Source organism: Mycolicibacterium sp. CBM1 (assembly GCF_054073305.1).
In genome coordinates this window covers 115,343-170,742 of sequence record NZ_JBSXPP010000008.1, presented here as the reverse complement: position 1 = coordinate 170,742, position 55,400 = coordinate 115,343, and the positions used below count along the sequence as shown (strand labels likewise).

General features: G+C 67.4%; 57 protein-coding genes and 1 pseudogene (2 of these 58 running past the window's edge). 19 read left to right on the top strand and 39 right to left on the bottom strand.

The window, feature by feature from the left end:
* The 4 genes from ACXDF8_RS13445 to hrcA form a co-directional block, all read right to left on the bottom strand.
* Window positions 1-1,488, bottom strand: partial view of an aldehyde dehydrogenase family protein gene (locus tag ACXDF8_RS13445; RefSeq protein ID WP_457223755.1) — the 5' portion only. It extends 30 nt beyond the left edge of the window; 1,488 of the gene's 1,518 nt are visible here — the first part of the coding sequence; the start codon lies at window positions 1,486-1,488; the stop codon falls past the left edge of the window.
* Between the two features lie 97 nt (window positions 1,489-1,585).
* Entirely contained in the window at window positions 1,586-2,350 is a 765-nt protein-coding gene (locus tag ACXDF8_RS13440) for a 16S rRNA (uracil(1498)-N(3))-methyltransferase (protein ID WP_457223754.1), read from the bottom strand.
* Between the two features lie 4 nt (window positions 2,351-2,354).
* Entirely contained in the window at window positions 2,355-3,494 is a 1,140-nt protein-coding gene (dnaJ, locus tag ACXDF8_RS13435) for a molecular chaperone DnaJ (protein WP_457223753.1), read from the bottom strand.
* A gap of 124 nt (window positions 3,495-3,618) precedes the next feature.
* On the bottom strand, window positions 3,619-4,650 hold the full coding sequence (hrcA, locus tag ACXDF8_RS13430; protein ID WP_457223752.1) for a heat-inducible transcriptional repressor HrcA: 1,032 nt from the start codon (window positions 4,648-4,650) through the stop codon (window positions 3,619-3,621).
* Between the two features lie 222 nt (window positions 4,651-4,872).
* Here hrcA and ACXDF8_RS13425 point away from each other — a divergent pair, with 222 nt between their 5' ends.
* On the top strand, window positions 4,873-5,187 hold the full coding sequence (locus ACXDF8_RS13425) for a type II toxin-antitoxin system VapB family antitoxin (RefSeq protein WP_457223751.1): 315 nt from the start codon (window positions 4,873-4,875) through the stop codon (window positions 5,185-5,187).
* Window positions 5,188-5,263: 76 nt separating this feature from the next.
* Here ACXDF8_RS13425 and ACXDF8_RS13420 read toward each other — a convergent pair whose 3' ends face one another.
* The 3 genes from ACXDF8_RS13420 to ACXDF8_RS13410 form a co-directional block, all read right to left on the bottom strand.
* Window positions 5,264-5,503 (bottom strand): hypothetical protein, encoded by a 240-nt coding sequence (locus tag ACXDF8_RS13420; RefSeq protein ID WP_457223750.1) that lies wholly within the window; start codon window positions 5,501-5,503, stop codon window positions 5,264-5,266.
* Between the two features lie 275 nt (window positions 5,504-5,778).
* The gene (locus ACXDF8_RS13415; protein WP_457223749.1) at window positions 5,779-7,266 is read right to left on the bottom strand and encodes a sensor histidine kinase; all 1,488 of its coding nucleotides are present in this window, start codon (window positions 7,264-7,266) and stop codon (window positions 5,779-5,781) included.
* Window positions 7,263-8,036, bottom strand: coding sequence for a response regulator transcription factor (locus ACXDF8_RS13410; RefSeq protein WP_457223748.1), 774 nt, complete (start codon window positions 8,034-8,036; stop codon window positions 7,263-7,265). The genes ACXDF8_RS13415 and ACXDF8_RS13410 overlap by 4 nt, the downstream gene beginning before the upstream one ends.
* 360 nt (window positions 8,037-8,396) lie before the next feature.
* On the opposite strand from ACXDF8_RS13410, the gene ACXDF8_RS13405 reads away from it, so the two are divergent.
* Together ACXDF8_RS13405 and ACXDF8_RS13400 are read left to right on the top strand one after the other, a co-directional pair.
* Window positions 8,397-10,484 carry a SulP family inorganic anion transporter gene (locus tag ACXDF8_RS13405; RefSeq protein WP_457223747.1) on the top strand — a complete coding sequence of 696 codons (2,088 nt, stop codon included), beginning with the start codon at window positions 8,397-8,399 and terminating at the stop codon, window positions 10,482-10,484.
* Window positions 10,485-10,548: 64 nt separating this feature from the next.
* Window positions 10,549-10,872: a hypothetical protein gene (locus ACXDF8_RS13400; RefSeq protein ID WP_457223746.1), complete on the top strand. Its 324-nt coding sequence runs from the start codon at window positions 10,549-10,551 to the stop codon at window positions 10,870-10,872.
* An 81-nt stretch (window positions 10,873-10,953) separates the two neighbouring features.
* Here the strand turns inward: ACXDF8_RS13400 and hemW are convergent, their stop codons facing one another.
* Entirely contained in the window at window positions 10,954-12,129 is a 1,176-nt protein-coding gene (gene hemW / locus ACXDF8_RS13395; protein ID WP_457223745.1) for a radical SAM family heme chaperone HemW, read from the bottom strand.
* 95 nt (window positions 12,130-12,224) lie between these two features.
* Here hemW and ACXDF8_RS13390 point away from each other — a divergent pair, with 95 nt between their 5' ends.
* The 4 genes from ACXDF8_RS13390 (at window position 12,225) to ACXDF8_RS13375 (ending at window position 15,663) form a co-directional block, all read left to right on the top strand.
* Window positions 12,225-12,326, top strand: coding sequence for an Ms4527A family Cys-rich leader peptide (locus ACXDF8_RS13390; protein ID WP_457223744.1), 102 nt, complete (start codon window positions 12,225-12,227; stop codon window positions 12,324-12,326).
* 117 nt (window positions 12,327-12,443) lie between these two features.
* Window positions 12,444-14,120 carry a nitrite/sulfite reductase gene (locus ACXDF8_RS13385; protein ID WP_457223743.1) on the top strand — a complete coding sequence of 559 codons (1,677 nt, stop codon included), beginning with the start codon at window positions 12,444-12,446 and terminating at the stop codon, window positions 14,118-14,120.
* 92 nt (window positions 14,121-14,212) lie between these two features.
* Complete coding sequence (locus ACXDF8_RS13380) at window positions 14,213-14,926, top strand: phosphoadenylyl-sulfate reductase (protein WP_457223742.1); 714 nt, start codon at window positions 14,213-14,215, stop codon at window positions 14,924-14,926.
* Window positions 14,905-15,663, top strand: a complete 759-nt coding sequence (locus ACXDF8_RS13375) for a sirohydrochlorin chelatase (RefSeq protein ID WP_457223741.1) — start codon at window positions 14,905-14,907, stop codon at window positions 15,661-15,663. The genes ACXDF8_RS13380 and ACXDF8_RS13375 overlap by 22 nt, the downstream gene beginning before the upstream one ends.
* Here the strand turns inward: ACXDF8_RS13375 and ACXDF8_RS13370 are convergent.
* The 6 genes from ACXDF8_RS13370 to ACXDF8_RS13345 form a co-directional block, all read right to left on the bottom strand.
* Window positions 15,660-16,706, bottom strand: coding sequence for a sulfate/molybdate ABC transporter ATP-binding protein (locus ACXDF8_RS13370; RefSeq protein WP_457223740.1), 1,047 nt, complete (start codon window positions 16,704-16,706; stop codon window positions 15,660-15,662). The genes ACXDF8_RS13375 and ACXDF8_RS13370 overlap by 4 nt on opposite strands.
* Window positions 16,707-16,713: 7 nt before the next feature.
* Window positions 16,714-17,529, bottom strand: a complete 816-nt coding sequence (cysW, locus tag ACXDF8_RS13365) for a sulfate ABC transporter permease subunit CysW (protein ID WP_457223739.1) — start codon at window positions 17,527-17,529, stop codon at window positions 16,714-16,716.
* Window positions 17,526-18,407, bottom strand: coding sequence for a sulfate ABC transporter permease subunit CysT (gene cysT, locus ACXDF8_RS13360; protein WP_457223738.1), 882 nt, complete (start codon window positions 18,405-18,407; stop codon window positions 17,526-17,528). Before cysT ends, cysW begins: the two co-directional genes overlap by 4 nt.
* Complete coding sequence (locus tag ACXDF8_RS13355) at window positions 18,404-19,444, bottom strand: sulfate ABC transporter substrate-binding protein (protein WP_457223737.1); 1,041 nt, start codon at window positions 19,442-19,444, stop codon at window positions 18,404-18,406. The genes cysT and ACXDF8_RS13355 overlap by 4 nt, the downstream gene beginning before the upstream one ends.
* A 118-nt stretch (window positions 19,445-19,562) precedes the next feature.
* Window positions 19,563-19,655 (bottom strand): Ms4533A family Cys-rich leader peptide, encoded by a 93-nt coding sequence (locus tag ACXDF8_RS13350; RefSeq protein ID WP_457223736.1) that lies wholly within the window; start codon window positions 19,653-19,655, stop codon window positions 19,563-19,565.
* Window positions 19,656-19,782: 127 nt separating this feature from the next.
* A complete protein-coding gene (locus ACXDF8_RS13345; protein WP_457223735.1) occupies window positions 19,783-19,977 on the bottom strand; it encodes a hypothetical protein in 195 nt (64 codons plus the stop codon).
* 110 nt (window positions 19,978-20,087) lie between these two features.
* Here ACXDF8_RS13345 and ACXDF8_RS13340 point away from each other — a divergent pair, with 110 nt between their 5' ends.
* Window positions 20,088-22,100 carry a glycoside hydrolase family 15 protein gene (locus ACXDF8_RS13340; protein WP_457223734.1) on the top strand — a complete coding sequence of 671 codons (2,013 nt, stop codon included), beginning with the start codon at window positions 20,088-20,090 and terminating at the stop codon, window positions 22,098-22,100.
* Between the two features lie 58 nt (window positions 22,101-22,158).
* Here ACXDF8_RS13340 and ACXDF8_RS13335 read toward each other — a convergent pair whose 3' ends face one another.
* On the bottom strand, window positions 22,159-22,587 hold the full coding sequence (locus tag ACXDF8_RS13335) for a MarR family winged helix-turn-helix transcriptional regulator (protein WP_457223733.1): 429 nt from the start codon (window positions 22,585-22,587) through the stop codon (window positions 22,159-22,161).
* 69 nt (window positions 22,588-22,656) lie between these two features.
* On the opposite strand from ACXDF8_RS13335, the gene ACXDF8_RS13330 reads away from it, so the two are divergent.
* Window positions 22,657-23,877: a multidrug effflux MFS transporter gene (locus ACXDF8_RS13330; RefSeq protein ID WP_457223732.1), complete on the top strand. Its 1,221-nt coding sequence runs from the start codon at window positions 22,657-22,659 to the stop codon at window positions 23,875-23,877.
* A gap of 128 nt (window positions 23,878-24,005) precedes the next feature.
* Here ACXDF8_RS13330 and ACXDF8_RS13325 read toward each other — a convergent pair.
* From ACXDF8_RS13325 to lepA, 4 genes and pseudogenes are all read right to left on the bottom strand, one after another.
* Window positions 24,006-24,269 (bottom strand): annotated as a pseudogene (locus ACXDF8_RS13325) (isopenicillin N synthase family oxygenase); the annotation flags it as partial.
* Window positions 24,270-24,524: 255 nt separating this feature from the next.
* On the bottom strand, window positions 24,525-25,241 hold the full coding sequence (locus ACXDF8_RS13320; protein ID WP_457223731.1) for a sensor domain-containing protein: 717 nt from the start codon (window positions 25,239-25,241) through the stop codon (window positions 24,525-24,527).
* Between the two features lie 37 nt (window positions 25,242-25,278).
* Window positions 25,279-25,980 (bottom strand): sensor domain-containing protein, encoded by a 702-nt coding sequence (locus ACXDF8_RS13315; protein ID WP_457223730.1) that lies wholly within the window; start codon window positions 25,978-25,980, stop codon window positions 25,279-25,281.
* Window positions 25,981-26,045: 65 nt separating this feature from the next.
* Window positions 26,046-27,971, bottom strand: coding sequence for a translation elongation factor 4 (gene lepA, locus ACXDF8_RS13310; protein ID WP_457223821.1), 1,926 nt, complete (start codon window positions 27,969-27,971; stop codon window positions 26,046-26,048).
* A gap of 73 nt (window positions 27,972-28,044) precedes the next feature.
* Between lepA and ACXDF8_RS13305 the strand changes: the two genes are divergently transcribed.
* Entirely contained in the window at window positions 28,045-28,644 is a 600-nt protein-coding gene (locus ACXDF8_RS13305) for a type II toxin-antitoxin system PemK/MazF family toxin (protein WP_457223729.1), read from the top strand.
* A 9-nt stretch (window positions 28,645-28,653) separates the two neighbouring features.
* Here the strand turns inward: ACXDF8_RS13305 and ACXDF8_RS13300 are convergent, their stop codons facing one another.
* Window positions 28,654-29,085, bottom strand: a complete 432-nt coding sequence (locus ACXDF8_RS13300) for a CBS domain-containing protein (protein ID WP_457223728.1) — start codon at window positions 29,083-29,085, stop codon at window positions 28,654-28,656.
* Between the two features lie 106 nt (window positions 29,086-29,191).
* Here ACXDF8_RS13300 and ACXDF8_RS13295 point away from each other — a divergent pair, with 106 nt between their 5' ends.
* Window positions 29,192-30,196, top strand: a complete 1,005-nt coding sequence (locus tag ACXDF8_RS13295; RefSeq protein WP_457223727.1) for an aldo/keto reductase — start codon at window positions 29,192-29,194, stop codon at window positions 30,194-30,196.
* A gap of 7 nt (window positions 30,197-30,203) precedes the next feature.
* On the opposite strand, the gene ACXDF8_RS13290 is transcribed toward ACXDF8_RS13295, so the two are convergent.
* From ACXDF8_RS13290 to glnT, 3 genes are read right to left on the bottom strand one after another with little or no spacing between them, the layout of a single operon-like run.
* Window positions 30,204-30,941: a TetR/AcrR family transcriptional regulator gene (locus ACXDF8_RS13290; protein WP_457223726.1), complete on the bottom strand. Its 738-nt coding sequence runs from the start codon at window positions 30,939-30,941 to the stop codon at window positions 30,204-30,206.
* A gap of 53 nt (window positions 30,942-30,994) precedes the next feature.
* Entirely contained in the window at window positions 30,995-31,738 is a 744-nt protein-coding gene (locus tag ACXDF8_RS13285) for a creatininase family protein (RefSeq protein ID WP_457223725.1), read from the bottom strand.
* 19 nt (window positions 31,739-31,757) lie between these two features.
* The gene (gene glnT, locus ACXDF8_RS13280) at window positions 31,758-33,128 is read right to left on the bottom strand and encodes a type III glutamate--ammonia ligase (protein ID WP_457223724.1); all 1,371 of its coding nucleotides are present in this window, start codon (window positions 33,126-33,128) and stop codon (window positions 31,758-31,760) included.
* A 338-nt stretch (window positions 33,129-33,466) separates the two neighbouring features.
* Between glnT and ACXDF8_RS13275 the strand changes: the two genes are divergently transcribed.
* Window positions 33,467-34,294 (top strand): ribonuclease Z, encoded by an 828-nt coding sequence (locus tag ACXDF8_RS13275; protein ID WP_457223723.1) that lies wholly within the window; start codon window positions 33,467-33,469, stop codon window positions 34,292-34,294.
* On the opposite strand, the gene ACXDF8_RS13270 is transcribed toward ACXDF8_RS13275, so the two are convergent.
* Window positions 34,291-34,557, bottom strand: a complete 267-nt coding sequence (locus ACXDF8_RS13270) for a helix-turn-helix domain-containing protein (protein WP_457223722.1) — start codon at window positions 34,555-34,557, stop codon at window positions 34,291-34,293. The genes ACXDF8_RS13275 and ACXDF8_RS13270 overlap by 4 nt on opposite strands.
* 81 nt (window positions 34,558-34,638) lie before the next feature.
* Here ACXDF8_RS13270 and map point away from each other — a divergent pair, with 81 nt between their 5' ends.
* Both map and ACXDF8_RS13260 read left to right on the top strand, forming a co-directional pair.
* Window positions 34,639-35,412, top strand: coding sequence for a type I methionyl aminopeptidase (gene map, locus ACXDF8_RS13265; RefSeq protein ID WP_457223721.1), 774 nt, complete (start codon window positions 34,639-34,641; stop codon window positions 35,410-35,412).
* A gap of 73 nt (window positions 35,413-35,485) precedes the next feature.
* Window positions 35,486-37,015 (top strand): PepSY-associated TM helix domain-containing protein, encoded by a 1,530-nt coding sequence (locus tag ACXDF8_RS13260; protein ID WP_457223720.1) that lies wholly within the window; start codon window positions 35,486-35,488, stop codon window positions 37,013-37,015.
* Here the strand turns inward: ACXDF8_RS13260 and ACXDF8_RS13255 are convergent.
* Genes ACXDF8_RS13255 through ACXDF8_RS13245 form a run of 3 tightly spaced genes read right to left on the bottom strand, consistent with a single transcriptional unit; the run spans window position 36,955 to window position 40,451 of the window.
* Window positions 36,955-37,794, bottom strand: coding sequence for a transglutaminase family protein (locus tag ACXDF8_RS13255; protein WP_457223719.1), 840 nt, complete (start codon window positions 37,792-37,794; stop codon window positions 36,955-36,957). The two genes, ACXDF8_RS13260 and ACXDF8_RS13255, sit on opposite strands and share 61 nt — an antisense overlap.
* Window positions 37,795-38,772 carry an alpha-E domain-containing protein gene (locus ACXDF8_RS13250; protein WP_457223718.1) on the bottom strand — a complete coding sequence of 326 codons (978 nt, stop codon included), beginning with the start codon at window positions 38,770-38,772 and terminating at the stop codon, window positions 37,795-37,797. It abuts the gene before it with no gap.
* Complete coding sequence (locus ACXDF8_RS13245) at window positions 38,772-40,451, bottom strand: circularly permuted type 2 ATP-grasp protein (RefSeq protein ID WP_457223820.1); 1,680 nt, start codon at window positions 40,449-40,451, stop codon at window positions 38,772-38,774. The genes ACXDF8_RS13250 and ACXDF8_RS13245 overlap by 1 nt, the downstream gene beginning before the upstream one ends.
* A 148-nt stretch (window positions 40,452-40,599) precedes the next feature.
* Between ACXDF8_RS13245 and rpsT the strand changes: the two genes are divergently transcribed.
* Window positions 40,600-40,860, top strand: coding sequence for a 30S ribosomal protein S20 (gene rpsT, locus ACXDF8_RS13240; protein WP_457223717.1), 261 nt, complete (start codon window positions 40,600-40,602; stop codon window positions 40,858-40,860).
* A 24-nt stretch (window positions 40,861-40,884) separates the two neighbouring features.
* On the opposite strand, the gene holA is transcribed toward rpsT, so the two are convergent.
* Genes holA through ACXDF8_RS13225 form a run of 3 tightly spaced genes read right to left on the bottom strand, consistent with a single transcriptional unit; the run spans window position 40,885 to window position 44,223 of the window.
* A complete protein-coding gene (gene holA / locus ACXDF8_RS13235; protein WP_457223716.1) occupies window positions 40,885-41,859 on the bottom strand; it encodes a DNA polymerase III subunit delta in 975 nt (324 codons plus the stop codon).
* A gap of 38 nt (window positions 41,860-41,897) precedes the next feature.
* Window positions 41,898-43,364, bottom strand: coding sequence for a ComEC/Rec2 family competence protein (locus ACXDF8_RS13230; protein WP_457223819.1), 1,467 nt, complete (start codon window positions 43,362-43,364; stop codon window positions 41,898-41,900).
* A 34-nt stretch (window positions 43,365-43,398) separates the two neighbouring features.
* The gene (locus ACXDF8_RS13225) at window positions 43,399-44,223 is read right to left on the bottom strand and encodes a ComEA family DNA-binding protein (RefSeq protein WP_457223715.1); all 825 of its coding nucleotides are present in this window, start codon (window positions 44,221-44,223) and stop codon (window positions 43,399-43,401) included.
* A gap of 190 nt (window positions 44,224-44,413) precedes the next feature.
* Here ACXDF8_RS13225 and ACXDF8_RS13220 point away from each other — a divergent pair, with 190 nt between their 5' ends.
* Window positions 44,414-45,472 carry an NAD(P)H-dependent amine dehydrogenase family protein gene (locus tag ACXDF8_RS13220; protein ID WP_457223714.1) on the top strand — a complete coding sequence of 353 codons (1,059 nt, stop codon included), beginning with the start codon at window positions 44,414-44,416 and terminating at the stop codon, window positions 45,470-45,472.
* A gap of 113 nt (window positions 45,473-45,585) precedes the next feature.
* Window positions 45,586-46,134 (top strand): YceI family protein, encoded by a 549-nt coding sequence (locus tag ACXDF8_RS13215; RefSeq protein WP_457223713.1) that lies wholly within the window; start codon window positions 45,586-45,588, stop codon window positions 46,132-46,134.
* On the opposite strand, the gene ACXDF8_RS13210 is transcribed toward ACXDF8_RS13215, so the two are convergent.
* From ACXDF8_RS13210 to ACXDF8_RS13185, 6 genes are all read right to left on the bottom strand, one after another.
* Window positions 46,121-46,984 carry a DegV family protein gene (locus tag ACXDF8_RS13210; protein WP_457223712.1) on the bottom strand — a complete coding sequence of 288 codons (864 nt, stop codon included), beginning with the start codon at window positions 46,982-46,984 and terminating at the stop codon, window positions 46,121-46,123. The two genes, ACXDF8_RS13215 and ACXDF8_RS13210, sit on opposite strands and share 14 nt — an antisense overlap.
* Before the next feature lie 3 nt (window positions 46,985-46,987).
* Complete coding sequence (gene octT, locus ACXDF8_RS13205; RefSeq protein WP_457223711.1) at window positions 46,988-47,755, bottom strand: diglucosylglycerate octanoyltransferase; 768 nt, start codon at window positions 47,753-47,755, stop codon at window positions 46,988-46,990.
* Complete coding sequence (gene gpgP, locus ACXDF8_RS13200; protein ID WP_457223710.1) at window positions 47,745-48,413, bottom strand: glucosyl-3-phosphoglycerate phosphatase; 669 nt, start codon at window positions 48,411-48,413, stop codon at window positions 47,745-47,747. The genes octT and gpgP overlap by 11 nt, the downstream gene beginning before the upstream one ends.
* Window positions 48,410-48,826 carry a ribosome silencing factor gene (gene rsfS / locus ACXDF8_RS13195; RefSeq protein ID WP_457223709.1) on the bottom strand — a complete coding sequence of 139 codons (417 nt, stop codon included), beginning with the start codon at window positions 48,824-48,826 and terminating at the stop codon, window positions 48,410-48,412. The genes gpgP and rsfS overlap by 4 nt, the downstream gene beginning before the upstream one ends.
* Window positions 48,827-49,489: a nicotinate-nucleotide adenylyltransferase gene (gene nadD, locus ACXDF8_RS13190; protein ID WP_457223708.1), complete on the bottom strand. Its 663-nt coding sequence runs from the start codon at window positions 49,487-49,489 to the stop codon at window positions 48,827-48,829.
* 111 nt (window positions 49,490-49,600) lie between these two features.
* Entirely contained in the window at window positions 49,601-50,305 is a 705-nt protein-coding gene (locus tag ACXDF8_RS13185) for a TetR/AcrR family transcriptional regulator (RefSeq protein WP_457223707.1), read from the bottom strand.
* A 261-nt stretch (window positions 50,306-50,566) separates the two neighbouring features.
* Between ACXDF8_RS13185 and ACXDF8_RS13180 the strand changes: the two genes are divergently transcribed.
* Window positions 50,567-51,910 carry an FAD-binding oxidoreductase gene (locus ACXDF8_RS13180; RefSeq protein WP_457223706.1) on the top strand — a complete coding sequence of 448 codons (1,344 nt, stop codon included), beginning with the start codon at window positions 50,567-50,569 and terminating at the stop codon, window positions 51,908-51,910.
* 73 nt (window positions 51,911-51,983) lie between these two features.
* Window positions 51,984-52,697, top strand: a complete 714-nt coding sequence (locus tag ACXDF8_RS13175) for an EthD domain-containing protein (protein WP_457223705.1) — start codon at window positions 51,984-51,986, stop codon at window positions 52,695-52,697.
* 17 nt (window positions 52,698-52,714) lie between these two features.
* On the opposite strand, the gene ACXDF8_RS13170 is transcribed toward ACXDF8_RS13175, so the two are convergent.
* The 3 genes in view from ACXDF8_RS13170 to ACXDF8_RS13160 are tightly spaced (at most 18 nt apart) and all read right to left on the bottom strand, a layout consistent with a single transcriptional unit that may run on beyond the window.
* A complete protein-coding gene (locus tag ACXDF8_RS13170; protein WP_457223704.1) occupies window positions 52,715-54,160 on the bottom strand; it encodes a vWA domain-containing protein in 1,446 nt (481 codons plus the stop codon).
* A gap of 10 nt (window positions 54,161-54,170) precedes the next feature.
* Window positions 54,171-55,049, bottom strand: a complete 879-nt coding sequence (locus ACXDF8_RS13165) for an AAA family ATPase (protein ID WP_457223703.1) — start codon at window positions 55,047-55,049, stop codon at window positions 54,171-54,173.
* An 18-nt stretch (window positions 55,050-55,067) separates the two neighbouring features.
* Window positions 55,068-55,400 carry the 3' portion of a glutamate-5-semialdehyde dehydrogenase gene (locus ACXDF8_RS13160; protein WP_457223702.1) on the bottom strand. Its footprint extends 1,020 nt past the window's final position, so 333 of the gene's 1,353 nt are visible here — the last part of the coding sequence; its start codon lies off the right edge, out of view — the gene reads right to left on this strand; the stop codon is at window positions 55,068-55,070.

Below are 55,400 nucleotides of genomic sequence, written 5' to 3'. Positions count from 1 at the left end.
GAAGATGTGACGTTCGAGTTTCTGGGTGAGATCGATGTGCACGTGCTTGGTCTCGGTGTACGCGTCCAGCGCATGCTCACCCAACTCACGCCCCAGCCCACTTTGCTTGTATCCCCCGAATGGCAACGCGGGGTCGATCTGGTGCCAGTTGTTGATCCACACCGTGCCGGCCCGTAGCTGTGCGGCCAGATCGGCGGCACGCTCGTAGTCGGTGCTCCAGACCCCGGCACTCAGCCCGTACTGGGAGTCGTTGGCCTGACTGACGGCATCCGATTCGTCGGTATAGCGCAACACGCACAGCACCGGGCCGAAGATCTCCTCCCGGGCGATCTCCATGTCGTTGGTGACGTCGGTGACGATCGTCGGGGCGATCCAGTACCCCTTGCCGAACCGCTCACCCTCCGGGACGCCGCCGCCCAGAACGATTCTCGCGCCATCCAGCCTCGCGGAGTCCAGGAAGCCCAGTACCCGGTCACGCTGCCTGGCGGAGATCACCGGGCCGACATCGGTGTCGAAGTCGTCGGTATCCCCGATTTTGAGCGCGGAGGCACGGTCGACCAGTCGATCGACCACGAGGTGGTACATCTGGTCGGGCACCAGCAGCCGGGTGCCGGATTCGCAGATCTGGCCCGAGTAGAGCATGCAGCCGAACAGCGCACCGTCGATCGCGATGTCGAGATCGGCGTCGTCGAGCAGGATCTGCGCACCCTTGCCACCGAGCTCCAGCGACACGTTCTTCACCGTGGGTGCGGCCAGCCGCATGATCTCGCGACCGACGGCCGTCGAACCGGTGAAGGCCACCTTGTCGACGTCGGGATGCTCGGCCAGCCGGGCCCCGACGGTGGGCCCCGGGCCGGTGACAAGGTTGATGACCCCGTCGGGCACCCCGCACTCCTGGGCGATCTCGCACAACCGCAACAACGTCAGCGGCGTCTTCTCGTCCGGCTTGATCACCACCGAGTTCCCTGCCGCTAGGGCTGGGCCAATCTTCCAAATACCCAGTAGCAGCGGGAAATTCCAGGGCACGATCGCGGCGCACACCCCGAGCGGCTCGCGGCGGATCACATTGGTCGACATCGTGGGATACGCCGACGTGCTCACCTGCCGGCTCCATTGGTAGGTGCCGGCCAGCTCGGCGAAGTGCAGGAAGTGCGCGGGGGCGTAGCCGACATGGAAGCCGGTGGCCTGCCGCACGGTGGCGCCGTTGGCATGGATCTCGAGGTCGACGAGTTCGTCGAGTTCGCGCGCCAGCTGATCGGCGATGCTCGTCATCACTGCCGACCGGTCGGCCGGTGCCATCCGAGACCAGGCTCCCGATTCGAAGGCCGCCCGGGCGGCCGCGACGGCGGCATCCGCGTCGGCCACGGTCCCTCGGGCCACCGTGGCGACCAAGTCCTCGGTGGCCGGATCGCGGATCTCGTCGAACTCGGCGGCGCCGATGTGCCTTCCGTTGATGAACATCTCGTAGTGCGTGACGGCTGCAGTCATGACGACTCCCCTCGGATCGCTCGACTGGAAGTCAACGCGGCCCGGGCAGAGCGCACCATCACTCGATCGGCAGGTTCTCCTCACCCGGTCGGCGACGTCACTCCAGCGGCCGGTCGCCACCCCACCGCGGCGTCAACGCGCCCAGCGCGCCGAGCGCGACCGCCGCCGCGGTCGACGTGCGCAACACCGTCGGTCCCAGCCGGATCGCGGTGGCGCCCACGCTCACCAGCTCGGCGAGTTCACCGTCGCTGATCCCACCTTCCGGGCCGACGACCAGCATGATCGAATCTGCCTGCGCCACCGGCATATCGGCGAGCGGGCGGTCGGCGGATTCATGCAACGCCAGGACCAGCGCTCCGGCGGCGACGCGCTCGGCGATCACCGCCGACAGAGCACCGGTGCCCAGCGGGCCGCTGATCTCGGGGATGTAGGCACGCCGAGACTGCCGGGCCGCCGAACGGGCCACGGCACGCCAGCGACGCAATCCCTTGTCGGCGCGCTCGCCGTCCCAGCGCGCCACACAACGCGAGGCCTGCCAGGCCATGAAGTCATCGGCGCCGGCTTCAGTCGCCAGCTCGATCGCCAGCTCGGAACGCTCTGACTTGGGAATGGCCTGCACGACGGTCACCGACGGGACCGGGCGCGGCTCCTGCCAAGACTCCAGCACTCGGGCCGACAGACCGCGCTTGCCGGCCTCCTCGACCTCGCAGCGCGCCATCGCGCCGGCCCCGTCGGAAAGCACCAGCACTTCACCCGGCCGGATGCGCCGCACCGTGGCGGCATGGAAACCCTCGTCGCCCTCGACGGTCGCGCACTGGCCGACAGCCGGGACGGCCGCGGTGTAGAAGAGGGTGTCGGCCACCGGCTCAGCGGCCGGTGAACGTTTCGCGCAGCCGGCTGAACAGTCCGCCGCCCGCCGTTTCGCCGGCGTGCACCGACTTCACCTGTGCCTCTTCGTGGCTGCGACTCTTGAACTCGCCCAGTAGCTCCTTGGCCCGGGCATCGAGTTTGCCCGGCACGCTCACCTCGATGTGGGCGTGCAGATCACCGCGGGTTCCGGAGCGCAGATGCGGCATCCCGCGCCCACGCAGCGTGCTCACCGAACCGGGCTGCGTGCCGGGCGCGACGGCTATCTCGATCGAGCCCTCCAGGATGTCCTCCACACTGACTGTGGTGCCCAGTGCCGCGTCGACCATCGGCACCGAAACGGTGCAGTGCAGGTCGTCGCCGTCGCGCACGAAGATGTCGTGCTGCTGTTCGTGGACTTCGACGTAGAGGTCGCCCGCCGGCCCGCCACCGGGTCCGACCTCGCCCTGCGCGGCCAGGCGAACACGCATCCCGTCCCCGACCCCGGCCGGGATTTTGACGCTGATGTCGCGCCGGGCCCGTACCCGGCCGTCGCCGCCACAGCGGTGGCAAGGGTCGGGGATGACCTCACCGATCCCGCGGCACGTCGGGCAGGGCCGCGAAGTCATGACCTGGCCGAGCAGGGAGCGCTGAACGGTCTGCACCTCGCCGCGGCCCCCACAGGTGTCACAGGTGACCGGGGTGGAGTTGCCGTGGGTGCCCTTGCCCTGGCAGATGTCGCACAGGACCGCGGTGTCGACGGTGACCTGCTTGGTCACGCCGGTCGCGCATTCGCCGAGGTCCAGGCGCATCCGTAGCAACGAGTCCGAGCCGGGGCGCACCCGCCCGATCGGGCCGCGCGAGCCGGTGCCGCCGCCGAAGAAGGCCTCGAAGACATCGCCCAGACCACCGAAGCCACTGAATCCGTTTGCCGACGCGGCGCCCTCCAGCGGATCGCCGCCGAGGTCGACGATGCGGCGCTTCTCCGGATCGGACAACACCTCGTAGGCGGCGCTGATCTCCTTGAACCTGTGCTGCGCATCCTCGTCGGGGTTGACGTCCGGATGCAGCTCGCGGGCCAGCTTTCGATAGGCGCGCTTGAGCTCCTGATCGCTGGCGCCCTTGCTCACCCCGAGCAAGCCGTAGTAGTCGCGTGCCACGCTTGACCTTTCGATTCGCCGGCTTAGTCAGCCCGGCATCCGCCGTTGAGCCTCATCGGCCGTACCTGATTGGCCTCTTCGCTCGCGCTGTTGGCCTCTTCACTTCGTCGTTCATCGGCGGCGCTCATCGGCCGCCTAATACATCGCCGATGTACATCGCAACCGCCGCGACATTGGCGATAGTTCCCGGATAGTCCATCCGGGTCGGACCCAACACTCCCATGCCGCCGAAGACGGTGCCTGAGCTGCCGTAGGTCGTGGTCACCACCGATGTGCCGGCCATTTGCTCGGCCTCGGTTTCTTGGCCGATGCGCACCGTGACCTTACCGGTCTCCTCCTGGGCGGCCAGCAACCGAAGCACCACCACTTGTTCCTCGAGTGCCTCCAGAATCGAGCGCAGCGAGCCGCCGAAGTCGGCGGTGTTGCGGGTCAGGTTGGCGGTGCCACCCATCAGCAGCCGCTCCTCGTTGTGCTCGACGAGGGACTCCAGCAGCACCGTCGCCGATCGCCCGACGGCGTCGCCGAGTCCGCCCGAGCCGTCGAGCCGGGCAGCCAGGTCGGCGACGGCCACCGAGGCGGCCGCGAGCCGCTTACCCTCCAACGCCTGCCCGAGCAACTCGCGTAGCTGGGAGAGCTGATAGTCGTCGATGGTGTCGCCGAGTTCGACGATGCGCTGATCGACGCGGCCGGAGTCGGTGATGACGACCATCAGCAGCCGGGCCGGGGTCAGCGCGACGATCTCGAGGTGGCGCACGGTGGAGGTGGACAGCGTCGGGTACTGCACGATCGCCACCTGGCGGGTCAGCTGGGCCAGCAGTTTCACCGCGCGGCGCAGGACGTCGTCGAGGTCGACCCCGGACTCCAGGAACTGCAGGATCGCGCGGCGTTCCGAACTCGACAGCGGCTTGACCTCGTCGATCCGGTTGACGAACTCCCGGTAGCCCTTCTCGGTGGGCACTCGTCCCGAGCTGGTGTGCGGCTGCGCGATGTAGCCCTCGGCCTCCAGGACGGCCATGTCATTGCGCACGGTCGCGCTGGATACCCCGAGGTTGTGGCGTTCGACGAGAGCCTTGGAGCCGATCGGCTCTTTTGTCGCAACGAAGTCGGCGACGATGGCACGGAGCACCTCAAAGCGACGATCGTCGGCACTTCCCATCTGGTACACCTCCAAGTCGTCTCCATTTTACGGACATCATCAGCACATTTAGCACCCACGGCCGCCGAGTGCCACTTCCGGTGTCCGGGTCGGGCCGGTTGGGACCCACCGCACCGGAATTCGCCCAGCACTGGCATTCGGGCGCGCAACGACTAGCCTTGCTGAAATGGTCATGCGCACTCGGGCGGCTACGCCGACGGGGACGGTCGGGGCGACGCTGCCATGATCTTCAAGGGCGTTCGGGAGGGCAAACCCTATCCCGAGCACGGCCTCACCTACCGCGACTGGTCTCAGATCCCCCCGCGCCAGATCCGTCTTGACGAGTTGGTCACCACGACGACGGTGCTCGCGCTGGACCGTCTGCTCAGCGAGGACTCTACGTTCTACGGCGACCTGTTCCCGCACGCGGTCAAGTGGCACGGCGTGGTCTATCTGGAGGACGGCCTGCACCGCGCGGTGCGGGCCGCACTGCGCAACCGCACCGTCCTGCACGCCCGGGTCCACGACATGGACGGCAACCTCAACGGACAGTACTGACGCCCAACGCGACAAGGCCGCGAGGACGCCTCGTCGTCGAGGCGGCCGTCGCGGCCTTGCCGGCTGTGATCAGGTTCTAGCCGAGAGCCCACATCTGGGTCAGGCTCAGCCCCCCGGGTCCGCCCATCGTCTGACCGACGGTGTCCTGCGGGCTGGTGACGATCGACGCGTGGCCCGGCTTCTGGCAGACCGAGGTGCTCCCACTGTCACTGCAGGACTGCGAGCCGGTCGTCGCAGCCTGCGCAGCGGGCGCGACGGCGATCGCGGCTGCGGCGGCTCCGGCGATGAGGAACGGAGTGAGGTAGCGCATTGTCATGATGGTTCCTTTCTCTGGTTGTACCTGGGTGGATCTGGATGATGAGTTGTGATGAAAGAGGTCTCAGCCAGTCAGACTCACACGTCGACACCTCCATCGTCACCGGATATGGGCGAATACCTTTGGCGGATTTGCTGTTTCGCCCATCTCCATGTCATGCCTCCAATACTAGAAACCGCCAGCCGCGCCGTCATCACACTCATAGGGAACGCAAATGTCTTCCGGTCGCTACACGCACTGCAGTGCGTGACGCCCAGCGGTATAGGCCTTTTGAACTACTGAGATGCCGGCAGCGTCACCGTGAAGACCGTGTTGCCCGGCCGCGACTGCGCAGACACCGTCCCGCGGTGCGCCTCCACGATGGAGCGCACGATCGCCAGGCCCAGCCCGGTGGAACCGAGCTTGCGCGAACGCGACTTGTCCGCCCGCACGAAGCGGTCGAACAGGTTGGGCATCAAGGCTTCTGGAATGCCGGGCCCGTCATCGCTGACGGTCAGCTCGACCATGTTCTGGCCGTTCTCGGTGCGAGCAGCGAGCGCGGTGGCGACCGTGACGCCAGCAGGTGTGTGGACCCGGGCGTTGACCAGCAGGTTGGCCACCAGCTGATGAAGCCGCTCCCGGTCGCCGCGCACCCACACGGGTGTCTCCGGTAGGTCGATCACGAAGTGGTGCTCCGGTGATGTCACCGCAACGTCATTTACAACATCGGCCACGAGATCGCACAGCTCGACGTCCTCGATCTTCAGATCCTGTCGCTCGTCGAGGCGCGAGAGCAGCAGCAGATCGGCGACCAGCGACGCCATCCGGTGCGACTCCGCCTCGATGCGGGCCAGCGCGTATTCGGTCGTCTCCGGGAGTACATCACTGTCCTGGCGGGTCAGTTCGGCGTAGCCGACGATCGCCGCCAGCGGGGTGCGCAGTTCATGGCTGGCATCAGCGAGGAATTGGCGCATACGCCGGTCGGACTCGGCCAGATCTGCCAGCGCACCGTCGACGTTGTCCAGCAGCCGGTTGAGCGTGTTGCCGACGACGCCCACTTCGTTGTCCGGGTCGGTATCGGCCTCGTCGACCCGCACCGCGATCCGGTGGCCGGTGCTCGACAGCGGAAGTGCGGCAACCGCCCCGGCGACGGCGGCAACCCGTCGCAGCGGTTTTAGTGCATAGCTGACCATCCACACCGTGCCACCCGCGGTGGCCGCCAGCGCGAGCAGCACCAACGCGATGACGATGATGGTTTCCCGCGCCAAGGTCTTGTTCGCCTGGTCCAGCGACACCGCCGAGACCAGGCGCTCGCCGCTGGCAAGTTCGCGGCTGCCGACCCGGTAGGGTCCGAGGCTGCCGAGTTCGACGGTGCGGTCACCACCGTCGCGCCAGTCGATCGACTTCAGCGCCTCACGAACGTCGATCGGTGCGGACATGGGTTCACCATCACTGAAAATGGTTGCTTGCGGCACCTTTCCGTCGTGCAACACGGCGATGACAGTGCCCGGCGACTGCCCCTGGAACTCGGTCAGGGACTCCCACGGCGCCAGTGCCGACTCCACCGGTGGCGGATGGGCCCGTTCTTGCTTGGCATACGAATAGCTAAACGCCGCCAGCGAGTCGGAGACCTTGCTGTCGCTGAGCCGCATGGCTTCGTCCCGCAGGCTCACCACCGCGACAGCGCCGACCCCGACCAATGCCACGCTGACGATCGTGGAGACCCCGATCATCAGCTGACGGCGCATCGAGCGTGGCTTCCACCAGGCCGTCCGACGTGTCATGGCGTCGGTCGCAGCATGTAGCCGACTCCTCGTACGGTCTGGATCATCGGTTGCCGGCCGTCGTCGATCTTGCGACGAAGATACGAGATGTACAGGTCGACGATGCTCGATCGGCCGCCGAAGCTGTAGTTCCACACGCGGTCGAGGATCTCGGCCCGGGTGACGGCCCGCTTGGGGTTGCGCATGAGGTAGCGCAGTAACTCAAACTCGGTTGATGTCAGCGAGATCGGGTCGCCGGCGCGCGTCACTTCCCGGCTCGAGCCGTCGAGCACCAGGTCGCCCACCCTCAGTGTCTCGTCGTCGGGATCGGTCATGGCTTTGGCGCGGCGTAGCAGACCACGTAGCCGTGCCACCAACTCTTCCAGGCTGAACGGCTTGGTCAGGTAATCATCGGCGCCCGCGGTCAGGCCGGTCACCCGGTCCATCACCGAGTCGCGCGCGGTCAGGAACAGGGTCGGGGTGTACTGGTCGGATTCTCGGATCAGACGCAGCAACTCGAGCCCGTCGGTATCGGGCAACATGATGTCGAGGACCAGCAGGTCGGGGCCGAACTCGGTGAACTTCGCGACGGCCTCCTTGCCGTCGTGCGCCACCTCGATGGTCCAGCCTTCGTAGCGCAGGGCCATCTTGACGAGGTTGGTCAGTGCGGGCTCGTCGTCGACAAGCAGCACGCGGATCGCAGAACCGTCGGCCCGGGTGATGCGCGGCAGCTTGCCGAGGATGGCCTGGCGGGGATGCCGGGAACGTGGCGAACTGGGAGTGACGGACATAACCATGATGTTAATTGTCCTGAGCGCCTGATCGGCTGTCATTGAATCCATATCAGCCTCAAATGTTCGAGCGAGGAATCCCGTTGGGACGTTATCGAATTGTCACAGTTGCCCGGGAGCTCGGCTCAGATATGAGTCTTCTATGCGTCCGTTGAACGCCGCGGATGACGATACCTACTGTTGCGCTTGAGAAGTCGACCGATGCGGCCAAGGTTGTTCACGTAACTGCTTGCAAGCGAGCACTTCTCGATTCTTCACGCTGGGGCGGGAATGGTACTGCGCAGGACGGCACGGTACAGCCGGGGCGGCGGCCCGCCGACGAGACGACAGGAGGCACCTACCGTGCAACAGACCATAGACGTGACGAGCGACTCAACCGGCGCCCAGACGGAGACCGACACCGGCAGCCAGGGAGCGCTGGCGACAATCCTGCGCTATGACGTGCCGGCCTCCCTGGTGGTGTTCCTGGTGGCACTGCCGCTGTCGCTGGGCATCGCGATCGCCTCCAACGCCCCGGTGCTGGCCGGACTGATCGCCGCCATCGTCGGCGGGCTGGTCGCCGGCGCGCTAGGCGGCTCACCGTTGCAGGTCAGCGGGCCCGCCGCCGGGCTGACCGTGATCGTCGCCGGTTTGGTGGCCGAGTTCAGCTGGGCGGTGACCTGCGCCATCACGGTGTGCGCGGGCGCGCTGCAGATCGTCTTCGGTCTCAGCCGATGTGGCCGCGCCGCGTTGGCGATCTCACCGATGGTGGTGCACGCCATGCTCGCCGGCATCGGCATCACCATCGCGCTCCAGCAGGTTCACGTTCTGCTGGGTGGCAGTTCGGAGAGCTCGGCCTGGCGCAATATCACCGAACTGCCGATGCAGCTGTTCACAGCGGATCACACCGGGATGTTCATCGGGCTGCTCGTGATCGCCATCCTCGTCGCCTGGCGGTGGGTTCCGCTGCCCGTGCGGCGCGTGCCCGGTCCCCTGGTCGCCATCGTCGTCGCCAGCCTGGTCGCCTGGGTGGCGGCACCCGGCGTGCCGCGCATCGCGCTCGACGGGTCCCTGATCGACGCGCTGGCGCTGCCCGGCCTCCCGGACGGCAACTGGGGTGCCTTCGCCACCGGCGTCGTCACCGTTGCGCTGATCGCCAGCGTGGAGAGCCTGCTGACCGCTGTTGCGGTCGACCGGATGCACACCGGTTCTCGTTCGAACCTCGATCGGGAACTGGTGGGGCAGGGCGCGGCCAACATGGTCTCCGGTGTTGTCGGCGGCCTGCCGATCACCGGCGTGATCGTGCGCAGCACGGCCAACGTCGCAGCGGGCGCCAAGACCCGAGCGTCGACGATGTTGCATGCACTGTGGGTGTTGGTCTTCGCACTGCCGTTCGCCGGGTTGGCCACCCAGATTCCGACCGCCGCCCTGGCGGGGCTGCTCATCGTGGTCGGCATCCAGCTGGTGAAGATCACCCACATCGAAACAGCCAGACGCACTGGCGACATAGCAGTCTACCTGGTCACACTCGGCGGCGTCGTCTTCTTGAATCTGCTCGAGGGCGTGCTGCTGGGGCTTGCACTCGCGGTTGCGCTGACGGTGTGGCGGGTTGCCCGAGCACGCATTCATGCCGAACCCGTCGACAACGGCCAATGGCTTGTGACGGTGGAGGGTTCGTGCACCTTCCTGTCCCTGCCGCGGATGCATCGCGTCCTGGCCGCCGTTCCGCAAGGGGCGCGGGTGATCCTTGAGCTGTCGGTCGACTTCATCGACCATGCGGCGCAGCAGACGATCGAAGACTGGCGCCGCCAGCACGAAGCCGCCGGCGGAATCGTCCTGTTGCGCGAAGTCGGTGCGGTGGAGCTCGACAGTGCACTCACCGGCCCGCCCGCACGTGCTTTCAGCGCGGTGGATCCGACGCCCGAGAACGCGCGAACCCTGCTGATCACCTGCACTGACTGTGGAGTCGAGCCGACCGCGATCAGTACCGGTGAGCTGGTCACATTCGGCATCGGGGACAGCGACTCGTCATTGGATGCGGCGATCGCTTACGCCGTCGGACACCTCAATGTGACGATGATCGTGGTCTGCGGCCATTCCGGTTGCCCGACAATGGCACAGCTGCGCGACGATCGAGCCGAACCCAGTGCCACGCTGGCGGCCTTCGACGACGGCCGCCATCCGGTGGCACGCTCCGCGGCGGCCCAAGGCTTTGAGCCCACCGACCAACTGTGCATGGTCGACGTCGCGGTGAAGGCTCAAGCGGTTGCAGCTCATCCCCTGGTGCACGAGGGGATGAAGTCGGCGCAGATGAAGGTGGTCGGACTGTTTCACGACCGCGCGAGCGCATGCGTATTCCCGGTGGAATGCTCTGCCCTGGAACCGAATCCGACTGGACGAGAAGGTCAATATGGGTTCGGTATGAGTCGCGTGACCATGCAGCGCAACGGAATTAGCCTTGAGTTATAGGGCCGGTGGGAATGGATAGGTTTCAGAGAGAAGCCTTTCCCGCCCGAGCCACGATCCTACGGAGGTGAGTGACCTTGCAGGCGACGAGCTAGTGATCATGTCGAATCCACTGTTTGCCAACAAGATAGAGAAGGAATTCATGATGAAGATCAGGCTTCGCCACCTTGCCCCCTTGATCGCGGCAGGTGCGGCCGCCACCGCCATCGCCGTAGCGCCCCCCGCGGCTGCGATCTCCAACACAACGACATGCAACGAGAAGGGCGCCGCTTCGGTGTGCCAGCGGCAGGGCCACTCCTCGATTCACGTCAGTCCGCCGGTTCGGCCCAACCAGCCCTTCGGATTCGGGACGGGCTTCGGGCCGATCAACCCGCTGTGGCTTCTGGGCTAGCCGTCTAACCCGCCACCAACGCAGGGCCGCGAGGGAAAATCCCTCGCGGCCCTTGCCGTTGACAACGACGTTGGGCTGACGTCAGTCGTCGAGGACGTCACGCACCACGGCGTCGGCCAGCAGTCGGCCCCGGCCGGTGAGCACTAGCCGGTCGGCCGCGCGCGCCAGCAAGCCCTCCGTCACCGCACCTGCGGCACGCACTCGCTCGGAGTCAGTGAGCTCCGACAGTGGCAGACCGTCGCGTAACCGTATCTGCAACATCACGCTTTCGACGTGTCGGTCATGAGAGTCGAGACGCTCGAAGTCGGCGACCGGCAGCTGACCCTCGGCCAGCCGTTGCGCATAGGTATTGGGGTGCTTGATATTCCACCATCGGGTGTCGCCTACGAAGCCGTGGGCACCGGGTCCCGCACCCCACCACTGGCCACCGTTCCAGTAACCGACGTTGTGCCGGCACTGGGCGCCAGGACGGCTCCAGTTCGACACCTCGTACCAATCCAGCCCGGCGGCGGTGAGCCGCTCGTCGAGGAGTTCGTAGCGGTGGGCCAGCACGTCGTCGTCCGGCGCGGCGACCTCACCGCGCCTGACCCGGCGGGCGAGCGCGGTGCCGTCCTCGACGACCAGCGCATAGGCCGAAACGTGGTCGACACCGGCGGACAGCGCCGCCTCCACCGACCGCAGCAGATCGTCGTCGGACTCCCCCGGCGTGCCGTAGATGAGGTCGATGTTGAGGTGCTCGAAGCCGGCAGCGGTGGCCTCGGCAGCCGCCTGCAACGCCCGGCCCGGGGAATGGGTGCGATCCAGGATCGCCAGTACCCGGGGCGCAGTCGACTGCATGCCCAGCGACACCCGGGTGTAACCCGCCGCGCGGATCTCCCCGAAGAACGCGGCCGATGTCGACTCCGGGTTGGCCTCGGTTGTCACCTCCGCGCCGGCGGCCAGGACGAAGTTGTCCCGCACCGCGCCGAGCACGTCGACCAGCCCGGCCCCGCCCAACAGCGACGGGGTGCCGCCGCCGACGAACACCGTGTCCACCGCGACCGAGCCGACGCTGCTGGCCGCGAGGGCGAGCTCGTCGCGCAGCGCGGCCAGCCAGCCCTGTGGTGTCGCGCCGCCGAGCTCGCCGGCGGTATAGGTGTTGAAGTCGCAGTATCCGCAGCGGGCGGCGCAGAACGGCACGTGAATATAGATGCCGAACGCAGTGCCCCGGGTCAGGGCGAGGTGCGGCACCTGCGCCGGTGCAGGACGGATCGACATGCATTCAGTCTCCCAGAGCGGCGCACGAGCAGACTTTCGCTCATCGCGAGCCAAAATCTGGCCCGGTTAGAGCTATCGCCGGGGTCCGTGGCAGAATGGCCCGCATGACTGCCCCTCAGACCCTGCGCGGTATCGCGCTGGTGGCTCGGCGGCACGTCGATTTCAAGCGCGTTTGTACTTGTTGTTGTCTGGCTTGATGCCGTAGACCCGCCCACCTGAACTTCAGCTGGCCGCCGGATCTGCGCCGCCGGAACAGCTCACCGGTGGGTTTCGCGATTCGATACGCCAGCTCCTTGACATGAGGAGCATCTTTCATGAGTCAGCCAACAGACACCGCGCGCGCGCCCAAGGGGCGTAGCGAGGGCCAGTGGGCCCTGGGCGAACGCGAGCCGCTCAACGCCAACGAACAGTTCAAAAAGGACGACGACGCGCTCAACGTCCGCGCCCGCATCGAGAACGTCTACGCCAAGCAGGGCTTCGAGAGCATCGACAAGACCGACCTGCGCGGCCGGATGCGCTGGTGGGGTCTGTACACCCAGCGCAAGCCGGGCTATGACGGCACCTGGACCGGTGACGAGAACACCGACATGCTCGAAGACGAGTTCTTCATGCTGCGGGTGCGCAGCGACGGTGGCGCGCTGACCACCGCCGCGCTCCGCACCCTCGGCGGCATTTCGACCGAGTTCGCCCGCGATACCGCCGATATCAGCGACCGCGAGAACGTGCAGTACCACTGGATCCGGGTCGAGGACATGCCGGAGATCTGGCGCCGCCTCGATGAGGTGGGCCTGCAGACCACCGAGGCGTGCGGCGACTGCCCCCGCGTGGTGCTCGGGTCGCCGCTGGCAGGCGAATCCGTCGACGAGGTTCTCGACGGCACCCCCGCGATCGACGAGATCGTGCGCCGCTACATCGGCAAGCCGGAGTACTCGAACCTGCCGCGCAAGTTCAAGACCGCCATCAGCGGTCTGCAGGACGTGGTGCACGAGGTCAACGACGTCGCCTTCATCGGGGTCAACCACCCCGAGCACGGCCCCGGTTTCGACCTGTGGGTCGGCGGCGGCCTGTCGACTAACCCGATGCTGGGCCAGCGGGTCGGCGCCTGGGTGCCGCGCGACGAGGTGCCCGACGTCTGGGAGGCCGTGGTCAGCGTCTTCCGCGACTACGGCTACCGGCGGTTGCGCGCCAAAGCCCGGCTGAAGTTCCTGATCAAGGACTGGGGCGTTGATAAGTTCCGCGAAGTTCTCGAGACGGAGTACCTGAAGCGGCCCCTAATCGACGGGCCCGCACCCGAGCCGGTCGTCCGCCCGATCGACCACGTCGGTGTGCAACGACTCAAGAACGGGCTCAACGCCGTCGGGGTGGCACCGATCGCCGGACGCGTGTCGGGCACGATCCTCACGAAGGTCGCCGACCTCGCCGAGGCCGCAGGTTCCAATCGGGTTCGGTTCACGCCGTACCAGAAGCTGATCGTGCTCGACGTCCCGGATGACGAGGTGGCCAAACTCACGGCCGGGCTCGACGCGCTGGGCCTGCCGTCGACCCCCTCGCACTGGCGTCGAAACCTGATGGCCTGCACCGGGATCGAGTTCTGCAAGCTGAGCTTCGCCGAGACCCGGGTGCGTGCTCAGAGCCTGGTGCCCGATCTGGAGAAGCGGCTTCAGGACATCAACTCCGAGCTAGACGTACCGGTCACGGTCAACATCAACGGCTGCCCCAATTCGTGCGCGCGCATCCAGATCGCCGACATCGGCTTCAAGGGCCAGATGATCGACGACGGCAACGGCCCGGAAGAAGGGTTCCAGGTTCACCTGGGCGGCAGCCTCGGGCTGGACAGTGGTTTCGGCCGCAAACTGCGCCAGCACAAGGTGCTCTCCAGCGAGCTCGGCGACTACATCGAGCGGGTGGTGCGCAACTTCGTGAAACAAAGACAGGACGGCGAGCGTTTCGCCCAGTGGGCGGTCAGAGCCGAAGACGAGGATTTGCGATGAGCGCTTGCGCGAAGAGCGAGGTAGTGGCGTGAGCGCTTGCGCGAAGAGCGAGGTAGTGGCGTGAGCGCTTGCGCGAAGAGCGAGGGGCACCGATGAGTATTGGGGTGGACAGAGTGACCGAAGCCGAGTTACGGGCGTTGGCCGAACAGGGCGCGGCGGAACTGGACGGGGCCTCGGCCGGCGAGCTGCTGGCCTGGACGGACAAGCACTTCGGTGGCAACTACGTGGTGGCCTCCAACATGCAGGACGCCGTGCTGGTCGACTTGGCGGCCAAGGTGCGCCCGGGTGTGGACGTGCTGTTCCTGGACACGGGCTATCACTTTGCGGAGACGATCGGCACCCGCGACGCGGTCGAGGCCGTCTACGACGTCCACGTCGTCAACGTAGGCGCCGAGCAGAGTGTGACCGAGCAGGATCGGTTGCTGGGCAAGGACTTGTTCGCCCGCGACCCCAACGAGTGCTGCCGGCTGCGCAAGGTGACGCCGCTACGCAAGGCGCTGCAGGGGTATTCGGCGTGGGTCACCGGCATCCGCCGGGTCGAGGCGCCGACGCGCGCCAACGCTCCGCTGATCAGTTTCGACGAGGCGTTCAAGCTGGTGAAGATCAACCCGCTGGCGGCCTGGACCGACGAAGAGATGGACGCCTACATCCAGGCCAACGGTGTGCTGGTGAATCCGCTTGTGGACGAAGGCTATCCGTCCATCGGCTGCGCGCCCTGCACCGCGAAGCCGGTCGACGGCGCCGATCCGCGCAGCGGTCGGTGGCAGGGTCTGGCCAAGACCGAATGCGGGCTGCACGCGTCGTGAGATCTGCGACCATCGCTGGGTCGCAACACCGCTGCACGCTGATCCTCACCGCGCACGGTAGTGCCGATCCACGCTCCGCGGCAACCACGAACGCGGTAGCCGAGCAGATCCGGGCACAACGGCCACGCCTGGATGTGCGGGTGGCGTTCTGCGAGCAGAACTCGCCAAACCTTCGTGATGTGCTGGGATTGCTGGCGGGTCCTGCGGTCGTCGCACCGCTGCTGCTGGCCAGCGCCTACCATGCCCGCGTGGATATCCCCGCGATGATCGCCGAGGCGGGCGCCGAGGTGATCCAGGCCGAAACTCTGGGCGAGGATCCCCGTTTGCTCGACGTGATGAGGGAACGCCTCGTCGATGCCGAGGTTGACCCGCGCGATCCGACGGTGGGCGTGCTCGTGGTCGCAGTGGGTTCCTCACACAGCGCCGCCAACGCCCGCACCTCGACCCTTGCCGCCGCGTTGGGGCACGGAACACAGTGGGCCGCAACACAGGTCGCCTATGCGACCGGCCCGATACCGTCGGTCGCCGATGGGATCGAGACCCTCCGCAGCCGCGGAGCCCGCCGGATCGTCGTGGCGCCCTGGTTCATCGCCCCGGGCCGGATCACCGATCGGGTGTCCGCCATCCTCGACGCCGCAGGCATCCCGATGGCCGCACCGCTCGGCGCTCATCCCTTGGTAGCCCAGACGGTGCTCGACCGATTCGATCAGGCGGTGGCCGCCAGGCTGGCGGCCTAGCCGGCGGTGGCGGAGGCCTTGCTGGTGGTCGCCACCTGAACCTCGCCGGCGATCGGCGGAACCCGGGTGGCCCGCACATAGACGGTGTCACCCTCTTTGAGCCCCAATGCTTCTGCGTCGCCGCGGGTGATCTGCGCGGTGAACGGCGAGCCATTGGTCGCGCTGGTCAATTCGACACGCACCTCGAAGCCCAGGTACACCACCCGGTCTATGGTGGCGCGCACGACGCCGGTGGACTCTGCGGTGCCGTCGCCGGCCGCGATGGCCATCTCCGGACTGCGGCCCACCCGAATATCGTGCGGGCGCACCATGATTCCGTTCAGCGCCGACACCGTGCCGAGAAACGACATCACGAACGCGTTGGCCGGGCTGTCGTAGACCTCGGTCGGCGTGCCAATCTGCTCGATGCGCCCCTTGTTGAGCACAGCGATGCGGTCGGCCACATCCAGCGCCTCGGCCTGGTCGTGGGTGACCAGCACCGTGGTCACGTGTACCTCGTCGTGCAGCCTGCGTAGCCAGGCCCGGAGGTCTTCGCGCACCTTCGCGTCGAGCGCGCCGAACGGTTCGTCGAGCAGCAGCACCTGGGGGTCCACGGCCAGCGCGCGAGCCAGCGCCATGCGCTGACGCTGACCGCCGGAAAGCTGGTTGGGATAGCGGGTCTGGAAGCCGGCCAAGCCGACGACCTCGAGAAGATTGTCCACCTTCTCTTTGATCTCGGCCTTGGGCCTCTTGCGGATCTTGAGGCCGAACGCCACATTGTCGCGGACGGTCAGATGTTTGAAGGCCGCGTAATGCTGGAACACGAAGCCGATCCCGCGCCGCTGCGGAGGCACGGCCGTGACGTCACGTTCATTGATGGTGATCGTCCCGGAGTCGGGTTGGTCGAGGCCGGCGATGGCACGCAGCAGCGTCGACTTGCCCGATCCGCTGGGCCCCAGCAGGGCGGTCAACGACCCGGACGGGACGACGAAGTCGACATTGTCGAGGGCGACGAAGTCGCCGTAGCGCTTGTTGGCGCCGGTGACGGTGATGGCGTTGGTCATGTGTTCTTCACTCCTGAGTGGCCTTCGCACGCCGGGCGTCCAGAATCACCTGGACGACAAGGACTAACACCGCAACCGCCATCAGCAGGGTCGAGATGGCGTAGGTGCCGTACTCGTCGGCTCTGCTGTAACGGTCCGAGACAAGCAAGGTCAGCGTCTGGGATGTACCGGGCAGGTTCGACGAAACCATGATCACCGCGCCGTATTCGCCGAGGGTACGGGCAACTGTGAGCACGATGCCGTAGGTCAGACCCCACCGGATCGAGGGCAGGGTGATCCGCCAGAAGGTCTGCCACCAACTCGAACCGAGGGTGGCGGCCGCCTCCTCCTGGTCGGTGCCGAGTTCGTGCAGGACCGGCTCGACCTCACGGATAACGAACGGGACCGTGACGAAGATGCTGGCGAGCACGATGCCGGGGAAACCGAAGATGATCTTCAGACCGAGGCTGTTCTCGACGAAGCCGAACACTCCCGCGGTCCCCCACAGCAGGATCAGCGCGACGCCCACCACCACCGGCGAAACCGCGAACGGCAGGTCGATCACCGCCTGCAGCGCGGTCTTGCCGCGGAACTTGTTGCGGGCCAGCACCAGCGCGGTGGGAACGCCGAAGACGACGTTGAGCGGCACCACGATCGCCACGACCAGCAGGGAAAGTTGCAGCGCCGAGATCGCCGCCGGGGTGGTGATCGAGGCGAAGAACGCGCCGACGCCCGGAGCCAATGTCCGCCACAGGATGAGCCCGACGGGGACGAGCACCAGCACCGAGATGTAGGCCAGTGCGGCGTAGCGGGCGAGGTAGCGCACCACCGGGGACGGGGTCACGACGTCTGCTCCTCGCGCTTGGCCGCACGCGAACCGATGGTCCGCAGGATCAGCAGCACGATGAATGAGATAGCCAGTAGCACAATGGAGATGGCCGCAGCTCCCGTGCGGTCGTCGTTTTCGATCAGGGTCCGGATCCACTGCGAGGACACTTCGGTCTCCCCCGGCACCGCGCCGCCGATGAGCACCACCGAACCGAACTCGCCGATGGCTCGGGAGAATGCCAGCCCTGCGCCCGACAGCAACGACGGCAGCAGCGCCGGCAGGATCACCGAGAAGAAGATCACGGTGTTGTTGGCGCCGAGCGAGGCCGCCGCCTCCTCGACCTCGCGGTCGAGTTCGAGCAACACCGGCTGAACCGAGCGCACGACGAACGGCAACGTGACGAACAACAGCGCCACGCCCACACCCCATTTGGTGTGCTGCAGGTGGAGATCCACCGGGCTGTTGGGGCCGTAGAGCGCCAGCATGACGAGGCTGGCCACGATCGTGGGCAACGCAAAGGGTAGATCGATCACCGCGTCGACCAGTCGCTTACCCGGGAAGTCATCTCGGGTGAGCACCCACGCGACCAACAGACCGAACACGGCGTTGACCACAGTGACGCCGATCGAGATGGTCAACGTCACCCGCAACGACTCCAGTGCGGCGTTGGAGGTGACGGCGAGCCAGAAGGCGTGCCAACCGCCCTTGGCCGACTGCCAGACGATCGCGGCCAACGGCAGCAGGACAATGACGCTCAACCAGATCGAGGCCGCACCGACCCGCAGGGAGGTGGTGCCGTGGCGCCGCCCGACGAGGGCGGGCGGTCCGCCCGAGCCACCACCGGTGTGCTCGGGCCGGACCGCCTGCAGATTCGGTTCGATCGCTGCTGTCATCCAGTGGCCTGCTTGTAGATCTTGGTGATCGAGCCATTGTCCTTGTCGAACAGCGCCGGATCCACCGCACTCCAACCGCCGAGGTCGGCGATGGTCCACAGCTTCTGTGCCGGCGCGGGGAAATCGGCGGCGAACTCAGCGGCCACCGCGGGATCGACCGGGCGGAAACCGGCCTGCGCCCAGATCTTCTGGCCCTCCGGGGTGAACAGGAAGTTCTTCAGCGCGGTCGCCTTGTCCTGGTGTGCGCTCGTCGTCACCACCGCGACCGGGTTCTCGATCTTGAAAGTCTGCGGCGGGACGATGTGTTCGACCGGCTTGCCCTGCCGCTCGACGTTGATGGCTTCGTCCTCGTAGCTCAACAGCACGTCGCCGGTTCCCTGCAGGAAGACGTCGGTGGCCTCTCGGCCGGAGCCGGGGCGTGTCTTGACATGTTCGCTGACGAGCTTGCTCACGAAGTCCAGGCCGGCCTGCGGGTCCTGGCCGCCGTTGCTCTTGGCGGCATACGGCGCCAGCAGGTTCCACTTGGCCGAGCCCGAGCTCAGGGGGCTGGGGGTGACCACCTCGACGCCGGGCTGCAGCAGGTCGTCCCAGTCCTTGATGTTCTTGGGGTTGCCCTTGCGGACCACCAGGGTGACCACCGAGCCGAAGGGGACGCCCTTGGTGGCGTCCTTGTTCCAGTCCGCGGCAACCTTGTTGGCCTTCACCAGACGCGTGACGTCGGGCTCGACGGAGAAGTTGACGATGTCGGCGGGCTTGCCGTCCACCACGGCGCGCGACTGGTCACCGGAGGCGCCGTAGGACGTCGTGACCGCAACGCCCTTGCCTTCGGGAGTGGCCGCGAAAGCCGGGATGATCTTGCTCCAACCCGGTTCGGGCACCGCGTAGGCGACCAGCGTCAGGGTGGTGTCAGCCTTGGCGCCGCTGCCGCCGCCGACCACGTCACTCGACCCACCGCCACAGGCGGCGAGCATCGTGGCGGCCGTGGCAAGGGCTGCGGCGGCGCTCCACCGGCGAAGCGGCGAGTGCTTCCTGGACATTGATGGCCTTTCTCATTGCGCTATCGGGTGGACTGACCCCGTCACAACGGAATGGCGATGCTTCACAGGCGAATTGCCATGACCATCACCGACACCAAACCGCGGACGGGTAGGGGTGTCAGCGACAACATGCAACATCAGCAACGGCCAGCGCGCCGACGGCGATAAGGGCCAGAATGTGGCCCTCGCCGTAACCGCTCACCGAATGCATGGCGGGAAGCTTAACAGAGTTCCCGTTCCTGCCTAGAGCAGGTCTCAGCGATTGATCAACCAGACGACGACAACCAAGATCAGCAGCGCTACCAGCGCCAATGTGACACGCGAACGGGGCATCCCGGTCATCGGGACCGCCGCTGGTCGTGGCGCAGCCAGTGCAATGCCCGGATGCCGCTGCCCAGTGCGGCGTCGATCACGACGGCGATGCCGTAGGCCAGGGCGAGCACGACGGGCATCACGATGATGGTCTGCAGCACGAATCCGAGCCCGGACAGCCACAACTCGACGCCGTCCCACCAACTCAGGAAGCCACTCACCAGACCAGGGTATGCCGCGCCGGTAGACCGCTCGCCGCCGGTGGTAACAGCAAAGCGACGGATCACCCCATAAGTAGACGACGGGCGGCCCGTCGGTCGATGATGTCCCAATGGTTCTGCACGCCCAGCCAGCCGGCGAGGACACCGACGACGTGCCCCTGCAGTCACCGCCGCCCTTGGCCCAGACCGCTCCGGTGCCCTATGCGCCGAGCCCGGCGTTGCGCAATCCGTTCCCGCCGATCGCCGACTACGCATTCCTGTCCGACTGCGAGAACACCTGCCTGATCTCCTCGGCTGGCGCGGTCGAGTGGCTATGTGTCCCGCGACCAGACTCCCCCAGCGTCTTCGGGGCGATCTTGGACCGCGGGGCCGGCCATTTCCGACTCGGCCCCTACGGCGTCTCGGTGCCGGCGGCGCGACGGTATCTGCCCGGCAGCCTCATCCTGGAGACCACCTGGCAGACCCACACGGGCTGGGTGATCGTGCGCGACGCCCTGGTCATGGGCCCCTGGCATGACATCGACCGGCGGTCGCGGACGCACCGGCGCACCCCGATGGACTGGGATGCCGAGCACATCCTGCTGCGCACGGTGAAATGCGTCAGCGGAACGGTCGAGCTGGTGATGAACTGCGAGCCCTCCTTCGACTACGCCCGGGTCAACGCCGCCTGGGAGTACTCGGCCAATGCCTACGGTGAGGCGATCGCCCGAGCCAGGAAGGATCCAGACGCCCACCCCACGATGCGGCTGACCACCAACCTGCGGATCGGACTGGAGGGCCGCGAGGCCCGTGCCCGCACCCGGCTCAAGGAGGGTGACAACGTCTTCGTCGCGTTGTCCTGGTCCAAGCATCCGTCGCCACAGACCTACGAAGAGGCCGCTGACAAGATGTGGCAGACCAGCGAGGCCTGGCGGCAGTGGATCAACATCGGGGACTTCCCCGACCATCCGTGGCGCTCCTACCTGCAGCGCAGCGCGCTGACCCTCAAGGGGCTCACCTACTCCCCGACCGGCGCGCTGCTGGCCGCCAGCACCACGTCGCTACCCGAGACCCCGCAGGGCGAACGGAACTGGGATTACCGCTACGCCTGGGTTCGCGACTCGACCTTCGCGCTGTGGGGGCTCTACACACTGGGGCTGGACCGGGAGGCCGACGACTTCTTCTCCTTCATCGCCGACGTGTCGGGAGCCAACAACGGCGAGCGGCATCCCCTGCAGGTGATGTACGCCGTCGGTGGGGAACGCGAGCTCGTCGAAGAGGAACTCAATCATCTCTCCGGCTACGACAACGCCCGGCCGGTGCGCATCGGTAACGGCGCCTACAACCAGCGCCAGCACGACATCTGGGGCACCATGCTCGACTCGGTGTACCTGCACGCCAAATCGCGCGAGCAGATCTCCGACCAGCTGTGGCCGGTGCTCAAGGAACAGGTCGAAGAGGCCATCAAGCACTGGAAGGAACCCGACCGCGGCATCTGGGAGGTGCGCGGGGAAGCCCAGCACTTCACCTCCTCGAAGGTGATGTGCTGGGTGGCGCTGGATCGCGGGTCGAAGCTGGCCGAGCTGGTCGGCGAGAAGAGCTACGCCCAGCAATGGCGGGCGATCGCCGAGGAGATCAAGGCCGACATCCTGGCCCACGGAGTGGACAAGCGCGGGGTGTTGACCCAGCGGTACGGCGACGACGCGCTCGACGCGTCGCTGCTGTTGGTACCGCTCGTGCGGTTCCTGCCGTCCGACGACCCACGGGTGCGCGCCACCGTGCTGGCGATCGCCGACGAGCTGACCGAGGACGGGCTGGTGCTGCGCTACCGCGTGGAGGAGACCGACGACGGCCTGTCCGGCGAAGAGGGCACGTTCACGATCTGTTCGTTCTGGCTGGTGTCGGCGCTGGTGGAGATCGGCGAGGTCAGCCGGGCCCGGCATCTGTGCGAGCGGCTGTTGTCCTTCGCAAGTCCGCTGCACCTGTATGCCGAGGAGATCGAGCCACGCACCGGCCGGCACCTGGGCAACTTCCCGCAGGCGTTCACCCACCTGGCGCTGATCAATGCCGTCGTACACGTGATCCGTGCCGAGGAGGAGGCGGACAGCACGGGGGTGTTCCAGCCGGCGAACGCGCCCATGTAGGCGGATGACTACAAACAGGTGATGTAGGCGGATGCCTACAAACAGGTGATGTAGGCCCTCAGCCGAGGCGGTCGGCAAGTAGCGCCGCCTCGGCGCGGCCCAGCAGAGCCTTGACCACTGCCACATCCTGCCGGTCGTCACCCAGCGCGATCGCCATCCGGCGGGCCCACTGCCTGCGCACCCGGGTCAGGTTGTCGGCGGCCAGGGCGGTCGGAAACAGGTTGATCCCGCGCGCGTCGTGCGGGTCGGCACGGCGGTCGACGAAGCCGCGACGCTCGAGCCCCCGCAGGGCGGTACTGAGGTTGCTGCGCTGCAGGCCGGTGGACCTCGCGACATCGCTGGGTGCGGCCCCGGGGTGACTGTCGATGTAGCGCATCACGTGTGCTTCCGACGGCGTCAGGTGCGCGGTGTCAGCGTCCATCCCCATCCGAAGTTCGCGGGCGACGACGAGTATCACCTCAGCAAGGTCGGCCAGCTCACTATCCATGGACAAATCCTACCGCGACTGGTTATCATTCCATAGTTATTTCTTCATAATCACTTCTCGAGGATGGACATGCCGACCGCCGTGACCGAGCCAGACCGGACAGCCGAGAGCAACAGAGGCATCTCGCCATGGCTTCTCCTCGTGCTCGCACTGCTCTCGGCGGTCGCCCCGATCGCCACTGACCTCTACCTGCCCGCCTTTCCCGAAATGACGGCCGAATTGCGCGCCAGCGCCACGGCCGTGCAGCTGACACTGACCGCGTTCCTGCTCGGGCTCACCTTCGGGCAGCTGGCCTTCGGGCCAATGTCGGACCGCATCGGCCGTCGCGGACCGCTGGTGGTCGGCACCCTGTTGTGCGTGGTCGCCAGCGCGGTGGCCGCGACAGCCCCCAGCGTCGGCATCCTCATCGCAGCTCGGTTCGCCCAGGGGTTCACCGGTGCGGCCGGCATGGTCATCGGCCGGGCCATCATCTCCGACCTCGCGACCGGAAAAGCGGCCGCACGGGCTTTCAGCCTGATGATGATCGTCGGTGGCGTCGCCCCCGTCGTCGCACCGTTCGCCGGCGGCCTGCTGGTGGGCCCGGTGGGTTGGCGCGGCATCCTGTGGGTCGTCGGCGGCATCGCCGTGGCGATGTTCGTCGCGACCGTCGCACTGGTTCGCGAATCCCATCCCAAGGAACGCCGACATGCTCTGAAAGCTTCTGCTGCCGAAGGTATCTCACCGTGGCATGAGCTCAGGTCGCGGACCTACGTCGGCAATACGCTGGCGTTCGGCTTCGGCTTCTCGGTAATGATGGCCTACATCTCAGCATCGCCGTTCGTGTATCAGGTGATGCTCGGACTCACACCAACTCAGTACGGAATTGCCTTCGCGATCAACGCCCTTGGGCTCACCGCGACAAGCGCGTTGTCGGCGCGGCTGACGGCCAACTTCTCCAGCCGGCGACTACTCGGGGTCGGACTGGGCCTGACACTGGCAGCGACGCTCACCCTGCTCGGCCTGGTCCTGTCGGGCGCACCGACGTGGACGATCGCCATCCCGATCTTCATCGCGGTGTGCTGCCAGGGCCTGATCCTCGGTAATGCCACTGCGCTGGCGCTGGCCGCGGTGCCCCGCGCCTCCGGTGCAGGCTCAGCAGGCCTGGGCGCCTTGCAGTTCGGATTCGGAGCGGCCGCCTCACCCCTGGTCAGCCTTGGCGGTGAACACACCGCTCTGCCCCTGGCCGTAGTGATGGTGACGCTGTCCATCCTGGCGCTGACGGCTTTTCTCTCCACCCGGCGAGTTAGCTGACCAGCGGCCGTCCCAGCCGAAGAGCTCGACCACCGGTTCCCTCCCACAGCGCCGCCACGTAGTAGTAGATGACGAACGCGACGACGAACCAGCCCCCGGCGCCGGTGGAGCATCGGGCCACAGCCGTCTCCGAGCTCGACTTGCCGCAACAGTCGCAATCCCACGCCGGACAACCGCGCATCCCAGTTCTCGAAGGCCGCGCGAAGCCCGGAAATACTGCTCGGCAACAGGTTTGGCCCCCGCAGGCGCCAGTACCCGTCGGCGGCGTCGATGGTGAGACGTTCCGGACCGATGCCGATCTGCTCGCGCCAATCGACCTGACAGTTGGTCAATTCGCCGCCGAGGCGCGCGTATCCGCGAAACTGCGGGCTGTTGAGTTGGCTGACGCGGTCCGCGTCGGCCAGGCCGAGGATCGGTAGCACGAGACCCATTGCCAGGCAGTGTCAGCCCTGCGCCATGGGCCTTCATCACATCTGCACGGGTATGAAGCACCCCGCGAAAATCGGTGCAGAACGGGTGATCAACGGCACCGCGTCGTGCCCACGGTCGAACACTCCCGTAGGGCAGAACTCGCTGCAGCGATCACACCCGGGCATCGCCAGACGGACCCGATCACGTTGCTGCCCTGCGGATTCGGCTCGGCAGCACTACTTCTTCGCGGCGTTATTGACCATTCCCGCGACGATGCTCTTAGCCTCGTCGCCGATGGAGCCGCTGCACGCCCAGGCCTCGGCGACCAGATTGGACACCGCTGTCAGCGCATGCTGACAGCCCCAACCCCCGGCGTGGCGCTGCGTGGAGGTCTGCGTCAGGATCTGGTCGCTGACGTCGGCGGCGTCGATCTTCCAGGTGGAGTGCACATCGGAGTTGTCGATGTCGATCGTGGTGTTCCCGCACTTGTCCCACGTCGTTCGGGACGCCTCGACGAACGCCTGCGCCTTGTCCGCGACCGGGTAGAGGACCGCGATCTGTTCGACCCAGTGCTGGTTATCGTTGATGGGTTCCTGCAGTACCTGATCCCGGACGGCGGTCCAGCCACTGCCCTGATAGACAAGTTCCTCGGCGCCGTAGATCGCGCCGAGGCAGTCCAGATCGGACACCCCGTCGGAGTTGTCGCTCATGTCCTCCGACGACGCGGTCACCCGGATGCCTGTGGCCTCCATGATGCCGTTGACCTCGCCGACACTGAGCAGCACCCGGTCGAGGTCGGACTGCACCAGTTCGGGCACGTCGAGCGACACCGGCCCGGCACCCTGCGCGCGCACCGCCACGCCCGCCACGGTGGAAGCACAGCCGGCGAACAACAACGAGCCGACCAGCACGGTGACGCAGATGACGGGCTCACGGCGGGACACGGACGACATTCTCCCCCCGGCTGCCAGTTCCTGTGAGCCGAAACCGTCAGCGCCCCTCAATGACCTTATCCACCATGATCCGAGTCACCCGGGTCGCCCGCCCGGCTTCGCGCTGCTGGGCCGCCGTGCCGTGGGTGACCGCCACATCGACGTCGACGATGCAGTCGGCCGCCAGCCCGATGGAGCGCTCGGTGGGGAACTGCGCATTGCTGTGGTTGTCGGAATTCACCACGGTGGCCGACACCAGCGGCCCGTCCACCCGGACGTCGGTGATCCGCTGCCGGAGTTCGGTGCGGTCTGCGTCATGCAGGTCGGTCGTGAGGATCGTGCCGTCACACGCCTTCCACCGCGCCGCGAAGTTGCTGAACATCCGGTCGGCGGCAGGCTCGGAGTCAAACTGGACGACCCCCGCGTCGACGCTGGAGACGACCTGGTCGCCGCCGTAGTTCGCGAACTCCTGCCAGGCGGCGCCACGGACACCGCCGGGCTCGTAAACCACCCGCATGAATGGTGACGCCGGCCCCAGACACTCGATCGGCCTCGCAGTCTTCTCGTCACGGATACCGTTGGGCAGCAATTCAACTCCCCCCACCACCGCGGGCCCATCGGCGTCCACCGGGTTACCCACCGCCTGGCTGACCTCGACACTGCTGGGCAGGACCGTGACCAGATCCCGCACCGGCGTGGCGCGCAGTGCCTGTTGCGCGCTACCCGCCACCGTGGTGGTGCAGCCGGTCAGGATAGCCACCCCTAACACGGCACCGACAATCGATCGCCCCCGAACGACGTGTGCGTCGTGTGTGATTGAGCCCCCTACTTTTTGGCTTTATCGCCTGACTTGTCACCGGCGGCATCGGAGGACAGCGCGGCGACGAACGCCTCCTGCGGCACGTCCACTCGTCCGATGGTCTTCATCCGCTTCTTGCCTTCTTTCTGCTTCTCGAGCAGTTTGCGCTTGCGGGTGATGTCACCGCCGTAGCACTTGGCCAACACATCCTTGCGGATGGCTCGAATATTCTCGCGGGCAATGATTCTCGAGCCGATCGCGGCCTGGACCGGCACCTCGAACTGCTGGCGCGGGATCAATTCCTTGAGCTTGGTCGTCATCTTGTTGCCGTAGGCGGCCGCCGAGTCCTTGTGGACGATGGCGCTGAACGCGTCGACGGCCTCACCCTGTAGCAGGATGTCCACCTTGACCAGCGCGGCCTCCTGCTCGCCGGCCTCTTCGTAGTCCAGGCTGGCGTACCCGCGGGTGCGGGATTTCAGGGCATCGAAGAAGTCGAAGATGATCTCGCCCAGCGGCATCGTGTAGCGCAGCTCGACGCGCTCCGGCGACAGATAGTCCATCCCACCGAGCTCGCCGCGCCGGGACTGGCACAGCTCCATGATGGTGCCGATGAACTCGCTCGGCGCGATCACCGTGGTCTTGACCACCGGCTCGTAGACCTCGCGGACCTTGCCCTCCGGCCAGTCCGATGGGTTGGTGACGATCTTCTCCGTTCCGTCGTCTTGGATCACCCGATAGACGACGTTTGGCGCGGTCGAAATCAGATCCAGGTCGAACTCGCGCTCTAGGCGTTCCCTGGTGATCTCCATGTGCAGCAGCCCCAGGAAGCCGCACCGGAAGCCGAAGCCCAGCGCCACCGAGGTTTCCGGTTCATAGGTCAGTGCGGCGTCGTTGAGCTGTAGCTTGTCCAGCGCGTCGCGCAGGTTCGGGTAGTCCGAGCCGTCGACGGGGTACAGCCCCGAATAGACCATCGGCTTAGGCTCGCGGTATCCGGTCAGCGCTTCGGTAGCGCCGTGACGAGCACTGGTGACGGTGTCGCCGACCTTGGATTGCCGGACGTCCTTCACCCCGGTGATCAGGTAGCCCACTTCCCCGACGCCGAGACCGATAGTGGGCTTGGGCTCCGGGGACACGATGCCCACCTCGAGCAGTTCGTGAGTGGCGCCGGTGGACATCATCTTGATCTTCTCGCGCGGCACGATCTTGCCATCGACGACGCGGACGTAGGTGACCACGCCGCGATAGATGTCGTAGACGGAGTCGAAGATCATCGCCCGGGCGGGAGCGTCCGCGTCGCCGGTGGGTGCCGGCACCTTGCGGACCACCTCGTCGAGCAGCTCAGCCACCCCGACGCCCGTCTTCCCCGACACCCGGAGCACGTCCTCGGGCTCACAGCCAATGATGTGGGCGATCTCGCCGGCGTAGCGTTCCGGGTCGGCGGCAGGCAGGTCGATCTTGTTGAGCACCGGGATGATCGTCAGGTCGCGATCCAGCGCCAGGTATAGGTTGGCCAGCGTCTGCGCCTCGATGCCCTGGGCCGCGTCTACCAACAGCACCGCGCCCTCGCAGGCCTCCAGCGCGCGCGACACCTCGTAGGTGAAGTCGACGTGGCCCGGCGTATCGATCAGATGCAGGACATATTCGCCGGGGGCAACACCGTCGGTGCCAGCCGCGACTTTCCAGGGCAGCCGCACGTTCTGCGCCTTGATGGTGATGCCGCGCTCGCGCTCGATGTCCATCCGGTCGAGGTACTGCGCGCGCATGTCACGATCCGCGACGACGCCGGTCAGCTGCAGCATCCGGTCCGCGAGAGTCGACTTGCCGTGGTCGATGTGAGCGATGATGCAGAAGTTCCGAATCTGTGCCGGCGCGGTGAACGTCTGGTCGGCGAAACTGCTGATGGGAATCTCCAGGTCGGGTGGTACTTCGAGGGGGCCCTCGGGCCTACTCAGGGTATCGACTGCGGAGCCGCCGGGCACAATCGCACGCCGCGGGCCACTGTGACACTCGCCTATGCTGTCGAGAATGGCGTCGCAGTGGAGGACGTTGCAAAAGCTCGCAGAGCACCTCGTGTTCAACGAGGCGCCGAAGCTCATCCGGCAACTGCCGATCCCGCCGGCGGTCCCGCGGACCATTCAGCAGGGCCTGAAGCTAGGCATCGAGGTGCTGGTGGCCAATGCCGCCACCGCCACCGAGCAACCCGCCGCGATCACCGCGGGCCGGCCGGTGACCAGCAGCAGCGTGCCGACCGCGCACCGCGCGCGCCGGGTGATCTACGCCCCCGACCTTGACGGCCGTGCCGATCCCGGCGAGGTCGTCTGGACCTGGGTGGTCTACGAGGACGACCCCACGCGGGGCAAGGACCGTCCGGTACTGGTCGTCGGGCGCGACCGGCGCACCCTGCTGGGACTGATGCTGTCCAGCCAGGAACACCATGCCGGTGATCCCGACTGGATCGGGATCGGCGCGGGTGGCTGGGACTACGACGGCAGGCCCAGCTGGGTGCGACTGGATCGGGTGCTCGACGTGCCCGAGGAGAGCATCCGCCGCGAGGGCGCGATCCTGGACCGGACGACCTTCGAGCTCGTGGCGGCGCGGCTTCGAGCCGAGTACTCCTGGAGCTGACGTGGGCCCTCAGCCACCTTGGGTGATGTAGGCCTGCAGCTGCTCCTGCTCGGCCTGGAGCTGCTCCATCCGGTTCTTCACGACGTCGCCGATGCTGACGATGCCGACCAGCTGGCCGGCCTGCATCACCGGAACGTGCCGCACCCGGTTGTTGGTCATCAGTGCGCTGAGATCATCGACGAGATCATCGGGGGCGCAGGTGACCAGCGCAGTGCTCATGATGTCGGCGACCCGATGTCGCAGCAGCTCAGGGCCGTGTTCATGGAGTTTGCGCACCACGTCGCGCTCGGAGACGACGCCCACCACACCGTTGGGTCCGACCACCACCATGGCACCGATGTTGTTGACGACCAGCTCAGTGAGCAGGCCACTCACCGTCATGGTTTCGGTCACGGTCGCGACCGCCGAGCCCTTGGCCCGCAAGATGTCCGCGATCCGCATCGCCACCCCCTTGTGATGGATGTCACATCAGACTAAGGCTTATCGGGGCGCCGCGGAAGCAATCCGCCTGTGTTGGGGTTGGCATCGACGAACACCAGGAGGTCCGATGAACGCGCTGCCGCAGACGCGGTTGGGTGATGGCTTGACGGTCAGTGCGATCGGTTTCGGCGGGATGGCGCTGACCCCGGTCTACGGCGAGGTCGACGACGCGGAGTCGCTGGCGACATTGCACCACTGCCTGGACGCCGGCGTCACGTTCCTCGACACCGCCAACGTCTACGGCGGCGGGGCTAATGAGCGACTGATCGCACAGCTCCTGGCCGATCGGCGAGAGGAGGTGACGCTGGCGACGAAGTTCGGCATCGACGGCGACCCGACTACCGGAAGGCTCAAGGCTCGCGGTGACGCCGAGTATGTGCGCCGCTGCATCGACGAGAGCCTGGCCCGGCTCCAGACGGACATCGTCGACCTGTATTACCTGCATCGACGCGACCTGTCGGTTCCGATCGAGGAGACCGTCGGCGCGATGGCCGAACTGGTCGACGCGGGCAAGGTGCGCCATCTCGGTCTGTCGGAGGTGACCGCCGACGAGCTGCGCGCCGCTGTCGCCGTCCACCCGATCGCCGCAGTACAGAGCGAATGGTCGATCTGGAGCCGCGACGTGGAAACCCATGTGGTGCCGACCGCCGCGGAACTGAATGTGGGGTTCGTGCCGTACTCGCCGCTGGGCCGCGGGTTCCTGGCCGGTGCGGTCCGCTCGGCGGCCGACCTGTCCTCGGGATCGGATTTCCGCCGGCACATCCCGCGGTTTGTCGACGACGCGCTCGGCGCGAATCTGGCTGTGGTGCAGGTGGTCACTTCGATCGCCGACGACATCGGCGCGACCGCTGCGCAGGTCGCGCTGGCCTGGTTGCGGCAGCGCGCCGAGACGATGGGCGTGGCGTCAGTCCCCATCCCGGGCACCCGGCGCGCCGCGCGGGTCGACGAGAACACCGCGTCGCTGTCGGTGCGGCTCGACCCCGATCAGCTCGTCGCGTTGGACGCCGCGGGCCGAAGCGTCTGCGGCCACCGGTCCGTCGACCCTGGCTGGGTGTCCGTAGGCCGGGAGTGAGACCCGCTCACGCCTGGGGATCGGAGCGCCCGGCGTGGAGCACCACTGCCGTGTCGTCGAACTGGGCGGCCTGACTGCTGATGCGCGCGATCTCGCTGGGTCGCTTGAGCAGGCCGCGCACGGCGATCGTGGCGACCTGTTCGGCGACGCGGACCGCCTCGGTCGCACGATCCTGCTCGTCGGTGCACAACCGGGTGCGCTTCTGGGCGCCCTCGTCGAAGTTCAGCAGGAGTCCGGCGGTCTCTTCGCGGTCGCAGTCGATGAACTTCCCTTCGGCGATCGCCGCACCGATCAAGTCCGCCACCCAACCCCTGAGCCGTTCGTAGTCAGTCCAGAACTGGTGGAATTCATCGCGCTGGTCGTGCGCAATACGCTGAATCTCGTTGAAGTCGATCGGCGACAACGCCAACTGCAGCGTGTCGAAGCGCAACAACCGGTACAGCTTGACTGCCGGTGACCCGGAGCCCGCGCCGACGTCGGCGATAAACGACAGCGGCGCCCGGTTGACCGCCAACGTCTCCCCCAGCAGCTGCTCTTTGCTGCGGAACCAGTAGTACAGCGACGACTGGTTGAGCCCCGCCGCACGTGCGATATCGCTCATCGTCGTTTGGGCGTAACCCTTTTCGGCGAACAACCGAGTGGCTGCGTTGACGATCCCGCTCCGCGGCGACGCGCCGGGTGCGGACTCGGCGTCATTGCGCGGCCGTCCGATCGATCGGATGGGCCGGTTCTGCGGAGTCGGCACGTGGCGAAGTCTACGGGCGGGCTGCCCGGGTAGCCGACGGGCCGGTTGCGGCGTCATCCCAGTGGTGGCGCCTCGCGGTGGGCGCGTTCGACGACGTCGCGCGCGGCTGCCACCACATCGCGCCACAACTGCAGGCCGAACTCCGTGGACGCGCGCGATGGATGTCCGGTCACCCCGTTGGTCGACACCTGTTGCACCGGATAACGGAACACGCTGCCGGCGGTGCGGTCGGGATCGTCGGCCACAAGCATCGCCTCGGTATCCACCAGTTCGGGTCGGACCGCCAGCATCAGTGCGGTCTCGGCGGCGTTGGCATGCCAATCGGCGGCGTCCTCGGTGGCGCGCCGGGCGATGTCGGGCGTGAGGTCCCACCATTGCATGACACCGATGCGCCGGTCGGGGTTGATCCGGCGAAACCGGTCGCAGGACAACCACAGCGGTGCCGCATTGCCCACGTGGCCGTTGACGAACAGGATGCGGCGCACTCCGGATTCAGCACACGCCTGGGCCACCCGCGCCGCCGTCGCGGCGATCTCCTCTCCGGCGAACGCGACGGTGCCTGCCAGCGCCGTTCCGTGAAAATAGCTGGCACCGAACGCCAACGGGGGCAACACCAATGCGAGTTCACCCGCGGCGGCTTCGGCGACCGCGGTGGCCATGATGGTGTCCGTGCCGACCGGCAGGTGCGGGCCGTGCTGTTCGGTGGCGCCCACCGGGATGAGCGCCACCGTGTCGGGGTCCCCAGCGAGCCGCTGCGCGATCTGGACCGAGTTGAGGTCTTCCCAGCGGTGGCTCACCGGAACATCACTGCGGTCATCAGAAGAACCTCAGATAGCGCTCGGACTCCCACGACGAGACGTGAGCGTTGTAGGAATCCCACTCGAGCTTCTTCTCGGCGACGAACGAGTCACACATGGCCGTTCCGAAGACATTGCGCACCAATGGGTCCGCCTCGATGGCATCGATAGCCTCGCCGAGTGAGCGCGGCAGCCAGGTGATCCCGCGTTCGACCAGGTCCGTCTCCGAAAGCCGGTAGAGGTTGTCGCGGTTGGGTTCACCCGGGTCAAGCCCCTCCCGGATGCCTTCCAACCCGGCGGCCAGCATCAGGGCCGCTCCCAGGTAGGGGTTGTTGGCGCTGTCGGCCGCGCGGCATTCGACCCGCCCGCCACCCCGGGGGATCCGCAGCATGTTGGTGCGGTTGTTGTCCCCGTAGCATGCGAAGATCGGCGCCCACGTGAGTCCGGACATGCTGCCCTGCTTGACCAGCCGCTTGTAGCTGTTCACCGTCGGCGCGATCACTGCGCAGATGGCCGGGGCGTGGCGCAGCACACCGGCGATGAACTGGTAGCCGAGTTCGGACAATCCGCAGCCACGCGGATCGTCGGTGGCCGCGAAGAGGTTGGCGCCGTCGACACCGGCCAGTGACATGTTGTAGTGCGCTCCGCTACCCGTGCGATCGGCGAAGGGTTTGGGCATCCACGACGCGAACAAGCCATGCTTGCGGGCGATCTCGCCGACCATCATCCGGAAGAAGACGAAGCGATCCGCCATCGACACGGCGTTGGTGTAGGTGAAGTCGGTCTCGAACTGACCGTTGCCGTCTTCGTGATCGAACGAATAGACGTCCCAGCCCAATTCGTTCATCGCAGTGACGATCTCGTCTACTACGGGATAGTTGTGCAGCATCCCGCGCAGGTCGTAACAGGGTTTGTCGAGATTGTCGTCCGGGCTGGCCGGCTCGGGAGTCCCCGAGCGATCGGTCAGCAGGAAGAACTCCGTCTCGATGCCAAGGTTGAAGGTGTAGCCGAGGCCTGCCGCGTCGGCGGTCACCCGCTTGAGGATCTGCCGGCTACACGCCTCGAAGGGGGTCTGACCGATCCACAGATCACCGGGGAACCAGACGACCTCGCGGTTGAACGGCAGCACGATCGCGGCGCTCAGATCGGGGTGCGGCGCCACCTCGTCGTCGTTGACGTCCTGGGGAACGCCGTCGAGTGCGGCGCCGGTGAACATCTCCGACCCGAGTGCCGCCTGCGGCAGGTGGCCCAACGGCACCATCTTGCACTTCGGCTTGCCGTGCATGTCGACGAAGCTGATCGCCGCGTACCGGACTCCGGCAGCGTCCAGCTTCTCCGCGACCTCACGGACATCGGCGCCCTGCGCGCTGCCGTTGAGTGTGGTGGTCATCTCTCCCTTTCGGCCGACCCGTGCCGAGAGCGTCCGGGTCAGGGTCGACCCTAAACGGGTTCTGTTGCCGGGCTGTTTCGGAACCGTGAATGACCTATTGAAATAAGGGCGTAGCACACCTGATATATCGCCATTTTCGTCCTGTTCGATCAAGCCTGGTGATCAATACCCTATTGAAAGCGAGAGTCGGCGCGGCCGGCCGGCCCCTCGACGCGACGGCGCACAGCCGTGCGGTAGGCGCACACAGGCCCACCGTCGACGACCGCGGTGGCACGACACCTGCACAACCCGGCCGTCAATTACTCGATCGCGGGACCGCGGCACGGTAGTAATGACCCATGATCGACATCACGCTGCTCGGCACCGGAAGTCCGATGATCGACCCGAACCGGGCCGGGCCGGCCACCTTGGTCACCGCCGGAGATTCCCGATTCCTCGTCGACTGCGGACGCGGGGTGTTGATGCGCGCCGCGGCAGCCGGTGTGGGGGCCGCCAACATCACGGCGCTGCTGCTGACCCACCTGCACAGCGACCACATCACCGACCTCTCCGATGTCATCACCACGCGGTGGGTGACCACGTTCGTCCCGACACCGCTGCCGATCATCGGGCCGCCGGGGACCAAAGCTGTCGTGGACGCCACGCTGGCCGCGCTGGCCCCCGACATCAGCTACCGCATCGGCCACCACCCTGACATCACCGAGCCGCCGTCGATCCAGGTCTATGAGTACCGCGACGGTCAGGTGTGGGACGCCGGCGGCGTGCGCATCACCGCCGCCCCCACCGACCACCGCCCGGTCGAGCCGACGCTGGGCTTCCGGGTCGAGTACGAGGGCACCTCAGTGGTGCTGGCCGGCGACACGGTGCCGTGCCCTTCGCTCGACGAGCTGGCGCAGGGGGCAGACGCCCTGGTGCACACCGTGATCCGGGCCGATCTCGTCGAGAAGCTGCCGATCCAGCGGATCCGCGACATCCTCGACTACCACTCGTCGATCGAACAGGCCGCGGCCACCGCGGCGCGCGCCGAAGTCGGCACTCTGGTGCTGACCCACTACGTGCCGCCGATGGTGCCCGGACAGGAGGACGAGTGGCGCGCGCGGGCGGCCACCGAGTTCAGCGGGCCGGTCGAACTCGGCGACGACCTGCACCGGGTGTCGATCGGCTAGATCGCGATCCGGGCGCCGTCGTCACCACGCCAGACCTCGACGGCCCTCTGCAGCGGCAGATCCAGCGCGTCGCACAATCCAACCACCGTCCCGAAGCTGGGGCTGGGCAACCTGCCGACTTCGATCTTGCGCAGCGTCTCCGGGGAAATCCCCGCCTGCCGAGCGACGACCTCCGGATCCCGGCCGGCCCTGGCCGTCCTGATCAGCGCTCCGAGGCGTTGCCCGGCTCGGACCTGGTCGGGGCTCAGCGGTACACGGACCATGGCGGACAGCATACCGGTATTCAAATACCGGACCTGGTAGTGTCGGCACGGTATTAAAATACCGACGACGGAGCGCTCAGCATGATCGAACTCAAGACCGCCGGGGAGATCGACAAGATGGCCGTCACCGGGGAATTCGTGGCGGACACCCTGGCGGCACTGGCACGGCAGGCGGAGCCGGGCGTCAACCTCCTGGAGCTCGAACACCGGGCCAGGGACCTTGTCGCGGAGCGGGGTGCGACGTCGTGCTACTGGGACTACGCGCCGTCATTCGGTCGAGGCCCGTTCCGCAACGTCATCTGCCTGTCCGTCAATGACGCTGTGCTGCATGGACTTCCCCATGACTACGCGCTCCGCGATGGTGACGTGCTCACCATGGACTTCGCGGTGTCGATCGACGGATGGGCGGCGGACTCGGCCGTCACCGTCGTCGTCGGCGACGGCGCGGATCCCGCGGACCTCGCCCTGGTCGAGTCCACCCGCCGGGCCCTAGCCGCCGGCATCGCCGCCGCCGTTCCCGGCGGTCGCCTCGGTGATATCAGCGCGGCCATCGGTGCGGTGGCGGCGCAAGACGGCTATTCGGTGAACACCGATTTCGGCGGCCACGGCATCGGGCGCACCATGCATGAGGACCCGCACGTCCCCAACCGTGGTAGGGCCGGTCGTGGACTGGTCTTGCGGCCGGGAGTGACCCTGGCCCTGGAGCCGTGGTGGGCGCGCGGGACAAACCGGTTGACCGGCGATCCGGACGGCTGGACGCTGCGTTCGGCCGACGGTTCCCACACCGCGCACTCCGAGCACACCATCGCCGTCACCGAACAGGGTGCACGCATTCTGACCCTGCCCGGGAACTAACCCCGCCCAGCAGCCGACTTAGTCCTGTGCGCGGTGGCCACCAACGGCCGCGGCCCGGGTCCAGAGGGGTGCGATGACGACGACGGAGACTTCGACGCAACGCAGTGATACTGCTGTGCTACGCCGAATCTGGCGCCTGCACTTCTGGGTAGGACTGTTCGCGGCACCGGTTCTCGTCGTGCTGGCCTGCACCGGTCTGGTGATCCTGTACAGCCAGCCGCTGGACAACTTGCTCAACCGCCACCTGCTCGTCGTCGAGCAGGGGTCGGGAACGGTCCCCCTGGACCAACAGGTCGCCGTCGCCAAGCAACACGTCGGTGCCGACTTCTCCCTCGAAGCGGTCACCCCCGCCGACAACGCCGAGGGGTCCACCCGGGTGGACTTCCTGGCTCCCGACGCCCCCGGATATCCACAGGCCGAGACCGACGTCGTCCAGGTCTTCGTGAACCCCAACACCGGCGCGTACCTCGGTCAGCGCGATCAGCTGTCCGGCCTGATCGGATGGGCGAATCAACTGCACCGCATGTTCGGCAACGACGGCCCGCACGTGCAGTTGCCGTCGCTCGGACACCTGATCAACCCGTCGGCCTACCCCGACGCCACCATTCCGGTCGGCGTGGGCAATCTCTGGATCGAACTGACCGCCACGTGGATCCTGGTGTTGCTGGCCAGCGGCATCTACCTGTGGTGGCCGCGAGCCGTCGAGGCCGCCAAACCCCTGTTGAAGATCCGGTGGCGCGAGGGCGGGCGGGTCCGGTGGCGAGACGTGCACGCGCTCACCGGCGTGGTGCTCGCCGTGATCCTGATCGGCTACCTCGTCTCCGGGATGACCTGGACCCGGTACTGGGGCGAGAACTGGCGCGCGGTCACCGCCACCGTCACACCGTCCACCGCGATCGACGCCCCCTCCACGATGGCAAAGCTCGGTGACTACGACCGGCTGGGCCGCCGAATCGCCTGGGCCGCCACCGACGACCCGGTCTATGCCTCGGTCGGTCCGGTCGCGCCGCGGCTGTCCTACGCCGACATCGACCGGATCGCCAAGGCCGAGCACATGATCGGCGGGTATTCGATCTTCCCGCCGTCGGATACCACCGTGGACGGCAAGACCGTGTACGGCAGCTACACCGTGGTCAACCGCTGGCCTCAGCGAGTGTCCGAGCAGCGCACGCTGTACCTCAACCAGTTCACCGGGGCCACCATCGCCAACGCCACCGCCGCGCAGGACGGCGCGCTGTCCCGGTTGACCAGCTTCGGTATCGCCATGCATATGGGCAACCAAATGGGCTGGCTGACACGCATTTCGGCCACCGTCGCATGCCTCGGTGTGCTGACGAGCGTGGTGACCGGACTGCTCATGTGGTGGAAACGCCGGCCGAAGGGCGGCACCGGTTTACCCGGCCCGGCCAGCCCGGAGACCCGTGCTGACACCCCGAAGCGCGCGATGGTCGCGGTGACCGTCGCCGCCGTCGCACTCGGCGTGCTCTATCCGGTGTTCGGGGTGTCGCTGCTGGCCGTCCTGGTGATCGAGGGCATCGTCGATCAGGCCAGGCGGGTGATCTCCACAACCACGTCCAGGTCCGTCGAACCCTCGCCGGAGTAGATGCCCTTCAGCGGTGTGACATCGGCGTAGTCACGCCCGACACCGACGCTGATGTACTGCTCGTTGATCTCGGTGTCGTTGGTGGGGTCGTAATTCCACCAGCCGCCGGTCCACGCCTGAATCCACGCGTGGCTCTGCCCGTCGATCGTGTCGCCGATCACCGCGTCCTTCTTGGGATGCAGGTAGCCGGACACATAGCGTGCGGGAATGCCCATGCTGCGCAACAGGATCAGGGACAGGTGGGCGAAGTCCTGGCATACGCCCTTACCCTCGCGCAGCGCGTCGAGGCCGGAGGAATGCACACCCGTGGTGCCGGGCACGTACTCCAGTTCGCTGTGCGCCCAGCGGGCGGCGGCGACGACGGCTTCCTTCGGATCCTGTTCCTTGGCAATGCGTTTGCCCACCCGCTCGATGCGCCGGCTGGCCGGGGTGTAGTGCGTCGGACCGAGGACCTCATCGAAGCGGTCCCGCACTGCTTCGGCCGCCAGCGCGTCCCAGGATGCCGGTTCCTCCGGGGCCTCGGCCTTTTCGGTCTCGACCACCGAGGACGAGGTGACCTCCAGTTCGGTGTGCGGTGCGTGCAGATCGAAGGCCGTCACCGCCGTGCCCCAGTAGTCGACGTAGCGATAGGACCGGGTGGCCGGAATGGTCTCGACCCGGTTGAGGATGACGTTCTGCCGGGAGTCCGAACGCGGCGTCAGCCGGGCCTCGTTATAGGACGCGGTGACCGGCGACTTGTAGGCATACCCGGTCGCGTGCACTACCCGCATGCGCCACATCTAGATCTCCCCTTCTTCGATCACCAGCGAACCTGCCTTGCCGGCATCGGACCACGCCACCCACGGTGCGGAGTGGAAGTACTGCAGCGCCACCGCTTCTCCCACGTCGCGGCACATCGCCTGCAGCGCGGCCAGGCGTTCCTCCAGGGTCTCCAGCAGCACACCCGGCTGGATGAACTCCAGCTCGCTGCGGGCCCGTCCGAGTAGACGCTGCGCCTCGGCGGTGGCGCCGATCCGGTTGTGCTGGCGGTGCATCAACTCGTCGAGGCTGTGCTCGGCGAGTTTGAGCGAGTAGAAGATCGACCGCGGGAACAACCGGTCGAGCAACATGAACTCGACCACCCGGTTGGCGTCGAGCACACCTCGGTAGGTGCGCAGATACGTGTCGTGCGCACCAGCCGAACGCAACACCGTCACCCAGGCCGGCGAGGAGGCGCTGTCGCCCACCCGGGACAGCAGCAGCCGCACCGTCATGTCGACGCGTTCGATCGCCCTGCCCAGCACCAGGAATCGATAACCGTCGTCCCGGCTCAGGGTCGAGTCCGCCAGCCCGGCGAACATCGCCGCGCGGCCCTCGATGAACGAGAAGAACTCGTGCGGGCCCAGCCTGCGGGCCGCGCGCTCCCGCTCGGCCAGCGCGTTGTAGGTGGTGTTGAGGCACTCCCACATGTCGCTGGAGGTGACTTCCCGCGCGGAACGGGCATTTTCACGGGCTGCGGAGATGGCGTCGACGATCGAGCAGCCGCCCTCCAGGTCACGACTGAAGGCCACCAAGTCGGTCAGCGACCACAGGTCGAGCTGGTGTTTGGGCGGCTCGATGCCCAGCACCTGCAACAACACCCGCGAGGTCTGGTCGGGGTCCACGCTGGAGTCCTCGAGCAGCTGATGGACCGTCACGTCCAGGATGCGGGCGGTCTCGTCGGCGCGCTCCACGTAGCGGCCGATCCAGTACAGCGCCTCGGCGTTGCGAGCCAGCATCAGCGCATCACCGCCTGCTGCTGTTGCTGCTGCTGTTGCTGGCCCTGTTGTTGCTGGCCAGACTGCTCAGGGCCCTTCTCCACGACGGGCGCCTTGGCCGGTTTGGGAATCTTGCGGACGATCTCGGCGGCACCGAGTTCGCGGGCGGCCACCGACGTTCGCGACGCCAGCACCCAGGTGTCCTTGGAACCGCCGCCCTGGCTGGAGTTCACCACCAGCGACCCCTCGGTGAGGGCCACCCGGGTCAGCCCGCCCGGCAGCACCCACACATCCTCGCCGTCGTTGACGGCGAAGGGACGCAGGTCCACATGCCGTGGCGCCAAGGCGTCACCGACCTTGGTGGGCACCGTCGAGAGCTGCACCACCGGCTGGGCGATCCACCCGCGCGGGTCGGCGATGATCTTCTTGCGGATCGTGGCCAATTCCTTGTCGGAGGCGTCCGGCCCGAACACGATCCCGTAGCCACCCGACCCCTCGACCGGTTTGATCACCAACTCGTCGACCCGGTCGAGCACCTCCTCTCGCTCACTGTCCAGCCAGCAGCGGAACGTGTCCACATTGGCCAGCAGCGGCTTCTCACCCAGGTAGTACTCGATGATCGTCGGCACGTAGGTGTAGACCAGCTTGTCGTCGCCGACCCCGTTGCCGACGGCGCTGGAGATCACCACGTTGCCGGCGCGCGCCGCGTTGAGCAGGCCCGCCACGCCGAGCACCGAATCCGGGCGGAACTGCATGGGGTCGAGGAAGTCGTCGTCGATGCGCCGATAAATGACGTCGACCTGGCGCTCCCCCTCGGTGGTGCGCATGTAGACGACGTTGTCGCGGCAGAACAGGTCGCGGCCCTCGACCAGTTCGACGCCCATCTGACGGGCCAGCAGCGAGTGCTCGAAGTAGGCGGAGTTGAACGGACCCGGCGTGAGCACGACGACGGTCGGGTCGGCCTCGTTGGTGGCCGCCGCGTTGCGCAATGCCCGCAGCAGATGCGACGAATAGTCCCCGACCGCGCGCACCCGGTGGGTGGCGAACAGGTTCGGAAACACCCGGGCCATGGTGCGCCGGTTCTCCATCACATAGGACACCCCCGACGGTGAGCGCAGGTTGTCCTCCAGGACCCGGAAGGTGCCCTGGGCGTCGCGCACCAGGTCGATGCCGGCGACGTGGATGCGCACTCCGTTGGGCGGGTTGATTCCGGCCGCCTGCCGGTGAAAGTGCTCACACGAGGTGACCAGTCGGCGCGGGATGACGCCGTCGCGGAGGATCTCCTGATCGCCGTAGACGTCGTCGAGGTACATCTCCAGCGCCTTCACCCGCTGGGTGATGCCACGTTCGAGCCGGGACCACTCGGCGGCCGAGATAACCCGCGGCACCAGGTCGAGCGGGAAGGGCCGCTCCTGGCCGGACAGCGAGAAGGTGATGCCCTGATCGATGAACGCCCGGCCCAGCGCCTCGGCTCGGCCTTCGAGTTCCTCGGCGTCCGAGGGCGCCAGCTCGGCGAAGATGCCCTTGTACGGCCCGCGCACGTTGCCCTGGTTGTCGAACATCTCGTCGAAGGCCTTGGCATACGAACCCAGATCGTTGTAACCACCGAAGATGTGATCGTGTTGTCGGGGCTTGCGCGAACCGTTGCGCGAGGACCGGCTGGCTTCGGAAGGCAGGGTGCGGAGGCTCACCCGACACATGCTGCCCCACGATCGTCGTTTCGGCAGGCCAGTGAGGTCCACTTTGGGAGATTGTGCACTCGACTGGTAACCTGAACAGTCGCTGCCCGAGGGCCCGACGGCCCCGGCATGACAGACATCCCCGCTTGCACAAAGAAGGAACTAACGCGTGGCCAACATCAAGTCGCAGGAAAAGCGCAACCGCACCAACGAGCGCCGCAGACTGCGCAACAAGTCGGTGAAGAGCTCCCTGCACACGGCCATCCGCGGATTCCGTCAGGCCGCCGCCGACGGCGACAAGGACAAGGCCACCGAGCTGCTCGCCGCCACCAGCCGCAAGCTGGACAAGGCCGCCAGCAAGGGCGTCATCCACAAGAACCAGGCCGCCAACAAGAAGTCGGCGCTGGCGCAGGCCCTCAACCAGCTCTGATCGGACGGCGCATTCGCGCCCCGATCAGTCCCGGCCGCTCCCGGCGGCCAGCTGCGCCACCTTGCGCACCGCTTCCTCCAGGACGTAGTCCGCGTCGGCCGCCGCGCCCTTGACATCGGCATTCAGTGTTGCGACCAGCCGCACCGCCGTCGCGATCTTGTCGCGTGACCACCGCCGCGACTGTTTTTGCGCCTTCTGGATCCGCCACGGCGGCATGCCCACCTCCGAGGCCAACCGGTACGGATCCCCCGACAGCGGGCCTACCCGGGCGATGGTGTGCACCGCCTCGGCCAGCGCGTCGGCGAGCAGCACGTGCGGAACGCCGCGCATCATCGCCCAGCGCAGCGCTTCGGCCGATCCGGCCACGTCCCCCACGACCGCCTTGTCGGCGATGTCGAAGCCGGTGACCTCCGCCTTGCCCGAGTGGTACCGCCGCACGGCCACGGCGTCGACGTGGCCGCCGGTGTCGGCAACCAACTGAGAGCAGGCCGAGGCGAGTTCACGGATGTCGGACCCGACAGCGTCGAGCAGCGCGGTGACAGTGTCGTCGTCGACCTTGGCCTTGTGAGCGCGGAACTCGGCGCGGACGAAGTCGGCCCGTTCGGCGGGCTTGGCGATCTTGGCGCACGGATGGACCTCGGCGCCCAATTTTTTGAGCCGATCGGCCAGTGCCTTGGCCCGCCCGCCGCCGGAGTGCACGACGACCAGGATGGTGCCGGGCGGCAGGTCGGCCGCCGCCGAGGCGATGAGTTCGACGGCGTCCTTGCCCGCTTCGGCGGCCGCCTCCAACACCACGACCCGCTCGTCGGCGAACAGCGACGGGCTCAGGAGCTCGGCGAGTTCGTTGACCGATACCTCCCCGGCGCGCAGCCGGTTCACCGGGACGTCGGCATTGCCGGCGGACAGGCGGGCGGTCCGCAGCACCGCGGTGACGGCACGGTCGACCAGCAGGTCCTCTTCGCCGAGGATCAGATGCAGGCCAGCGGTATGCGACGTCACCCGACGATCCTGCCACGCCGCACCGACGTCACCGGTCGTCAGTCGCGGCGCCCGGCCGGTCCAGGCGGCCGGACCCGCCGACCGAACACGATCCGCCAGACCAGCACCGCAAGCACACCCGCCCCACCGACGCTGAGAACGCCGGTGACGCCGGTGGGTACCGGCACCGCTGCGGCCGGTACCGCGGCAGCGGTACCGGCGACCCGCAGCAGCCACCACAGCTCCGGACCGGTGAACCGGATGAGCAACTCGGCGGCCGGCGGCCACGCCCAACACACCGCGGCGGCGGCGGTGCCGAGCACAGTGATCGGCGGAATGACCACGGCGGCAGCAATATTGGCGAGTATGCCGATCAGACTCAGCCGCCCGGAGATGGCCGCTACCAGCGGCGCGGTGACCAATTGTGCGGCCACGGCGACGCACAACACGTCGGCAACCGGCTTGGGCCAGCCGCGGGCAACCAGGGCTGCCGACCAGACCGGCGCCAACACAACCAACGCAGCGGTGGCACACACCGACAACGCAAACCCGGCGTCGACCGCCAACTGTGGCGCCACCAGGAGCAGGGCGAGAACCGTGGCGGCCAGTACCGGGATCGCCTGCCGGCGGCGCGCCGACACCATCGCCAGCAGGGCGATCGCGCCCATCACCGCGGCCCTGAGCACACTGGCGCTCGGCTGGACCACGAACACGAACGCCAGCAGAGCCGCCGCGGCCAGACCGACGGCCGCCCGCGGCCCGACGATACGCGCCGACAACAGCACCGTGCCGCACACGATGGTGACGTTTGCGCCGGAAACGGCGGTTAGGTGGGTCAGGCCGGCGGTGCGGAATTCCACGGTGGTCTGGGGCGTCACGGTCGAGGTATCCCCCAGCACCAGCCCGGGCAGGATCGCGGCCTGCTGCACCGGCAACACGTCTCGGGCAGCCTGGGCGAACCGGGCACGCACAGCCCGGGCGGCACGCTGGATCGGCGATGCCGCACCGAGCACCGGCTCACCGGTGGCGTTGAGCGCCGCTACCGTCAGATCGTGCCGGGCGGGGCGACCGATGCGCGCCGTGAAGCGGGCGGGCTGACCGGCCATGAGGCCGCCGAACCTTGAGCCGGACGCGAAAACCACTACGCGGCCTGATATTTCGCGATCGTCGACGGCGCCGAGCGTGCCGCCGAACATCACCCGGCCGCTGCCCACCGGGCGCGGATCCTCGACCGGGGTCACCGTGACCGTGGCGACGGCACCGAACCGGTGGGCGACCGGATGGTCCCGGACGGCGGCGCTGCGCATACCTGCCGCCAGCGCGAAGCCCGCTCCGATCACGGTGGCGCCCAGGATGGCGGCACCGGCCACCCGCATCGCCGCAACGGTGCGGCCACACCACCGCGTCAGGGCCAGCCACAGCAGTGCGCACGCCACGCACACGCCAGCCAGCACCGGTCCGACGGGCCACGTGATGGCCGCCGCGGTGACCGCCCACGCCGTCACCGCGGCCGGCACCAGCCGCAGATCCAACCGCGCTCCGGCGTCGGGCTGCACGGCGTCAGACCCGGACCTGGGCCCGCAGTTTCTCCAGCCGCGCCGGCCCAATACCGTCGACCTCACCGAGCTGGTCGACGCTACTGAACGGTCCGTTGGTGTCGCGCCAGGCCACGATCGCCGTGGCCGTCACCGGTCCCACACCGGGCAGCGCATCGAGTTGCTCGACGGTAGCGGTGTTCAGATCGACCGGTTCGGCGGGTGCATGTGGCGTGGGGCCCGCGGGTGGCTCGGCCGGCACACGTGGACCGCCGCTGACCGAGCTGCCCAGGGCGGGCGCCTGACCGGCTGGTGCGGTGATGCCGACGACGATCTGTTCGCCGTCGGTGAGGTGGCGAGCCAGGTTCAGTCCGAGCATGTCCGCGCCGCCGAGCACACCGCCGGCCGCCGACACCGCGTCGGCGATTCGCGCGTCGGGCGCCAGGGTCACCAGTCCGGGGTTGGTGACCAATCCGACGACGCTGACGACGACCGGCTGGTGGGGGTCGGCGCTGGGCCGCGGGGCCGCCGAGGACACCATCTCGACCGGCGGCAGCTTGGCCGACACGACCGGCGGGGGCTCGTCGCGCATCAGGGTGATCACCGTGATGAGGACTGCGATCAGCGCAATGGCCGCCAGTACGACTCCCCCGCTGCGACCGGGATCGGCGCGGATGGCGGCGAGCCAGCCGCGGCTTCGCCCGCTGGCCGCCTCGGGGATCCAGCTCGGCAACGGCACCTCGCCGTCGTCGTCATCGTCAGCGTCGTCCACGCTGTCGGTGGGCGGCCTGGCCGGCTCGGCGGGACGCAGACGGCGGTGCAGGCTAACCAAGGGTGGCTCGGTGCGCATGCCGCGACGCTAGGACGATGCGCCGACTGCGGTACCCGGTCCGACATCGTCCGCGGCCGGCCTGTGGACGAACCGCGGTCTGGGGACGGGCTGATTGTCGTCGACCGCATGTGACCTCGCCCACAAGGCAGCGCGCGATGCTGTACAACTCTTCGAGAGTGTCTACTTCCGACTGTCGAGGAGAAGTTCCATGACCGCCACCGCCGACCGCGCGCTGCGGGTGATCCAGTGGACAACCGGCAATATCGGGCGCCGATCGCTGCACGCCATCATCAGCCGCCCGGACATGGAGCTGGTCGGGGTATACGCCCACGGCGCCGACAAGGTCGGTGTCGACGCCGCGGAGCTGTCCGGCTGGCCTGAGCCGACCGGCGTCACCGCGACCAACGACATCGATGCCCTGCTGGCCACCCAGCCGGACGCCTGCTGCTACAACCCGCTGTGGCCGAACATCGACGAGCTGGTGCAGCTGTTGGAAGCCGGGGTCAACGTGTGCTCGTCGGCCGCCTGGATCACCGGGGGCAAGCAGTCGCCCGAAGACCTCGCGCGGATCCGCACGGCGTGCGGACACGGCAACTCCACGATCTTCGGTAGTGGCGCGCACCCGGGGATGACCAACATGGTCGGCATGGTGCTCTCCGGCGCCTGCGAACGGGTCGACGAGATCCGCATCACCGAGTCCGTGGATTGTTCGACCTACGAGTCCGCGGGCACCCAGAGCGCCATGGGTTTCGGCTGCGATCCGCAGACTCCCGGTCTGGAGGAGAGCGTGCGCCGGGAAAGTGAGGTGTTCGCCGAGTCGGCCGCGATGATGGCCGACGCAATCGGCGCCGACCTCGACCGGATGACATTCGACGTCACCTTCACCACGGCCACCGGTGATACCGACCTCGGTTTCATGACCATTCCGGAGGGCAGCGTGGGCGGAGTCTATGGCTATCACCGGGGTTGGGTGGGCGAACGCAACGTGGTCAGTGTCGGCTTCAACTGGACGATGGGCGACCACGTGGTACCGCCCAAGCCGCTGGAGCACGGCCACGTCATCCAGGTCTTCGGCGTGCCCAATATGCGCACGGTGCTGCACTGCCTGCCGCCCAAAGACTGGACCGAGCCCGGATTCATGGGGCTCGGCATGATCTACACGGCCATGCCGGTGACCAACGCGGTGCCGGCGGTGGTCGCGGCCGCGCCGGGGATTGTCACGCTGGCCGACCTGCCGCCGGTGACCGGGAGATTCAGCGGCCACTGATGGCCGATTCGCACGGCCACCGCGGGGGGTGAGGGAATTAATCCGGACCATGGTCCGTTTACTTGGCGCAGGCCGGGCGTAGGGCCCGGACCACTGAATCAAGGAGACCCACCATGGCTGCACCGGTTCACACCGTCGACCTCAACGGCACCTGGGCGATCGATGCCGTCCACTCGTCGATCGGCTTCTCGGTACGCCACCTCGTCGTCAGCAAGGTCCGCGGCACCTTCGGCGCATTCGGCGGCACCATCACCGTCGGAGAGGACGGCACCGCGTCGGTCACCGCGGAGATCGACGTCACCTCGGTGAACACCGGCAACGAGCAGCGCGACGCGCATCTGGGCGCACCTGACTTCTTCGACGTCGAGAAGTACCCCTCCGCCACCTTCGCCTCGACGTCGGTGAGGCCCGACGGCGATGACTACGTCCTTGAGGGTGACTTCACCCTCAAGGGTGTCACCAAGCGGATCAGCCTGCCGCTGCGCTTCAACGGCGTGAACCCGGGCATGGGCCACGGCGCGGTCGCCGGATTCGAAGCCTCGGTCGTGTTGAACCGCAAGGACTTCGGCATCGACATCGACATGCCGCTGGAGACCGGTGGCGCCGTCGTCGGCGACAAGGTCACCATCACCCTCGACATCGAGGCGCTCAAGCAGGCCTGACGGACTGCGGCGCGGTGGGATCGAGCGCAACGACGACGCCCACCGCGCCGGTGCCGACATGCACGCCCAGGACCGGCCCCAGGTCGGTGACGACGGCGGGCCCGCAACCCGGCAACGCGGCCGAGAGCGTGGCGGCGATCTCCGCTGCCGCGCCGGGATTGTCGATGTGGTGAACCGCCAGCGCCGCGCGCTGTTCGCCGACCACGTCGAGCACCTGCTCCACCATCGCGGCGACCGCCTTGGATGCGGTGCGCACCCGCTGGGCCAACACCAGTCGGCCCTGCTCGTCGATGCGCAGCAGCGGCTTGAGCGCCAGCGCGGTGCCCAGCCAGGACGCCGCGGTCCCGATCCGGCCACTGCGGCGCAGATTGTCCAGCCGATGCACCACGATGTAGGCGTGTACCCGCGCGGTCAGTGATTCAGCCTCGGCGACAACGGAATCCAGGACGGTACCCCCCTGAGCCGCCCGGGCGGCGGCCAGCGCGACGAACCCGGTCCCCATCGCGGTGGTTTTCGAGTCGACCACCCGCACGGCACCGCCGAAATCTCGCGCCGCGTACTCGGCGGCGCCCACCGTGCTCGACAGTTCCCCGGACAGGTGGACCGCCACCACACCGTCGCCGCCGCTGTCCTGCAGCGCCTGCCGGTAGACCGCCGCGAGTTCACCCGGGGTGGCGCCGGCCGTGGTCACGACTCCACGCTGGTACAGATCGGCCGGAACCGGATCGACTCCGTCGCGGATGTCGCGGCCGTCGAGCAGGATATGCAGCGGCACGACACGAATGCCGCACGCGCGGGCATCGGCGGCCGGCAGCCGCGCCGACGAGTCGGTGACCACGACAACCGCCATGGGTTAGTCTGCGGATTTCTCGTGCGGAACGCCAGCTTCGGCGAGCGCCTTGCACATCGACTCCGCGACGGCCGCGTGCGCTTCGAAGTTCCAGTGGATGCCGTCGGGGTTACCCCGTCCGGCCAGGACCTCCTCGGCCACCGCGGCTTTCAGATCGACCAGCGGGATGCCGTGGCGGGCCGCCCAGTCGGTGATCGCCGAAACCGTGCCGGGCCGGCCATGGTGGGCGTTGCCGTAGGCGTCGGCGATGTGCACCGACGGCAGCGATGCGACAATCGGGATGCCAGGCCTGTTGAAATCGATTGCTGCCCTAGTCATTTCCAGATACTCCGCGCTCAGCCTGGGCGGCAGCGCGGGGCGAGAGACAGCAGACAGCCGAGGCTGCGCCCAGCCGTACCCGTCGCGGACCCACCGGCGCAGCCACGGCGGCCGGATGTAGCGGATGGCTTCCCGAAACGCCGTTGGCAACGGCGAGGGCAGGGAATCCATCCCGCTGGTCGCGAAGATCACCGCGCCGGCTCGCGGCAGCGCCGCCCAGGCACGGGGGTCCTGGGTTGCCGCCCACCACACGTCACGTGACGTCCAGCCGATGCGGCCTATCAACTCAAGATCCCAGCCCAGTTGTGCGGCAACGATATTCGGCCAGATCCGAGGATCGTCGGCGGGCAGGCCACCTTGCGGGCCGTAGTAGGACAACGAGTCGGCGAAGACCAGCAAAGTTCGGCGAGCTGGCGTGGACAGACCCGGCGACGAACCGGGGTCAGAGGACATCGTTGGCCACCTGGGCCGAGGCGTTCCAGACATCGAGGCGCCACCGGATGTCCTCGAACGCGCCGCCGTCGGGGCCGTGTCCAGACAGCTGGGCCCAGCTGGCGTTGCCCATCCCGCCCAACACGGGCCAGCTGTCGACGGGCAGCGCCAGCAGCGCCGCACACAACGCCGCGATCAACCCGCCGTGCGCCACCAGCACGACGGGACGGTCGGGATCGTCACCACCCCATTCCGGTTCCCCGGCGATGAGTTCGGCGACCAGCGGCACGCTGCGGTCGGCGACGTCGATGCGGCTCTCGCCACCGTGCGGGGCCCAGGTCGCGTCGTCGCGCCAGGCCAGCCGTGCGCCGGGCGCGACGGCGTCCACCTCGTGGTGGGTCAGCCCCTGCCAGTCGCCGAGATGGGTTTCGCGCAGCCGGGTGTCGATCTGGACTCGCAGGCCGGCGCGCTCCCCCAGCGACACGGCGGTGTCGTAGGCCCGCCGAAGGTCCGAGGAGACGATGAGCAGGGGCTGGCGTTTCGCCAGCACCTCGGCGGCCGCCACGGCCTGGGCCCGGCCCAGGTCGGTCAGCACGGTGTCGAGTTGGCCCTGCATCCGGCTGTCGGCGTTGTACTCGGTCTGTCCATGCCGCAGCATCACCAGGCGCCGCACCGTCACGGATTGCCCTCCGCCGCGGTCGCCGACGCGTCGGCGGTGTCGACGACCTCGATGTCGTCGAGGTCCACGTTCACCAGTGGGCAGTCCCGCCACAGCCGGTCCAGCGCGTAGAAGTTGCGCTCCTCCTGGTGCTGGATGTGGACCACGATGTCGACGTAGTCGAGCAACACCCACCGGCCCTCGCGAGTGCCTTCGCGCCGGGCCGGCTTGTATCCGGCCAGCCGCATCTTCTCCTCGACCTCGTCGACGATGGCGTTGACCTGGCGTTCGTTGGACGCCGAACCGATCACGAACAAGTCGGTGATCACCAGCTGGCCGGACACGTCGATGACGACGACGTCCTGGGCGAGTTTGGCAGCGGCTGCTCTGGCCGCCACGGTGGCCATCTGGATCGCTTCGGTGGACGCGGTCACTTAGGGGGTCTCCTCGATCATTGTGGCGGCCATCGGGCCGGGTTGCCCAGGCCGCCGGTAGAGGCGGCGCTTGGACACATATTGGACGACGCCGTCGGGCACCAGGTACCAGATCGGCCGGTTCTCGGCGGCCCGGGTGCGGCAGTCGGTGGACGAGATCGCCAGGGCGGGAACCTCGACCAGACTCAGCGCCTCCTCCGGCAGTTGGTCGAAGGCGGCGACGATGTGCTGGCCGTTGAGTTCGTAGCCGGGGCGGCTGACGCCGACGAACTTCGCCAGCGCGAACAGCTCCTCCCAGTTCTGCCAGGACAGGATCGACGCCAGTGCGTCGGCCCCGGTGATGAAGTAGAGGTCGGTATCGGGGTTGAGCGCACGCAGATCGCGCAGGGTGTCGTTGGTGTAGGTGGGGCCGCCCCGGTCGATGTCGACACGGCTGACCGAGAACCGCGGATTGGATGCGGTGGCGATCACCGTCATCAGGTAGCGGTCCTCGGGCGGGGTGACCTCGCGCGATTTCTGCCACGGCTGGCCAGTGGGGACGAACACCACCTCGTCGAGGTCGAACTGGTTGGCTACCTCGCTGGCAGCGACGAGGTGGCCGTTGTGGATGGGATCGAACGTCCCACCCATCACGCCGAGCCTGCGCCGAGCCGAGGAAACCACGATTGACCAGCTTACGGGAGGCTCGGCGCCGGACCCCCGTGCTCACGCCCGGCGGCAGAGCGCATACCGCACGACCCGCCCGCACCGGTCGGGTGCAACGGCCGGGTGCTACTACGAGCGCCGAAGCTGGAGGTTAAGGATCGCCTGGACTTGCCTGGCGTAGTAGCTCGTGAAGTCGGGGCTACCGGGGTCGACGACCGAGAAGGCTCGCGCAATGTGCGGGAACGCGGTCGGGGCGAGGGTGAGCGCGAACATCATGAACGCGAATATGCCGGCGTCGATGTCGGCGGGCAGCTTGCCCTGGGCCTGGAACGAGCGGACATCGTCGAGGATGGGCGCTAACCGTTCGACCAGGTTGGCGTGATCGATGCCCTGCCCATCCAAGACGAGCGCCTGCGCCCACGCAGATTCGTCGGCCGCCCGGTGGATCAGCTCGCCGAGCATGTCGACGACGGACTCGGTGCTCTCGTTCAACGACCGGCCACTGTCGATCCAGCGCTCACTGAGCGCCTCGAACAGGCCGCGCTTGCCGCCGAAGTGGTAACTGATCATCTGTTGGGCAACGCCGGCGCGCTCGGCAATCCGTGCCACCCGGGCCGCCTCGAAACCGACGCTTCCGAATTCCTCGCTGGCCGCGTTCAAGATCAGCTCCCGGGTGCGCGCCGGGTCTCGCTGCCGTCCGGGATCACCGGATCGGCGACGCCGCTGCCCTTGACCCGGCGAGCGCTCAGCCGCCGCCCGGTTGGCGGCTTTCTGCACCCCGGTCGGTGAATTCTTCTTCCTGGCAGCCGGTTTCGCCGAGATAGCCGCAGTCAACGGCAGTGCAGCAGAACCCCCACGCGCGGGCGATGGCGTCGCACTCGATTGGCCACCTGAGCGTTCGGTCACGAATCTCAAGGTACCCGCCGTCATAGTTGACGGCCGCCCACGACCGGCGTACGTTCACGTTCGTATGAATATTCATATGACAGTCGCGGCGATCCCCCTCGACTGCGGACAGCGGAGGTATCGCATGGTCTGGGTGACCAAACCCTCGACGAACCCGACCCACAAGGTCCTACGGTCTGGGCTGGTCAAATGACGACGTTCGACGGCACCGTGTACCGCCGAGGCGACGAGGGATACGAGACAGCGCGCTGCGCTGCGGTGTGGAATGCGCTCAAACCCAAACGGTTTCCTGCGGTCATCGTGGTCGCCGGCAGCCGGGACGACGTGGTCCGCGCCGTCAACCTGGCTCGCGCCGAGGGACTTCAGATCGGGATCCGTTCCGGTGGTCACAGCTGGGTGGGCAACGCGGTCCGCGACGGCGGTCTACTTTTGGATCTCTCGCACCTGAAAGCCGTGGAAGTCGACCTCGAAGCCGGCACCGCCACCGTGGAGGCCGGCGTACGCGTCGACGAACTGTCGGCGGCGCTGGCGGCGCACGGGATGTACTTCCCCTTCGGCCACTGCCCCAGTGTCGGCGTGACCGGCTTCGTCCTCGGCGGCGGCTACGGATTCAACTCCGCCCAGGTGGGACTCGGCGCCGGCAGCGTCCACGCCGTCGACGTCGTCACTGCCGACGGGGAAGCCCTGCATGCCAACGACGATGAGTACGCCGACGTCATGTGGGCAGCCCGCGGAGCCGGTCCAGGATTCTTCGCCGTGGTGACCCGCCTGCACGTCGACTTGCGCCCGTTGCCCGCGGTGATCGCCTCGTCCGTCCAGGTTCATCCGCTGTCAGCCTACGACGAGTTGATCGACTGGTATGTCAAGGCCGACCATCCCGGCCTTCTTGTCGCGGGCGCCAACCCGGCGGTCGGCGGAGACCAGAAGGTCCTGATGCTCGTCAGCTACACCTTCGCCGATACCCTCGAGCAGGCGGCGGCGAATCTTGCCCCTCTGGAGTCCGCACCCGGTCTGGACCGCGCCCTGCTGCACATCAGCGCCCAGCCCACGACGCATGCCGCGCTATGCGCGACCTTCGACGCGATGTACCCCGAAGGTCTGCGGTATCTGTCCGACAACCTCTGGGTCAACGACACATCGGCGCAGGGCCTGTGGCGCGACGCGAAACAGATCATCGACGAACTGCCCAACTCGACATCGACGATGTGGCTGATCCCGGGAACAATGATGGGTGACGGGCCACCTCCCAACGCCGCATTCAGCCTTCAGGCCAAGATCTCGTTCCAGGTCTACGGCGGCTATACCGACAGCGCTCAGGACGAGGAGATGCTCGCCTGGCACACCGACGCGATCCAGCGCATCGACAAGTACTCGCTGGGCGCAGGCTACGTCGGCGACTCGAACCTGTTCGCGCACCCGGTCGCGATCCTGCACCCCGACAGCGCCGCGCGTCTCGAAGCGCTGCGCCAACGCTACGACCCGGACGGGCGGTTCTACAGCTACCCCAGCGAGCTCCCATCGGCGCGCATCTAGCCGCCCGGCATCCCGGCAGTTCGCACCTGCATGCCCTGGCAATGCATCAGGTCGGTCCAACGGAAAGCGAACCATGCTCAAAGTCACCATTCTGCTCACACTGGCCGGCACCCAGACACCGGATGACCTGACCGAACAGCGGCTCAATGCCGCACCCGCGATCGTCGAGCGACTCCAGGGGACGGACGGGGCGATGCGTTATGCCCAGTCCGTCCGGCTGCCCAGCGCCGGACCGATCATCGGTGATGGCAGCGGCACCTTCGCCGGGACCGAGGAATACTGGTTCGACACGGCCGTTTCGGCGCGGCGATTCTTCGCACACCCCAACGCGGCCGGCCTGGAAAACCAACCGGCGGTTGATGTCCCGGCCGCTCGGGAAACGGCCGGCATGGTCCATCCGATCTGGGATACCGCACCGGGCGAGTTCAAGGTGATTGTCCTGGGGACTCGGAAACCGAGCCTCACCGTGCAGGAGTATCGCCACCACTGGATCACCGTCCACGGTCCCCTTGCCATGGGCAATCCCGAAGGGCGCGACGCCCGCGGACGCGTGGAATATTGCCCGGCCGACGTACTCCGTCTCAGCGGACTACAGCTCGCACCGTTCGACAGCAGCGGTTCGATCGGCGTAACGGGCGGCCTGGAGGATTTCGGCAAGGCCCTCACCGGCTCCTACTATCGCGACGTGCTGCGGCCGGACGAACTCCGATTCACCGACACTGAGCGGACCGCCGCGATGATCGTCCGCGAGTACTACTCCTGGGGCACCCTCCCGGTCACCCGGTGAGGAGTGAATGACCGACGCTAGACCGGCAACAGCTGGTCGATCACCGTAGCGAGCTGCTTGGCCGACCGGCACTCGTGCATGGTGATGATGTCCTCGTAACGCGGGACGGCCGAGTCTCCGCTTCCCCACAGGTGCCGCGGTTCGGGGTTAAGCCAGTGGGCGTGCCGGCTGGCGTTGACCATGTGTGCCAGCACGTCGGTCGCGGGATTGCGGTAGTTGGTCCGCCCGTCACCCAACACCAGCAGCGAGCTACGTGGGGACAGCACGTTGTGGAAGTTCTCGCTGAACGACACGAACGCGTTGCCGTAATCGGAATGTCCGTCACGGGTGTAGACACCCGCCTCCCTGGTGATGCGCTGAATGGCGACCGCCAGGTCGGCGTCCGGACCGAACAGGTGCGTCACCTCGTCGGTGGTGTCGATGAAGGCGAACACCCGCACCCGGGAGAACTGTTGGCGCAGCGCGTGAACCAGCAGCAGGGTGAAGTGGCTGAAGCCCGCCACCGAGCCCGAGACGTCGCACAGCACAACGAGTTCCGGCCGGGCCGGGCGTGGCTTGCGCAGCACCACGTCGATCGGCACACCGCCGGTGGACATCGACTTGCGCAGGGTCTTGCGCAGGTCGATCGCGCCGGCGCGGTGCCGCCGGCGCTTGGCGGCCAGCCGGGTGGCCAGCATCCGGGCCAAAGGCTGGACCGTATTGCGCATCTGGCGCAGCTGGTCGCCGGAGGCCCGCAGGAACTCGACGTTCTCGGCCAGCTGCGGGATGCCGTACATCTGCACGTGGTCGCGGCCCAGCTGTTCTGCGGTACGCCGCTTGGTCTCGCTTTCCACCAGCCGGCGCAGTTGGGCAATCTTCTGCGCGGCAATCGCTTTGGCGATCTGCTCCTGCGTGGGACTCGGGTCGTCGCCGTGCGGCGCGAGCAGCCCGGCCAGCAATCGGCCCTCGAGTTGGTCCAGGCCCATGGCCTTGAGCGCCTGATACGACGAGTACGACGGACCGCGGCTGGAGGTGTAGCGGCCGTAGGCCTCGACGATCTGGGCGATCATCGCGACCAGCCGCTCGTCGAGATCGCCGATGTCGGGGTTGTCGGCCAGCAGGTCGAGCAGCATGGCTCGCATGGCCTCGACGTCTTCGGGCGGCAATCCCTGCGGCGGGGATTGCCCGCCGTCTTCCTCCTCGACGACGGTTCGCCCGCCCAACGCGGCCGGCCACCACAGGTCGAACAGCGCGTCGTAGGTCTGGCGGTGATCGGCGCGGCGCAACACCGCACACGCCAGCCCCTCCCGCAACGCCTCGCGGTCACCGAGTCCGAGCACGGTCAGCACCCGGCCGGCGTCGACAGTCTCCGACGGGCCCACCGAAATACCTTGGGAACGCAGGGCTTCGACGAAGCCAACCAGATGGCCCGGCAGGCCGTGCGGGGCCAGCGGCTGCGGGGGGCGCACCCTGCGGACGGCCATCTGCAGAATCCTAGTTCAGCCGGAGCTCGCCGGAGGCGCGCTGTTGATCGGACTGGTGTTTGAGGATCACGCCCAGGGTCGCGGCGATGGTGGCGTCGTCGATGGTGTCCAGCCCCAGGGCCAGGATGGTGCGTCCCCAGTCGATGGTCTCGGCGACCGACGGCACCTTCTTGAGCTGCATGCCGCGCAGCACCCCGATGATGCGAACCAGTTCGGCGGCCAGCGATTCCGGCAGCTCGGGCACCCGGGACAGCAGGATGCGGCGCTCCAGATCGGGGTCGGGGAAGTCGATGTGCAGAAAGAGGCAGCGTCGTTTGAGCGCCTCGGACAGCTCCCGAGTGGCGTTGGAGGTCAGCACCACGAACGGGGTGCGCGAGGCGGTGATGGTGCCCAGTTCCGGCACGGTGACCGCGAAGTCCGACAGCACCTCCAGCAGCAGACCTTCGATCTCGATGTCGGCCTTGTCGGTCTCGTCGATCAGCAGGACGGTCGGCTCGGTGCGCCGGATCGCGGTGAGCAGCGGCCGCGACAACAGGAATTCCTCGCTGAAGATGTCGGACTTGGCCTGGTCCCAGTCGTTCGATCCGGACTGCATCCGCAGGATCTGCTTGGCGTGGTTCCACTCGTAGAGTGCTCGGGCCTCGTCGACACCCTCGTAGCACTGCAGCCGCACCAGGCCCGACCCGGTGGTCTGGGCGACCGCCCGGGCCAGTTCGGTCTTGCCGACGCCTGCGGGACCTTCGACGAGCAGTGGCTTACCCAGCCGGTCGGCCAGGAACACCGCGGTGGCGGTGGCGGTGTCGGGCAGGTAACCGGTCTCGGCCAGCCGCTTGGACACGTCGTCGATGTCGCTGAACAGCGGCGCGGGACGTGCGGGGGTTTCGGTCACGGGGTCTCCTGTCGTGGGTCAGGCAGGTCGGGTATGGCCGTCTCCCCAGACGATCCACTTTGTCGAGGTCAGTTCTGGCAAACCCATCGGGCCGCGAGCATGCAGCTTCTGGGTGGATATGCCGATCTCGGCTCCAAAGCCGAATTGCTCACCGTCGGTGAACGACGTGGAGGCGTTGACCATCACCGCGGCCGCATCCACCCGCTCGGTGAAGCGTTGCGCCGCAGCGAGATCGGTGGTGACGATGGCCTCGGTGTGGCCGGTGCCGTAGGTGTTGATGTGCTCGATGGCGGCGTCGAGGCCGTCGACGCGCGCCACGGCGATATCCATCGACAGGAACTCCGCGCGCAG

Excerpts from the sequence above, each read along its gene's own strand:
- ACXDF8_RS13320 (WP_457223731.1), bottom strand. The coding sequence starts at position 25,241 with ATGTCGTCCGTGTCCCGCCGTGAGCCCGTCATCTGCGTCACCGTGCTG.
- ACXDF8_RS13425 (WP_457223751.1), top strand. The coding sequence starts at position 4,873 with ATGATCTTCAAGGGCGTTCGGGAGGGCAAACCCTATCCCGAGCACGGC.
- ACXDF8_RS13340 (WP_457223734.1), top strand. The coding sequence starts at position 20,088 with ATGGTTCTGCACGCCCAGCCAGCCGGCGAGGACACCGACGACGTGCCC.
- ACXDF8_RS13170 (WP_457223704.1), bottom strand. The coding sequence starts at position 54,160 with ATGGCCGTCCGCAGGGTGCGCCCCCCGCAGCCGCTGGCCCCGCACGGC.
- ACXDF8_RS13260 (WP_457223720.1), top strand. The coding sequence starts at position 35,486 with ATGACGACGACGGAGACTTCGACGCAACGCAGTGATACTGCTGTGCTA.
- ACXDF8_RS13385 (WP_457223743.1), top strand. The coding sequence starts at position 12,444 with ATGAGTCAGCCAACAGACACCGCGCGCGCGCCCAAGGGGCGTAGCGAG.
- octT (WP_457223711.1), bottom strand. The coding sequence starts at position 47,755 with ATGTCCTCTGACCCCGGTTCGTCGCCGGGTCTGTCCACGCCAGCTCGC.
- ACXDF8_RS13370 (WP_457223740.1), bottom strand. The coding sequence starts at position 16,706 with ATGACCAACGCCATCACCGTCACCGGCGCCAACAAGCGCTACGGCGAC.
- ACXDF8_RS13245 (WP_457223820.1), bottom strand. The coding sequence starts at position 40,451 with ATGTGTCGGGTGAGCCTCCGCACCCTGCCTTCCGAAGCCAGCCGGTCC.
- ACXDF8_RS13335 (WP_457223733.1), bottom strand. The coding sequence starts at position 22,587 with ATGGATAGTGAGCTGGCCGACCTTGCTGAGGTGATACTCGTCGTCGCC.
- ACXDF8_RS13210 (WP_457223712.1), bottom strand. The coding sequence starts at position 46,984 with ATGGCGGTTGTCGTGGTCACCGACTCGTCGGCGCGGCTGCCGGCCGCC.
- ACXDF8_RS13255 (WP_457223719.1), bottom strand. The coding sequence starts at position 37,794 with ATGTGGCGCATGCGGGTAGTGCACGCGACCGGGTATGCCTACAAGTCG.
- ACXDF8_RS13295 (WP_457223727.1), top strand. The coding sequence starts at position 29,192 with ATGAACGCGCTGCCGCAGACGCGGTTGGGTGATGGCTTGACGGTCAGT.
- ACXDF8_RS13350 (WP_457223736.1), bottom strand. The coding sequence starts at position 19,655 with ATGCATTCGGTGAGCGGTTACGGCGAGGGCCACATTCTGGCCCTTATC.
- ACXDF8_RS13175 (WP_457223705.1), top strand. The coding sequence starts at position 51,984 with ATGCTCAAAGTCACCATTCTGCTCACACTGGCCGGCACCCAGACACCG.
- ACXDF8_RS13215 (WP_457223713.1), top strand. The coding sequence starts at position 45,586 with ATGGCTGCACCGGTTCACACCGTCGACCTCAACGGCACCTGGGCGATC.
- ACXDF8_RS13410 (WP_457223748.1), bottom strand. The coding sequence starts at position 8,036 with ATGTCCGTCACTCCCAGTTCGCCACGTTCCCGGCATCCCCGCCAGGCC.
- ACXDF8_RS13225 (WP_457223715.1), bottom strand. The coding sequence starts at position 44,223 with ATGCGCACCGAGCCACCCTTGGTTAGCCTGCACCGCCGTCTGCGTCCC.
- ACXDF8_RS13275 (WP_457223723.1), top strand. The coding sequence starts at position 33,467 with ATGATCGACATCACGCTGCTCGGCACCGGAAGTCCGATGATCGACCCG.
- hemW (WP_457223745.1), bottom strand. The coding sequence starts at position 12,129 with ATGTCGATCCGTCCTGCACCGGCGCAGGTGCCGCACCTCGCCCTGACC.
- ACXDF8_RS13375 (WP_457223741.1), top strand. The coding sequence starts at position 14,905 with ATGCGGGCTGCACGCGTCGTGAGATCTGCGACCATCGCTGGGTCGCAA.
- map (WP_457223721.1), top strand. The coding sequence starts at position 34,639 with ATGATCGAACTCAAGACCGCCGGGGAGATCGACAAGATGGCCGTCACC.
- ACXDF8_RS13420 (WP_457223750.1), bottom strand. The coding sequence starts at position 5,503 with ATGACAATGCGCTACCTCACTCCGTTCCTCATCGCCGGAGCCGCCGCA.
- ACXDF8_RS13415 (WP_457223749.1), bottom strand. The coding sequence starts at position 7,266 with ATGACACGTCGGACGGCCTGGTGGAAGCCACGCTCGATGCGCCGTCAG.
- ACXDF8_RS13305 (WP_457223729.1), top strand. The coding sequence starts at position 28,045 with ATGGCGTCGCAGTGGAGGACGTTGCAAAAGCTCGCAGAGCACCTCGTG.
- ACXDF8_RS13390 (WP_457223744.1), top strand. The coding sequence starts at position 12,225 with ATGGCCCGCATGACTGCCCCTCAGACCCTGCGCGGTATCGCGCTGGTG.
- ACXDF8_RS13180 (WP_457223706.1), top strand. The coding sequence starts at position 50,567 with ATGACGACGTTCGACGGCACCGTGTACCGCCGAGGCGACGAGGGATAC.
- cysT (WP_457223738.1), bottom strand. The coding sequence starts at position 18,407 with ATGACAGCAGCGATCGAACCGAATCTGCAGGCGGTCCGGCCCGAGCAC.
- ACXDF8_RS13220 (WP_457223714.1), top strand. The coding sequence starts at position 44,414 with ATGACCGCCACCGCCGACCGCGCGCTGCGGGTGATCCAGTGGACAACC.
- ACXDF8_RS13300 (WP_457223728.1), bottom strand. The coding sequence starts at position 29,085 with ATGCGGATCGCGGACATCTTGCGGGCCAAGGGCTCGGCGGTCGCGACC.
- ACXDF8_RS13270 (WP_457223722.1), bottom strand. The coding sequence starts at position 34,557 with ATGGTCCGTGTACCGCTGAGCCCCGACCAGGTCCGAGCCGGGCAACGC.
- ACXDF8_RS13380 (WP_457223742.1), top strand. The coding sequence starts at position 14,213 with ATGAGTATTGGGGTGGACAGAGTGACCGAAGCCGAGTTACGGGCGTTG.
- glnT (WP_457223724.1), bottom strand. The coding sequence starts at position 33,128 with ATGACCACCACACTCAACGGCAGCGCGCAGGGCGCCGATGTCCGTGAG.
- hrcA (WP_457223752.1), bottom strand. The coding sequence starts at position 4,650 with ATGGGAAGTGCCGACGATCGTCGCTTTGAGGTGCTCCGTGCCATCGTC.
- ACXDF8_RS13355 (WP_457223737.1), bottom strand. The coding sequence starts at position 19,444 with ATGTCCAGGAAGCACTCGCCGCTTCGCCGGTGGAGCGCCGCCGCAGCC.
- ACXDF8_RS13250 (WP_457223718.1), bottom strand. The coding sequence starts at position 38,772 with ATGCTGGCTCGCAACGCCGAGGCGCTGTACTGGATCGGCCGCTACGTG.
- ACXDF8_RS13330 (WP_457223732.1), top strand. The coding sequence starts at position 22,657 with ATGCCGACCGCCGTGACCGAGCCAGACCGGACAGCCGAGAGCAACAGA.